Annotated in this window: 37 protein-coding genes and 3 pseudogenes (1 of these 40 cut by a window edge); 14 read left to right on the top strand and 26 right to left on the bottom strand. The window is 68.7% G+C overall.

Annotated features, from left to right (window positions below; translation table 11 throughout):
• Positions 1–335 precede the first annotated feature (335 nt).
• Both ACWGJM_RS33900 and ACWGJM_RS33895 read left to right on the top strand, forming a co-directional pair.
• Entirely contained in the window at positions 336–992 is a 657-nt protein-coding gene (locus ACWGJM_RS33900) for a hypothetical protein (RefSeq protein ID WP_453415586.1), read from the top strand.
• Between the two features lie 5 nt (positions 993–997).
• Positions 998–1,867: an SgcJ/EcaC family oxidoreductase gene (locus tag ACWGJM_RS33895; RefSeq protein WP_453415585.1), complete on the top strand. Its 870-nt coding sequence runs from the start codon at positions 998–1,000 to the stop codon at positions 1,865–1,867.
• Positions 1,868–2,005: 138 nt separating this feature from the next.
• Here the strand turns inward: ACWGJM_RS33895 and ACWGJM_RS33890 are convergent, their stop codons facing one another.
• Positions 2,006–2,284, bottom strand: a complete 279-nt coding sequence (locus ACWGJM_RS33890; RefSeq protein WP_453415584.1) for a hypothetical protein — start codon at positions 2,282–2,284, stop codon at positions 2,006–2,008.
• Between the two features lie 288 nt (positions 2,285–2,572).
• Complete coding sequence (locus ACWGJM_RS33885; protein ID WP_453415583.1) at positions 2,573–3,241, bottom strand: hypothetical protein; 669 nt, start codon at positions 3,239–3,241, stop codon at positions 2,573–2,575.
• 403 nt (positions 3,242–3,644) lie between these two features.
• On the opposite strand from ACWGJM_RS33885, the gene ACWGJM_RS33880 reads away from it, so the two are divergent.
• The 4 genes and pseudogenes from ACWGJM_RS33880 to ACWGJM_RS33865 form a co-directional block, all read left to right on the top strand.
• Positions 3,645–3,923, top strand: a complete 279-nt coding sequence (locus ACWGJM_RS33880; RefSeq protein WP_453415582.1) for a hypothetical protein — start codon at positions 3,645–3,647, stop codon at positions 3,921–3,923.
• 374 nt (positions 3,924–4,297) lie between these two features.
• Complete coding sequence (locus ACWGJM_RS33875; RefSeq protein WP_453415581.1) at positions 4,298–4,972, top strand: hypothetical protein; 675 nt, start codon at positions 4,298–4,300, stop codon at positions 4,970–4,972.
• A 160-nt stretch (positions 4,973–5,132) separates the two neighbouring features.
• Positions 5,133–5,756 carry a hypothetical protein gene (locus tag ACWGJM_RS33870; protein ID WP_453415580.1) on the top strand — a complete coding sequence of 208 codons (624 nt, stop codon included), beginning with the start codon at positions 5,133–5,135 and terminating at the stop codon, positions 5,754–5,756.
• Positions 5,757–5,898: 142 nt separating this feature from the next.
• Positions 5,899–6,192, top strand: a pseudogene (locus tag ACWGJM_RS33865) (IS481 family transposase); the annotation flags it as partial.
• A 40-nt stretch (positions 6,193–6,232) separates the two neighbouring features.
• Here the strand turns inward: ACWGJM_RS33865 and ACWGJM_RS33860 are convergent.
• Together ACWGJM_RS33860 and ACWGJM_RS33855 are read right to left on the bottom strand one after the other, a co-directional pair.
• The gene (locus tag ACWGJM_RS33860; RefSeq protein ID WP_453415591.1) at positions 6,233–6,628 is read right to left on the bottom strand and encodes a hypothetical protein; all 396 of its coding nucleotides are present in this window, start codon (positions 6,626–6,628) and stop codon (positions 6,233–6,235) included.
• 177 nt (positions 6,629–6,805) lie between these two features.
• Positions 6,806–7,165, bottom strand: a pseudogene (locus ACWGJM_RS33855) (ATP-binding protein); the annotation flags it as partial.
• A gap of 175 nt (positions 7,166–7,340) precedes the next feature.
• On the opposite strand from ACWGJM_RS33855, the gene ACWGJM_RS33850 reads away from it, so the two are divergent.
• From ACWGJM_RS33850 to ACWGJM_RS33840, 3 genes are all read left to right on the top strand, one after another.
• On the top strand, positions 7,341–8,615 hold the full coding sequence (locus ACWGJM_RS33850; protein ID WP_453415579.1) for a helix-turn-helix domain-containing protein: 1,275 nt from the start codon (positions 7,341–7,343) through the stop codon (positions 8,613–8,615).
• On the top strand, positions 8,612–9,169 hold the full coding sequence (locus tag ACWGJM_RS33845) for a flavoprotein (protein ID WP_453415578.1): 558 nt from the start codon (positions 8,612–8,614) through the stop codon (positions 9,167–9,169). The genes ACWGJM_RS33850 and ACWGJM_RS33845 overlap by 4 nt, the downstream gene beginning before the upstream one ends.
• A gap of 1,073 nt (positions 9,170–10,242) precedes the next feature.
• Positions 10,243–10,749, top strand: coding sequence for a hypothetical protein (locus ACWGJM_RS33840; protein WP_453415577.1), 507 nt, complete (start codon positions 10,243–10,245; stop codon positions 10,747–10,749).
• Positions 10,750–11,136: 387 nt separating this feature from the next.
• Here ACWGJM_RS33840 and ACWGJM_RS33835 read toward each other — a convergent pair whose 3' ends face one another.
• The 5 genes from ACWGJM_RS33835 to ACWGJM_RS33815 form a co-directional block, all read right to left on the bottom strand.
• Positions 11,137–11,523 (bottom strand): hypothetical protein, encoded by a 387-nt coding sequence (locus ACWGJM_RS33835; protein ID WP_453415590.1) that lies wholly within the window; start codon positions 11,521–11,523, stop codon positions 11,137–11,139.
• 85 nt (positions 11,524–11,608) lie between these two features.
• On the bottom strand, positions 11,609–13,642 hold the full coding sequence (locus ACWGJM_RS33830; protein WP_453415576.1) for a PIG-L family deacetylase: 2,034 nt from the start codon (positions 13,640–13,642) through the stop codon (positions 11,609–11,611).
• Complete coding sequence (locus tag ACWGJM_RS33825; protein WP_453415575.1) at positions 13,630–16,500, bottom strand: stealth conserved region 3 domain-containing protein; 2,871 nt, start codon at positions 16,498–16,500, stop codon at positions 13,630–13,632. The genes ACWGJM_RS33830 and ACWGJM_RS33825 overlap by 13 nt, the downstream gene beginning before the upstream one ends.
• Positions 16,501–16,510: 10 nt before the next feature.
• Positions 16,511–17,476, bottom strand: a complete 966-nt coding sequence (locus ACWGJM_RS33820; RefSeq protein ID WP_453415574.1) for a hypothetical protein — start codon at positions 17,474–17,476, stop codon at positions 16,511–16,513.
• Positions 17,473–19,164, bottom strand: a complete 1,692-nt coding sequence (locus ACWGJM_RS33815; protein WP_453415589.1) for a stealth family protein — start codon at positions 19,162–19,164, stop codon at positions 17,473–17,475. Before ACWGJM_RS33815 ends, ACWGJM_RS33820 begins: the two co-directional genes overlap by 4 nt.
• A 540-nt stretch (positions 19,165–19,704) precedes the next feature.
• Between ACWGJM_RS33815 and ACWGJM_RS33810 the strand changes: the two genes are divergently transcribed.
• Positions 19,705–20,814, top strand: coding sequence for an LCP family protein (locus tag ACWGJM_RS33810; protein WP_453415573.1), 1,110 nt, complete (start codon positions 19,705–19,707; stop codon positions 20,812–20,814).
• 37 nt (positions 20,815–20,851) lie between these two features.
• Here the strand turns inward: ACWGJM_RS33810 and ACWGJM_RS33805 are convergent, their stop codons facing one another.
• Complete coding sequence (locus ACWGJM_RS33805) at positions 20,852–21,868, bottom strand: hypothetical protein (RefSeq protein WP_453415572.1); 1,017 nt, start codon at positions 21,866–21,868, stop codon at positions 20,852–20,854.
• Between the two features lie 76 nt (positions 21,869–21,944).
• Between ACWGJM_RS33805 and ACWGJM_RS33800 the strand changes: the two genes are divergently transcribed.
• Positions 21,945–22,316: an NTP pyrophosphohydrolase gene (locus tag ACWGJM_RS33800; RefSeq protein ID WP_453415571.1), complete on the top strand. Its 372-nt coding sequence runs from the start codon at positions 21,945–21,947 to the stop codon at positions 22,314–22,316.
• A 78-nt stretch (positions 22,317–22,394) separates the two neighbouring features.
• A pseudogene (locus tag ACWGJM_RS33795) lies at positions 22,395–22,533 on the top strand (GTP 3',8-cyclase MoaA); the annotation flags it as partial.
• Positions 22,534–22,736: 203 nt separating this feature from the next.
• On the opposite strand, the gene ACWGJM_RS33790 reads toward ACWGJM_RS33795, so the two are convergent.
• The 11 genes from ACWGJM_RS33790 to ngcE all read right to left on the bottom strand — a co-directional run bounded on the left by ACWGJM_RS33790 (position 22,737) and on the right by ngcE (position 38,023).
• Positions 22,737–24,185: an ArnT family glycosyltransferase gene (locus ACWGJM_RS33790; protein WP_453415570.1), complete on the bottom strand. Its 1,449-nt coding sequence runs from the start codon at positions 24,183–24,185 to the stop codon at positions 22,737–22,739.
• Between the two features lie 82 nt (positions 24,186–24,267).
• Positions 24,268–25,788 (bottom strand): amino acid permease, encoded by a 1,521-nt coding sequence (locus tag ACWGJM_RS33785; RefSeq protein WP_453415569.1) that lies wholly within the window; start codon positions 25,786–25,788, stop codon positions 24,268–24,270.
• Between the two features lie 142 nt (positions 25,789–25,930).
• Entirely contained in the window at positions 25,931–27,859 is a 1,929-nt protein-coding gene (gene dxs / locus ACWGJM_RS33780; RefSeq protein WP_453415568.1) for a 1-deoxy-D-xylulose-5-phosphate synthase, read from the bottom strand.
• A 294-nt stretch (positions 27,860–28,153) separates the two neighbouring features.
• Positions 28,154–29,479, bottom strand: coding sequence for a sugar ABC transporter permease (locus tag ACWGJM_RS33775; RefSeq protein ID WP_453415567.1), 1,326 nt, complete (start codon positions 29,477–29,479; stop codon positions 28,154–28,156).
• Positions 29,476–30,267, bottom strand: a complete 792-nt coding sequence (locus ACWGJM_RS33770) for an ATP-binding cassette domain-containing protein (RefSeq protein WP_453415588.1) — start codon at positions 30,265–30,267, stop codon at positions 29,476–29,478. Before ACWGJM_RS33770 ends, ACWGJM_RS33775 begins: the two co-directional genes overlap by 4 nt.
• Positions 30,268–30,519: 252 nt before the next feature.
• On the bottom strand, positions 30,520–31,623 hold the full coding sequence (locus tag ACWGJM_RS33765) for a sugar ABC transporter substrate-binding protein (RefSeq protein ID WP_453415566.1): 1,104 nt from the start codon (positions 31,621–31,623) through the stop codon (positions 30,520–30,522).
• Positions 31,624–31,745: 122 nt separating this feature from the next.
• A complete protein-coding gene (locus ACWGJM_RS33760) occupies positions 31,746–32,945 on the bottom strand; it encodes an ROK family transcriptional regulator (RefSeq protein WP_453415565.1) in 1,200 nt (399 codons plus the stop codon).
• 403 nt (positions 32,946–33,348) lie between these two features.
• The gene (locus tag ACWGJM_RS33755) at positions 33,349–34,539 is read right to left on the bottom strand and encodes a hypothetical protein (protein WP_453415564.1); all 1,191 of its coding nucleotides are present in this window, start codon (positions 34,537–34,539) and stop codon (positions 33,349–33,351) included.
• A 120-nt stretch (positions 34,540–34,659) separates the two neighbouring features.
• On the bottom strand, positions 34,660–35,610 hold the full coding sequence (locus ACWGJM_RS33750; RefSeq protein ID WP_453415563.1) for a carbohydrate ABC transporter permease: 951 nt from the start codon (positions 35,608–35,610) through the stop codon (positions 34,660–34,662).
• A gap of 4 nt (positions 35,611–35,614) precedes the next feature.
• Positions 35,615–36,541 (bottom strand): carbohydrate ABC transporter permease, encoded by a 927-nt coding sequence (locus tag ACWGJM_RS33745; RefSeq protein ID WP_453415562.1) that lies wholly within the window; start codon positions 36,539–36,541, stop codon positions 35,615–35,617.
• Positions 36,542–36,571: 30 nt separating this feature from the next.
• Entirely contained in the window at positions 36,572–38,023 is a 1,452-nt protein-coding gene (gene ngcE, locus ACWGJM_RS33740) for an N-acetylglucosamine/diacetylchitobiose ABC transporter substrate-binding protein (protein WP_453415561.1), read from the bottom strand.
• 360 nt (positions 38,024–38,383) lie between these two features.
• On the opposite strand from ngcE, the gene ACWGJM_RS33735 reads away from it, so the two are divergent.
• A complete protein-coding gene (locus ACWGJM_RS33735; RefSeq protein WP_453415560.1) occupies positions 38,384–42,187 on the top strand; it encodes a GH92 family glycosyl hydrolase in 3,804 nt (1,267 codons plus the stop codon).
• An 81-nt stretch (positions 42,188–42,268) separates the two neighbouring features.
• On the opposite strand, the gene ACWGJM_RS33730 is transcribed toward ACWGJM_RS33735, so the two are convergent.
• A complete protein-coding gene (locus tag ACWGJM_RS33730) occupies positions 42,269–45,538 on the bottom strand; it encodes a GH92 family glycosyl hydrolase (protein WP_453415559.1) in 3,270 nt (1,089 codons plus the stop codon).
• Positions 45,539–45,972: 434 nt separating this feature from the next.
• Here ACWGJM_RS33730 and ACWGJM_RS33725 point away from each other — a divergent pair, with 434 nt between their 5' ends.
• On the top strand, positions 45,973–48,240 hold the full coding sequence (locus ACWGJM_RS33725; protein ID WP_453415558.1) for an NEW3 domain-containing protein: 2,268 nt from the start codon (positions 45,973–45,975) through the stop codon (positions 48,238–48,240).
• A 256-nt stretch (positions 48,241–48,496) separates the two neighbouring features.
• Here ACWGJM_RS33725 and ACWGJM_RS33720 read toward each other — a convergent pair whose 3' ends face one another.
• From ACWGJM_RS33720 to ACWGJM_RS33705, 4 genes are all read right to left on the bottom strand, one after another.
• A complete protein-coding gene (locus ACWGJM_RS33720) occupies positions 48,497–49,591 on the bottom strand; it encodes a lytic polysaccharide monooxygenase auxiliary activity family 9 protein (RefSeq protein ID WP_453415587.1) in 1,095 nt (364 codons plus the stop codon).
• A gap of 213 nt (positions 49,592–49,804) precedes the next feature.
• Positions 49,805–50,281, bottom strand: a complete 477-nt coding sequence (locus tag ACWGJM_RS33715) for a GNAT family N-acetyltransferase (protein ID WP_453415557.1) — start codon at positions 50,279–50,281, stop codon at positions 49,805–49,807.
• A gap of 96 nt (positions 50,282–50,377) precedes the next feature.
• Positions 50,378–51,703 (bottom strand): serine hydrolase domain-containing protein, encoded by a 1,326-nt coding sequence (locus ACWGJM_RS33710; protein WP_453415556.1) that lies wholly within the window; start codon positions 51,701–51,703, stop codon positions 50,378–50,380.
• A 98-nt stretch (positions 51,704–51,801) separates the two neighbouring features.
• A protein-coding gene (locus tag ACWGJM_RS33705) for a DUF2182 domain-containing protein (protein WP_453415555.1) crosses the window boundary here: on the bottom strand, positions 51,802–51,982 show its final stretch. The gene runs 596 nt beyond the window's last position; the window shows 181 of its 777 coding nt (coding positions 597–777); its start codon lies off the right edge, out of view; it ends in the stop codon at positions 51,802–51,804.

The raw sequence follows: 51,982 nt of genomic DNA, 5'->3' as shown, positions 1-51,982 counted from the left end.
ATGCCCGGCACACCGACTGGTGTGCCGGGCATCGGCGTCTCAGGGTCGCCGCGGCGTCGTGCCAGAGAGCACCGACATCGGCCCTGCATCGGAGTGGGTGTCAGTGCGTTTCGCGCCCACATCGGCCAGGTCGGAGGCCCGACTCGGGGGTCTTCACGAGTACACGGGTGCCTGGTGGCGTGCGGTGCTCGCAACTCCGTTCGCAAGTCCCTAACAAGCCGTAGGGATATCCCCACGATTCGCGGCAGCCGGTCGATGACCGTGAACTTTCAAGTAGCGTCACCGGGCATCCGTTCCACCGGCCTCCCCACCCCCCTCATCGGAGACCACACCTCATGTCCGCTGCGACGAACGCATTCGGGTCCGGTCTGCCGGACGCCCGATGCAGCAACCCCCCTCTCACCGTCCTGATGGACGGCCAAGCACTCGCGGACTTCCTCGGCGCGGCCGTCGGTGAGTACCAACTGATCACCGCGGAGGCGCCGTTGTCCTGTTTCGCGCTCTTACTCGGCATCGCGGAGGCGACGACGTACCACGTGCAGCGCATCGCCTTCGGCCGTAACGCCCGTACCAGTGACCCAGCGGCCCGACAGGAGTTCCGCGAGACGATCGTGCCGAAATTCGGGTCGGCCTACGAGAACGAACACCGCGGCTGGTGGATGGACTCCCGCGACCTCCTCCGGGCATCCCGCGATGCCGACGCTCTGGGCATGGACCTGCTCGGCTCGATCCACATGCACCCGGACTGGCACCGCCTGGGCCCTCCGTCGGAGCGAGGACAGACGCTCAGTGAGCGTCCGACTCCCATGGACCGCCATCTCTTCAGCCGGACCGGATGGCCCCTCAACATCATCTGCTATCTGGAGCGCCGGGGCGGCGTCTTCTACCACGCACTGGCGGCCTGGGGCCCGCCTCCCCCGCATTCACCCGAGGGCGCCGAGTGCCCCGAGGCCGCACTAAGAATCCGTACGAGTTCACTGATGAAGGCGTGAGATCGATGCATCAGCCGGAAGCAACGAACACCCCCGCCCAGGAAGGCACCGCCGACGATGCCCGGGCGATCCGCGCCCTGTGGGCCGAGATGGCCCGCGGCTGGGCGGCAGGCGACGCCGCGCTCTTCGCCGCGAGCTTCGCGGAGGATTGCGACTTCACGACCGTACGAGGTGACAAGCCACTCGGTCGGACCGGCATCGAGGCCGGGCACGAAGCCCTCTTCCACGGGCCGTACGCCGGAACAGTCCTCGACGCTCGCGTCGTGGCTGTCCGATTCCTCCGCCCCGACCTGGCCACGGTCGAGGCGGAGTCGACGATCACCACCGCGGACGGCGGCCCCCTGGCCACCACGCACGCGTTGGCCGTCGTGGAACGGACAGCGGAACGTCACTGGTTGATCAGGGCCTTTCACAACATGATCCCCGCCCCCCGCCCCGCACAGCAGCCACTCGACTCGAAGGATTCCCCCGTGGACGAACCCACCGCCCGCCCGAAGCTCCGCCACCTGGCCATCGTGGCCCGTGATCCGGAGAAGCTGGCCGAGTTCTACTCCTCCGTCTTCGCGATGGAACTCTTCCACCGCGATCCGGACGGCAGCTGTTTCCTCTCCGACGGCTACCTGTCCCTGGCCCTGATCAAGCACCAGCTCGACGGTGACACCCCGGTCGGCATGAACCACTTCGGTTTCCACATCGAAGAGACGGCGGCCATCTCCGAGGCGCTGGAGGCCGCCGGCACTCCGAAACCGGCCGAACGCTTCACCAACCGCCCCTTCGCCGAATACCGGGCCATGGACCCGGAAGGCAACTGGTTCGACCTCTCGGAACACGGCTTCGGCGGCCCGCGCCCGCCGTCCGACTCCACCGGGTCCTGAAGCCCGGCCATACGAACCAGACGTTCCGGCTTCGACGGCATCCACCATGTCCGTCCAGCGACCATGGAAGGCGCTGAACGAGACGGAAACCGAGACGGGCGTTGCCGTCCAGCCGCAGCCGGTACAGGCGTCGTCGGGCTACAGGCCGCGAAGTGCCTCGTAGAGGTCGCCGTAAGCACTCCAGCAGGTGACGCTGCCGTCGTCGTTCAGGCTGCCCATGTACCAGTCGTCGTCGTTGACGGCTTTCACCAGACAGAGTCCGTGGAATCCCAGGACGATCTCGGGGTGCAGCCGCTCGCCTTGCGCCGGCCAGCCCATCACGACGCGATCGGTGCCGAGAGGTGTGGCCTCCCGGTCGCCGGAGACCTCGCGGATCTCCTCCAACGTCCAACCTGCCGGTAGCTGTCCGCCTGCCATCCAATGATGATGACAGCCACCACACGCACCGAGTGCGCCACGGCTTCTCAGAGCACCGCTTCAGGAGTTCAATCAACGGGGCTTCGTGGCACTGGGAATTGCGCAGTATGAGGGCTGGCGTAGCCGCTCGTGGATGCGGTCGTCCGCCGCTGTTGATGTCAGGCGTGGATGTCAGAAGCGCCGACCACAACCGATCTGGACTGCTAAGGGCGGCCGCCCTCCACGAACCTACCGCGCATGTTGCGGGTGATCACCGAAGGTTACAGAAGGCCACTGCGAATGAGCCCGTCAGCGAACGGCGTCTACCTTGCTTCGCCAAGCAGCATATTCACGGAACCAATCGTCTGGGCGATGTTGGCTGGCCTCGAGATATTCCTCAGCCGCTTTCCAGCCGCCCAACCTGCGGAGGCCCGGCTCACCCAGTACAAGCAAGGCCGTGCGGGGGAACTTCCTGGCTTTGGCGGCCAAGCGCCCCTTGATGAAGTTCAGCAGTGCAGCACTAGCGGATAGCGCGGCCACGGCCTCGGTTTCGGTGGGACGATACCCGCGGTGGACTACACGACCTCGTAGGCGGGCTAGCTTGCGGGCCCAATCCTGTACAGGGCCTTGTTTTTCGGGATCCCATATACCGCCGAGTCTGGGAGCATACTCGCGTCGGACCCGTATTGTCAGGCCCCCCCGGGAATCATCGAATACGGCGATGGCAGCATCAATGGATGGGGCCTGCAGTTGTTCTTCCCAGAGGAGAAGAGCAAGGATGCTATCCAGGACGATTTCAGAGGACAACTCAGCATGAATGACTGCATTACCATAGTCGCCATCGCGCCGCATGAAGGTGCTCGCCTCCAGCGAGCGGTCCATAGCGAGTTCGAGCGGCGAGCCGTTTGCCGTGTTGGTCGGAGAAATTTCGTCGCATTGCGCGCTGTTGGATAATTCGACGGGTGCGTTTCTGGGCACGCCGCCGCGGGGCGCGGGTGGTAAGCGAGCGGATTTGGCTTGTGCGCATGATCAAGACCCGAGGCTCTCGCCGCTTTACCTGCTGAACACTGAGAGGCGCAGTGGGCGGGCACCCAATAGAAGGCACCCACAAGAAACAGGGTGCCTGAGGGTGGACCGGCCAGCATCTTGAGCGGCAGCTGGCCGTAGATCCTGACCGGGGAGGCGTAACCTGCTGAACCCACGACCTCTTCGTCCCGAAGCAACTTGGGTGAGCGCTCGACCTTGAGCCGGTGTACCTCTCACCTGCCGCGATGGTCCACAGGTGTGCGTGGTTGTCTGCCGGTGTATGCAGTCGTTGTCACGCAGCTAGACACTCACCGACCCAGGACGTGATGTCGTAGGGGTCGGCTAGCTTGCACGGGTGACTGACTTGGATCCGCTCGTGCCGGCACTTACCGGCCTGCTCGTCGACGTCATTTGGTGGCTGGAGAGCTGTGGGGACGAGGAGGTAGATCCCAACTCCGCTGTGAAGATGATGGAGAGCGTGGGCGGGGTGCTGCTGCAACTGCCCTCAGGCCAACGCGAACGGCTCTTGGAGGCACTCGCAGGCTTGGCCGAAGCAGAGGAAGATCCTGCGCGGCGGGAGTTCCTGGAGTCGTTCCCCTTCGCTATCGGCTTGGTCGGGGACGAAGAGAACTGAGTACGCCACCGGACGGTGGTGCCAGTTCAGCCACGACTGATCATCGCGGCCGTGACCTGCGGCCGCCTAATCGATCAACGTCCCCCTGACCTGCTGCTGAGCTGCCCTCGGGGGAACGCCTATGGTCTGGGAGCTGTGACCTGCGACGTCGCCGCTGGCTACTGCGGCTCACCTGTCACTGTCGGTCGTCGTCGATCGGCCTCCTGTAGCCCAGGGGCGGCCTCAGAGGAGGCGCTTCTCCCCGGATTCGTCGCGCCATCGGAACTTTGCTGGCATCGGCCTGAGCGGCTCGCTGTCTGTCCAAGTGTTAATTGTGCTAGCCAAATGGAGCAACACAGCAGACCGACGTCTCTGACCTCAAAGAGAGTAGGAGTGTGAACAGCACGGATGAGACGGCAACGGAGTCTCGAAGAACGCGATTCGACAGTGTGCACAAGTGGGCTGCCACAGTAGCCGCTGTTGTTGCGCTTGCTTTCTCGACCTACAACTTTGCTGAAATCCAAAAGAAGCCCAGAATCGATGTGACACTTCCTCACCTATTGCGCGCTGGACCGGTAGACAACGGAACCGTTTTCCAGATTCAGCCGACGGTGTCCACCAGGTTCAAGACCCAGGATGTCGAGGTGATTCGTGATGCACGGCTGCAACTGACTCCCGTCGGCTCGATTTCGTCTCTCAATAAGCCAATTTTCTATTGGCACGAGACCGGAACATACGTATACGATTTCACTTCAGACCAGGTCAACTATACCTGGAGCAGCGATCCTGCCCCATTCATCATCAGTCAGGACAAACCTCAGCAGCCGACGCTCGTGTTCTGGGCTGATAATTGGACCTTTCAACCCGGCCAGTATGAGGGATCGCTTCAGTTGAGCCGGTCAGCGAATCACAGTCCCTTGATCGAGAAATTCTGCGTGACTGTTTCAAAGAAGGCCGCCGATGAATTGCACAGTGCCGAGCAACGACAGATCTTCTTTTTCCGCGATGACCTGCCCAAGTTCCACTCCTCTGGCAAATCTCCAGGCTGTTACCGCAGGGAAACGGATTAACAGCTCTTGCCGGTCAGTAGTTCTCCGGGCTCACTAGGGGGTGCCTAGCCTTCAGTCCCTCGATACGAACCACGGGAGGGATGGTCGCTGAGGTCATCCGTCCTGGCTACGAGGTCGCTCACGACCTGCGATCTGCGGTCGGCCCGGTTGCTGTACTCCTGTGCTGTACCGCATCAGCGGCATCATGGTCGTCATGGACGCTGGGATAGCTGCCGTGCTGGGCGCGGGGGTCGGAACTTTAGGCATGATTGTGACGGGTTGGACCGCAAGGTCAGCCACCAAGATGCAGATGCGTATTGAGTCATTACGTGAACGCAGGGAGCCACGAAGGGCCTCTTACGAGGCGTTCTCTTCTGCTGTCGCGACGTTTCACGATCACCTACAGCCCTGGGTCAACTTCGGACGCCTCCTCGACCGGTCGAGGACTTCTGGGGCTGAGGACACAAACCCCGTCTCCTACCTGAAGCACAGTGAGTTCAAAGATGGTTACGTAGCCCATGTCATCGAGCTGGCTGACGAGGTCAGTCGCTTCGGCCGACATGTTGTCTTGGACGGACCGGCTGAACTCGAACCCTTCGTGACCAAGGTGACGGAACTGTCAAGTGGTCTCGTTGCCCCCTTCAGGATCATGCAAAGCTTCGCTCGCATCTCCGACGGGACAGGTGACTCGATCGTCGGCTATGACACTTCAGAGTTCCCTAAGAAGCTGAAGCAGCTAGATCAAGGTATTCGAGAGTTCCTCCTACATGCGAGTACAGCGCTGGACCGTGACGTCGCCAGTTGACCGAGCGGTTGGCGGAACGACTTTGGGCTGGAGCTGCCATGGGGCGAGTGATCATGGCCCCGTAAGCTTCCGGCGCGTCGGGCAGTCTGTGGACCTGCCCGTTAAAGCACGACGTTGGGGCCATGATCTTCGAGGCTCGCCCCATGGTGGCTGCCTAAAGTCGTGGAGCCGACCGCCCCAGCCACAGAGGGTGTCTCCCACTTCATGCCCGCAGCTCGCCAGTGCGCCGCCGGGCGCGGCCAGCCGGGGCGCAGACAGGAGGCAGGTCGTGTCCCTCGGCCGCCCGTACGCAGGGCAGACCGTGACCGTGCACGTGTCGGACTCCACGATCACCGTCAACCTGGACGGCCAGGTCCGGGTCATTCGGCGGACGACCGACGTCCCGGTCCGTAACGTGAAAGCGAACAAGCCCCACGGGGCTCCCTACGTTGTCTAGGCCCACCGTCAAGCATCACCTGGGACCCGAACGTCAGGCATCAGCTGGGATCCGACACGGTCGCGTGGGGCTTGAAGGCGTATGAGCAGGCCGGGAGTTCAGCGCCGTGACGGTGTGCGAGCGACAGGAAGATCACGGGGCGGATGGTCCACGTGATCCGGGTGCGGTCCTGGGTGACCGTGACCGAGCAGGGCTCGGAGCGCAGCAGGGCATGGCGTGTTGCCACGCGGCCCTGGTACAGCCAAGCCCATGCTTGGTCCGAGGCGTCGGGGTCCAGGGCGGGTGAGATCGTGCGGAGTGCGACCGCGACCCACCTGTCTGCCTGGGGTGCCGAGTAGGCGTCGAAGGATGCTTGGAGTGCCGGCTGTTCCTGTTCGGTGAGGTCTTGGGTCCAGCACTCGCACCAGTAGCCCCGTCGAGGTTTGTTGGCCCCGATCGGGGCGGTGTTCGCATGCGCCGCCCTGCCGGTTGTCGGGAACGTGGTTCGCTCGGCAGGTACATCTGCCGGGCGGGCTGGTGGGGAGACAGCGGTCATTACAGGTGACACTTTTCCACTTGGTGAGGGCCGACGGGGCCTCGGTGGTGTGGGCAGGGCGATTTCAGCCCAGCACCGTTTGCCCTTGCCCGTCGGTTCGGCGCCGTACCGGTTGGCCAGAGCGGCGACGAGGAGCAGGCCGCGGCCGTTCTCGCTGTACTCCTTCGGGTGGCTGGGCCGGGGCAACGACGAGCCGGAGTCGTGAACCTCGATGCGCAGTAGGGCGGGGGTGAGTCGTACCGTCAGGGACACTTGGCCGACGCCGGCGTATCGGACCGCGTTGGTGAGCAACTCGCTGATCACCAGCGCGGCGGTGTGCACTACCTCGTCGTCCAGCTCGACTGCCCATCTCTGTATCGCGGACACGGCTTGGTGCCGGGCGGTAGTGACCGCGGTTGGTGTGCCGGGTACGGATAGGGCGAGCTGGTGCGTTGCCATGAGTGGCCTTTCTGGTGTGGGGGTGGCTTCGTCACGCAACCAGGTGCTCGTGGTTGTTGGTTGGTCTCGTCGTCCGCGCTGCATCGGTTATGCAGAAGCTGCATCACCTCGAAGAGTGGCTGATCTACGCTCGGTTGCTCAGGCAGGATCGGCGGCGGCGGAAGGGGCCGTGGCGATGGCCGAAGCAGGCAGCGAAGCGGGACGGATCGGTGAGGTGATTCGCCGGGCCAGGGTGTTACAACGGCGCTCGCAGAAAGACGTCGCCGCCGCGCTCGGCTACCACCAGTCCAAGCTGAGTCGGTTGGAGAGAGGTCGTGGTACGGAGGACATCCGTGTCTTGCGTGCGGTCCGACAGGAGCTCGATATCCGGCCAGCGGAGTTGGGGCTCATGGCTGTGCCCGATGACTCCTCCGTCGATGGGTGGGCTGACGACATGCACCGCCGTACTTTCCTCGCCGCGAGTCTCGCCGCGCTCACGCCCCCGGTCGGCTCGACGTCCGCGCACCATGACCTCGTCCAGGCACTGCTTCCCGGTCCGAGTACGGTGGCTACCGGCGCGCCCTTGGACACGGCAGTGCTCGGTGAACGGGTCGGAGCGACCCGCAGGCTCTTCTACATCTGCGACTACGCCGCACTGGAACGGACGCTCCCCGGTCTGATCGCCGACCTTCGGTTCGCAGCGGCCGAAGACCAAACAGCCACAGAGGTGCTCGCTGGGCTACTGGCCACGGCGTACCAGACCTCGACCAGCCTGCTGCTCAAGAAACACGACCAGGGCAACGCCTGGCTCGCGGTCGGCCGCGCGATGGCCGAGGCCGAACGCTCCGGCGATCCGGTGATCCTCGCGTCGAGTGTGCGCGTGCAGGCTCACGTCCTGGTCCGCGAGAAGCACACCGCCCAGGCCGTCACCCTCGTTCGCCATACAGCCGGTCAGCTCACCGGCTCATGTGACCGCCGTTCCCCGAAATACCTTGCGGCCGTGGGGCTGTTGCTCCTGCGCGGGGTGACCGCGGCCAGCGCCGGAGGGGATCGTGCCGCTGCCGGTGAGTTCCTCACCGAGGCGAAAGAACTGGCCCGTTACGTCTGTCTCGACCGGCCCGACGCGTGGGCCAACTTCAGCCCGACCAACGTCGCTCTCCATGAGATCAGCGCTCTGGTGGCCTTGGGCGACGTGGGGCACGCCATCCGAGCGGCGCGCCCGCTGATGCGCATGCCCATCCCCGTCCCCGAGCGTCGGGCCGCCCTCTGGGTGGAGGCTGCCCGCGCCTACGGCCAGCAGGATCGGCTCTCCGACGCCTACCAGGCCCTGCGTATCGCCGAGACCTGCGCCGCTCAGGACGTCCGCCGCCCGGCCGTGCGCGAGTTGGTCGCCGATCTGGTTGCCCGCGACCACCGCCGTACCCTGCCGGAACTGCATCACTTCAGCCGCCGACTGGGAGTTCCCGCGTGACCGAGCCGACCGTCCCGGAGCAGAAGCCGTTCCTGTACGTCGTCGTGTGCGCCTGCGGCGTCGCCTCCGACGTCAGCAAGCTGATCACCGCCGCGCAGGGACGGCAATGGGACGTCGGCGTCATCGCTACCCCGCAGGGCTTGGGCTTCCTCGACACCGAGGCGATCGAGGCCCGGACCGGCTACCCGGTCCGCTCCGCATGGCGCACACGCGGCGAGGCCCGCCCGTTGCCGCCCGCAGACGCCATCGCCGTCGCTCCGGCCACCTTCAACACGGTCAACAAATGGGCCGCCGGCATCTCCGACACCCTCGCACTGGGCATCCTGTGTGAGGCGTACGGCATGGACATCCCCACAGCCGTCCTGCCCTACCTGAACGCCGCCCAGGCAGCCCATCCCGCCTACCGGCAGAGCCTCGAACGGCTCCGCGATGACATGAACGTCCTGATCGGCTCCTACGAGCCTCACAGGCCGAAGGCCGGCGGGGGAGCGGACCGTTTCCGCTGGGAGGAGGCCTTGGACCTTCTGGAGCCACAGCTCCGTCGGCGGACGTGAGGCGGGTCCTGCGATCTGGCGCACTTCTGGCACGCGAGACCAGTGATCACCGCACACAGCAAAAAGGCCCGGGTCTCTGACCTGGGCCTTCATCATGGAGCGGGTGACGAGAATCGAACTCGCGCTCTCAGCTTGGGAAGCTGCGATCATTTGCGGCGGATTGGGCTGCCGGCCTGGGTAAACGGCACAACCATCTGATCCGCAGCTTGATTTGGATCGCTCGATGAGCGTCATACCGGTCGCCTACGGCTTCACGAGGACGCTGGCAGACAGCGCCGGTTGCTGATATTGCTGTACTTCGCTGCTGTATCGCACCAGCTTCGCTGCGCTCACCCAGTGCGCCATGGCTACGGTGTCGGTCGGCGTCGACTGACCTCGTACGGCCCGCCGACGGCCCAGCTTGGGCGGCCTCGTCGGCGCTCACATGGCCTGTGAGGGCTCGTGATGGCAGGCGCCTAAAGCTGGTCTCGCCACCAGGGGACGTGGAGAGAATCGGCGCGGACGACCCTGGCTCTCTTAAGGATCTTGCCGTCGAGATCCCGTACAAGCTCCCGCAACTCTCGTGCCGACTTCTTGGGCAAGGCGTGCATGATCTCTTCGAGGTGATCGCGTGAGTAGCCTGGATCGCAGCCGCACTCGGGGATGCCGCACCTGGCGGAAGTGAAGGGATCAGCTATCCGCTTCAGCGGACCGTGAGCCAGGGCGGCCCAGTGCCAGAAGGCCTTGGCAGTGGCACCCGGCCAGAAACGCGCGTGTTCGAGCCTGCGGATATCGGCTTCGCACCCCGCCGGCAGACGGTTGATCGTCGGGTAGGGGTGACGGAAGAAGTGCCTCGTGGTCCGTACGGGAAGAGTGCTCCGTACAGCGGATGGGCGCCTACGCGGCATTGCCCTTTCGGTTGTGAGTCATGACGGCAAGGTACCGCCGACAGCGCAGATGATCTAGAGCCCCCACAAGCAAGCCCAAGCGGGAGATGGATTCGGGGCGTGACACGGATAGACCTGCCCTGCTGCGAACGCTTGCGTCCGCGGACGTAAGCTGCGGCGTGAGGGGGATCGGTGAAGCGTGGCGTAATGATGCGAGGTCTGCGGTTCGGCCTGGTCGTCGGAGGGGTCTGCGCGCTGGGCTGGGGCGCCGTGTGGACGGCGAGCGTGATGGTCGCGTCGGTGATGGGGCACTGGCACGTCGTGCCTTCGGCTCTCGTCTCCGAAGCGCTCCTCGTGGGCGGCAGCCTGTTCGCGGGCGCGGCGCTGGGTCTACTGCTCGGTGCGACATTGGCGCTCGCGCCCGGCCGGCTGACCTCTCATGGGCTGCTGCGCCGGCTTCTGGCGGGAGTTGTTGCCGGAACGCTCTTCCTGGGCGAGGCCGTGGTCAGCGTGGAGGGCGGCATTCTGCCAGTGCTGTTGATGATCGTGGGTGTCCCGGCGGTTGGCGCGGTAGCGGCTGCGTGCAGTGGTGACATCGCAGGAAGGAGCCGCCGTCATGCCTGGCTGTGGCGGCGCACGCCGCTGTGGGCTGACGTTCGAGCACTCCCCTGGCGCGGGAGGCTCCGTGCCGTGGTCGAGCTGCTGTGGAACTGATACCTACTGGCTGCTGTCGACTCTCTCGAACAATCCCGGCGCCAAGCCGTCGAGGAGTGGGAGCGATGCAAGCTCGCTGTGCTGCCATGGGGACGTTGTTCTCAGCCGTACGACTCTCCGAGCGCCTCGCCCTCGCCGTGTCCGCCCGGGGGGACGGCATGTCATGAGAACGGCGCGCTCCCACTTCTCTTCTGTGAACGGCCACCGCGCCCCACGAGCGCTCGGCCCACACCACAGGGAGCTTGGACAGTGGAGCTCGCTGCTGCACACCCGCACGGTGATCGCCCCGACTGCCCGGAAGCCTGGCAGCTGTACTCGTACTCGGCCTGGCGGAGGACGTGGATCGAGACACGTCGACGCGCTCGCGCTCGAGGAGGGGAAGAGCGATCAGGGAAGCGGGGTGGCCTCGACATGGATGACTCGGAGTTCCGTTCCGTCGCTGTCGCGGCGGGAGCGGCCCAGCATGCCGACGGCCAGGTGCGAGGGGTCCTCGGGGTCGTCGCGTGGGACGAAGGTGACGACGTCGGGGTGGTGGCTTGTCACCAGCCAGCCCTCGCCGGTGTTGAGTTCGAGCACACGGAAGTCGCCGGCCGAGGTGGCGACGTGTACGGGGCCGAACTCGCGGAGGATGCCAACGGCCTGTCCGGCGAGTTCACCGGCCGGGTTTTCCAGTACCACGCAGGTGCCGTGTTCGAACAGCACCCATGACTTGCCGGAGCCGGTGAGCAGACGCCGCCAGGCGTTGATGAGTGTCTCGGTGTCCACGGTGGTCATCATGGCGCACTCGCGCCTCCCGCCACGCCCGGGGGCAGAAGGGCGACGGGCTTGCCCTTCCGCCCCGGCCCACGACCCACGTCCCTCAGCCCACCACCTGCCACGGGCCGAAGCCGACCGACCCGCGGCCGGCCTGCCGGGCTATGGCCAGGCGGCCGTCCGGGCCGAGTACCGCGATCGTGGCGCGGCCGAGTGCGTCGAAGGCCGCGGCGGGGGCGTGGGCCGGGGGCCCGCCGAGGTCGTCGGTGGGGAGTTCCTGCCAGGGGTGGTCGCCGGGGAGGAAGCGGTAGGCGATGCCGCCCGGGTCGCTGAGGGTGGCCACCAGTGTGCCGGTCTCCGGGTCGGGGCCCGGAGCGCAGGCGATGGCGCCGAAGCCGCCGCGGCCGCCGATGGACACGGCCGGACTGTTCCACTGGCCGCCCGGGGCGTCTTCCTCGGCCATGAGCAGACGCCCTGTCTCGGGCTGCCGGTAGACCGTCATGACCCGGCCGTTCGGCTGCACAGCGGCCGCGGGGGGCGAGGCAGGGACCGTGAGCCGGAAGCGGGGGCCGCGCCGCAGTGGCCGGTCGTAAGAGCCCTGGGCCCAGTGGAAGACGCCTTCCCGGCTGGCGGCGAAGACCTCCACCCGGCCGTTCGGCGCGGTCACCGCCGCGAGGCCCTCCTGGAGTTCGTGGCCGCGCAGGTCCGTCCAACTGCCCCAGATACCGTCCGTCTCCTGGACGCGGGTGTGCAGGCCCTGTCCCCCGTTGCGCACGAAGAGGTGCATGCGTCCCATCGCGTCACGGGCGACGGCCGGCGTGCCCAGGTGCCGGTCGCGCCCGGGGTTCCCCGCCGAGGGGTTGCCCAGGATGATCCATTCGGTGAAACGCCCGTCCCGCTCGGCCTGTTCGAGCAGCACGATCTCCCGCCGCTGGGAGTGGTCGGGCCCCAGGTGCGACATGCGCCGGGCGAAGAGCTGCCAGCGGCCGTCCGGGGTCAGGCTCGCCGCGAGTCCCGGGGAGAGCGGCCCGCCGCCCAGGAAGAACGGTCCGCGCCACTGGCCGTTTCCGGGCTGGGTCTCCAGCCACACCGCGGCCTGCTGGTTGACCACGGCGAACGCCGTGAGGCGGCCGCGCGCGTCGCGGCCGAGCCAGGCCCCGTGCGGATGGCGCGGGGTGGTGCTCTGCACCCAGCCCGTGGTGCGCGCGCTCCAGCCGACCGCGTAGTCGCCGCTGCCGGCGGGGTCACCGCAGTCGTACCCGTCGGCAGCGCCGTAGAGGTTGAGGAAGTACTCCTTGAGCGAGATGGCCCGTGGGCCGAGGGTGTGCGGCCACCGCTCGTTGGAGTAGCCGCGGAAGGCCTCCACCACGAAGCTGCGGCCCTCGCCGGGGCCCTGGTAGCGGTCCAGCGCCAGCCATGAGAAGAGAGCGGTCGCGGTGTGGTCGCAGTGGTCGGCCAGATCGCCGAAGTCGTGGTGCTGCGGGAACCGTTCGTCGTGGACCAGGCGGTCCGGATCCGGGTCCATGGTGCGTACGAGGGTCGGCCCGACGAGGTCCAGGATCTGGACCAGCGTGTCCACCAGTCCGGTACGCGTGTACCAGTACCGCTCGTTCACCAGGCCGCCGCTCACCGCGAGCGTGGGGATCCGTTCGACCTCCTCCTGCCAGAGCACGTGCAGGCTGCGCGGCGGGCCGTCGGGCGTGCCGTGCTGGCAGATGTTGAGGAAGACCAGCTTCACCCAGGGCGCGTCGGCCAGGGTGTAGACCTCGGCGACGGCACCGCCCGTGGTGGGCAGGGTGGACGGGGTCCAGGGCGCGGTGCGGTCACCGAGGGCCATCGCGCCGTACGCGGCCTTGATGCCGTTCTGCCGTGCCTTCGCGTAGGCCTCCCGGTCCTCGGCGGGGGGCGCGATCTGCCAGGGGCGGGGGTTGCGTCCGTCGGCGTCTCCGCTGGTCAAGTAGACCGTCGTGGTGGGCGTGCCCGCCTTGATCGCCTGGAAGGTCGCGGGGTTCATGAAGTACAGGTCGTCGTCCGGGTGGGCGACGATCTGCACGACGGAGGCGGGGCTGGACACGGTGGATCGTCTTTCGTCGCTCTGGTCGGGTTCTTCGGTCCGGTCGGGGTGGGTCACAGCGGCCATCCGGGCAGATAGCCGGCGTGAGCGCGCCGGTTGCGCACGGATCCCGTCTCGAACTGGCTCGCCACCGGGAAGTAGCTCGGCAGGAAGGCCGCGAGGATCGCGTCCTGCTCCTCCTCCGACACGTCACCGTCGTGGTAGTCGTTGAGGCAGAACACGTCGTGGGGGCGCGCGGTCAGAATCCGGTTCAGCCGCGGACCGTGCTCGGCGAGGCCGACGTTGACGAAGCCGCAGGAGATGCTGCCCGGCACGCTGCGCTGGGTGAAGAAGCCGTAGTAGTGGTGCAGTGACGAGGCGACCGACACGTCGGTGCGACTGCGCAACTGGGCGCGCGCCGTGGCCGCCATCTCCTTGCCGTAGTCGCGCTCGATGTCGGCGAGCACGCTGCGGCGCAGCGGATACGGAGCATGCAGGAACGCATGTGTCAGCGTGTGCCCGAAGGACCGCTCGATCAGGGCCCGGTTGTTCTTCGCGGCGGTGATGTTGAACTCGTCCTCTTCCGAGATCGGGGACATCGGCACGGCCGTGGGTGACAGGAAGTGTTTGGCCTGCCCGTTGCCCAGGAAGAACGTGCCGGGCTGCACGGTCCGCCCGAGGATCATGTCGTCGTTGAAGTAGAGGAAGTGCTCGGCCAGCCCGTCGATGTAGTGCAACTGGCTCTCGATGGCGTGCGAGTTGTACGTGGGCAGCGCTCCGCGGTCGCCGAAGATCTCGGTGTGGTCGACGATGCGCACCCGGGGGTGGGAGACGTCCAGCCAGTGCGGGGTCTGCCGGTCGGTGACGATGTAGATGTTCCGGATCCACGGGGCGTACATGTCGATGGACCGCAGGGAGTAACGCAGTTCGTCGCGGTCGCGGAAGCGGGCGGCGCTGGTGGCCGAGTCCTGGGTGTCCATGCCCTTGGCGGCCAGGACGGCGTTCTTCCGCTCCAGCCAGTCGATGTCGGCGCCGTTCACCCAGGTGTAGACGGCGTCCACGGGGAAGTCGAGGTCGCCGACGATCGTCTGGTTGAAGGCCACGAGGGTGGGGTAGCGACGGCCTCCCAGGGTCATCGTGCTGCGCCGCATGGCGCTGTGCGGGACGCGGTCGCCGATCAGGGTCCGCGTGGGGGACTTGAGGTGGTCCTCGTCGTCCGGCTCGTCCTCCCAGAAGGTGATCGTGCAGCCGTAGACCGCGCCGAGGCGCAGCGTGCGGGACGGGGAGACGAGGCTCTGGTACACGCGGATGCCCGAGCAGGGGGTGCCGGAGTAGTCGCCCAGCAGGGCCACGAGGCCGGTCGCGATCGTCTTCTGGCCCTCGCTGAGCACGGAGGCGTAGACGGGCTCGTCCGCGTAACGGTCGGCGAGCGTCTTGAAGACGGCCTCGCGGTGGTCCGCGTGCACGGCGACCGTGTGCCGCACCATGCGGTCGCGTACGACCATGTACGGGATGCCCGCGCCTTCCAGGGCGTTCGCGGCCAGTGCGAGGTTCGCCTGGACCACGTCCCACGGGGACTCCCACTCCAGCTGCCGGCACACCTGGCCGCCGTCGTGCACCAGGCCCCGCCGCTCCAGCAGGCGCTGCTCCAGCGCGCGCTGGCCGCTCGTGCGGACCGATCCGGGGGGTGCGGGCGCGGCTTTCGGCAGGGCGCCGTCCGGACCACTGAGGTAGACGTGAACCGCCTGGCGTTCCGCCTTCGCCAGGTCGCGCCGTCCGCTCTCCCGCTCCGCCACGAGTTCGTGGAAGAGCCGCTCCCAGTGGGAGGTCACCACGGCGGACGAGAACCGGCTCGCGGAGGCGAGGGCCGCCGCTCCCATCCGGTGGCGCAGCTCGGAGTCCTCGATCAGCGATACGAGCGCGGAGGCCAGCGCGTCGGTGTCGCCGGAGGGGACCAGGAGGCCGGTGTGGCCGTCGATCACCACTTCCCGCGGGCCGTTGGGCGCGTCGTAGGAGACGACCGGGACGCCGGCCGCCTGCGCCTCCGCGAGCACCAGCCCGAACGCCTCGGTGCGCGAGGTGAGCAGGGCGATGCTGGCCTTGGCCCATTCCTCCGTCAGATAGCGCGAGTTGCTGTTGAGCTGCACGCAGTCGTGCAGGCCGAGCATGTCCATCTGCCGGCGCAGGGCGCCGCTGAGCGGCCCGTCCCCGAAGATGCGCAGCTGCCAGTCGGGGTGGAGCGCCGCCACCTTCGCCCAGGCGGTGAGGGCGTGGTCGATCTGCTTCTCCGCGACGAGCCGGCCGGCGATGACGACGGTCCGGGTCTCCAGGGTCGACCGGGGCCGGAAGCCGCTGGGCAGGGCGTTGGGCACCACTTCCAGGCGGGGAGCGGTCGCGCCGAGGGTCTCGGCGAACCACTCCCGGGTCCGCTCGCTCAGCACGGCCAGCGCGTCCAGCCGGGCGGCGTACCGCAGCAGCGGTTCACCGGTCGGGCCGCGCAGCTCGGAGACCCGGTGCTCCTGGTGAACGGTGATCACCCGGGCCGGGGTGAGCCGGACCGCCAGCGCCATCAGCGCGGGCGTCGTGGTGATCAGGACGTCGGTGTCGGTCTGCTGGAGGGCGTATTCGAGTTCGACGTCGCTGAGCCGGCTGAAGACGGGCTCCCAGGACCGGTCGACGATGTCGCTGGGCAGGGCGGCCAGAGCGGACCACACCGTGTCGTCCACGGTGCTGGGCCGCAGCGGCCGGGGCGTGTCCCCGGTGAGGTCGACCAGGTAGTCGACCCGCACCCGTTCGTCCGGCTGGAAGAACTGCTCGGGCTTGCTCTTGAAAACGCTGAGGACGCGGACGTCGTGCCGGGCGGCGAGTTCGGACGCCTGGTTGAACACGGCCCGTTCGGTGCCGCCGACGGCATCGGCCGTGGTCAGCAGGAATGTGATTTTCACTTCTCGGAGTTCAGTCTGCCTCGGGCATGCGCGTGCAGGTGACACGGAGGTTGCCTGCGGGGGTGTAGCGCGGTTGGACGATCATCGGGGTGCGGCCGGCCGGGGTCATCGCCATGCTGGGCATGGCGAAGACGCGCCGCGGGTTGCGGACGTCGTGGAGCCGTCTGCCGAGCCGTAGCGACGGCCCGGTCTCCTGGCACAGCACGACGTCCCAGTGCTCCGGTCTGGAGGAGCGCGGCTCCATCCGGTCCAGCGGCACCTCGGTCCGGTAGGTGTCCGGCCCCAGCGGGTGGACGGGCTGCCGGATCCGGCGCCCGGCGGCGACGAACTCGGCCCACGGGGTGTCCACCCGGGTACCCAGCACCCGGCAGTCGACGGTGACTCCGGCGTGCGACATGTGCACCTTGACCACCTCGACGGCCGGCCTCGGGGCCGAGCTGACGATCCGGGCGGTGCCGGTGACCGTACGCCCGACGCGGTGGCGTGCGCCGGTGACCGGGGAGGCCTCCATGGGCTTGGTGGGGCCCTCGTACGGCACCGGCGGCTCGAGGAGCAGCAGTGCCACGGACCGTTTGCGGCGCCCGGTGTACATCCGCAGCCGGAGCTTCCACCGTCCGGGCCCGGCGGGTACGCCCCCGACCTCCTCCCCCATCAGGATCGCGGCGTCCATGAGGAGTTCGCCGGCCGGCCCCCGGTACACGCGCGCCTCGGCGAGATGCCGCCTGCGGCGCCGGCGGAGCACGACGGCCGCACGGTCGGGCAGCGGGACGGAACGGGGCAGTACCGCGTGCAGGTTCACGGTCTGGCCGTCGAGGACGGCCGCGTATCGCAGGTGCGCGGTGCGGTTCTTCCGCAGGGGCACGAACAGGCGCAGCATCAGCCACAGGCGCACTGCGCGGAGCAGGGCGCGCCGACCGCGCGGCACGGTTCCGGACCCGCCGGACGAAGTGGCGGGGTTCGCGAGGGAAGTGGTCATGCCCTCGCTCCGTCCAGCTCCGCGGCCGGGGCCACCCGCGGTGCGGGTATGCCGGTGGCGCGCTCGTAGGGGCTCGGTACGGGGAAGTAGGCGTTCAGGAAGTCCGCGACCATACGGTCCTGGGTTTCCGGGTCGGCGGCCGTCACGGTGTCGTTCATGCAGAAGGTGTCGTAGTTGCGCCTGGCGAGCAGGGAGTTGAGACGGCGCTGGGCCAGGTCGTCCGCGAGGTCGATGTACTGGTACCGGATGTCCCCGGCCGTCGCGCGTGCCGAGTGGTACGCGTAGTAGTGGTACAGCGAGGAGACGACGGGTACGTCGTTCGGCGACCGGAAGCGGGAGTGCTGGGTGACCCGGTGCGCGTGGGCGTAGACCTGCTCGATCTCCGTCAGGACGCTGCGGCGCAGGGCGTGCGGGGTGTGCTTCATCTTCTGGGAGATGACGGTGCCGAACTGCTGGGCGATGAGTCCCCGGCTGTTCTTGCCGGCGGCGTTGACCGGCAGGTCCGTGGAGTCGGCGCGGCCCGACGGGATCAGCGCGTTCGACCGGAAGGACTTGGACAGCCCGTTGGGGTGGAAGAACTTCCCGGGCTGCACGGGCCTGCCGAAGAAGACGTCGTCGTTCAGGTAGAGGAAGTGCTCGGAGAGCTCCGGGATGTGGTGCAACTGACTCTCGATCGCGTGGGAGTTGAACGTCGGCAGCGCGGCCGGGTCCGAGAAGATCTCGCTGTGGTCGACCACCCTGATCCCGGGGAAGGCGGTGTCGAGCCAGGAGGGCACCTGCCCCGCCGTGACGAGGAAGATGGTCCGGACCCAGGGCGCGTACTGGTGGATCGACCGCAGCGAGTACCGCAGTTCGTCGCGGCTGACGTAGCGCGAGTCGTTCGCCGCCTGCTCGTGCAGTGTGTCGTCGCCGGTGTCCCGTTCGAGCACCCGCCGGGTCGCCTCCTTGCGGGCGCGCCAGAGGGGGTCGGAGTCGTCGACCCAGGTGTAGACGACGTCGATCGGGAAGAGATGGTCGTCGGGCAGGGCGGCGGCGAACTCCGGCAGGGTGCGGGCCTGTCCGGTGGTGTACATGGCCGGCACTGCGCTGAATCGTTTCTGCTCGACCTGGCAGTGGCCCGCGTCCACCGGGACCTCGGCCACCACGCGGTTCGGGCGGGGTGCCACGAGCCAGCCCTCCTGCTCGGCCCAGAACTCGATGTCACAGCCGGACTCACGGCCGAAGGCCAGGTTCCCGGTGGGGTCGCAGACGTGCCACGCCATGCGCAGCACGGGCTGCGCGCGCAGGGCACGCCAGCTCGCCGCCGAGGCCCCCGGCCGCACCCGGCCCGGGGAGACACTGCCGACATAGCCGGGGTGGTGCCCGCAGGCGGTCCGCAGGATGTCCTCCACATCGGACCGCAGGCGCTCCGGCACCGCCACGCAAGGGTTGGCCGACGCGGTGCCGCGCACACAGAAGTAGTCGATCCCGGCCTCTTCCAGCAGGGTGACCAGGATGTGCAGGTTCCGCGCCCGGGCGGCCCAGGCGGTGATCCCCGGCACCTCGACGGCCCAGCGGTGCCTGCCGTCGGTGCGTACGACCCGCAGCGGACCGGCGGGAGTGTGCCGGACGCCGGCGCGGCGCCCGTTGCCGAGTGCCCCTGCCACCAGGGCGGAACGCACGGCGTCGGCGGCGGTCAGCGAGCGCATCACCGCCGCGCGCAGCGGGCGCGGCACCCGCCGGACGATCTGACGCCGGGCTTCGACCGGCACGAGCGACCGGTACGTCGACACGAGCGCGCTCGCCTCGGGATTGTTCCCACTCACGTGACTTCCGCACCATCCACGTCCAGGCGGCAGCAGGCTGCCGGACACGGCTGTCGAGCCGCCGCCCGAGGCGCACACGACCACAGCCACCCCCCTTGCTTCTCACCCGTCGAGGACAGGCGAGCCCCCCTCGGTCGCGCACCCCCCTCATCCCCAGGCCCGGGTTCGCGACCACCGGAACACTCCGGACGAATCCGGTAGGTTCCGTGCGACAATAGTTTAATCTTCAAAGCCGCACATATCTTCACTGTACATTCACTGACTGTCAACCAAGCGTCCACATGGCGAAAAGTGGATGTGCTGGGTCTATAGTTCGGGCACGCCACGGCGTCAGAGCCGCGCAGGCCCGGTCCCTCCCCCACTCGTGCCCTGCCCACGTGCGAAACACGGCATCGAACAGGTGAGTTGAGGAAGGAACCGGTCATGACGCATGCCCCGACGGAGCCGGGCACCAGCAGCGGATCGAGACACGAGCCGTCGGATGCCCCGGCCGGCCCACCGCCGCGTCGCCGCCGGCGGCGCGTCGTGCGCTGGATCGTGGGCTGTGCCATGGTGCTGATCACAGCCGCGGGCGCGACGGGCTACTGGCTCTACCGCGACCTCGACTCCAACATCAAGGGTGTCGACCTCGACCGGGCCATCGGTGACGACCGGCCGCCGAAGCTGCCGACGTCCGGTCAGAACCTGCTGGTCCTCGGCTCGGACTCACGGGCCGGCGCCAACGCGGCGCTCGGCACGGGCCACGTGTCCGGGGCGCGTTCGGACACCGCGCTGGTCGTCCACATACCCGAGGGCCGCAAGCGGGCCGTCGCGGTCAGCATTCCCCGTGACACCCTGGCGACCCGCCCCGAGTGCACCGGACGGGACGGGACGAAGCTGGCCGGGGCGAAGCGCGTGATGTTCAACTCCGTCTACTCGCTGGCCGGTCCGGCCTGTGTCGTCAAGACGGTGGAGCAGATGTCCGGAGTGCGGATGGACCACTTGGTGGAGATCGACTTCGCGGGCTTCAAGGAACTCGTCGACGCGATAGGCGGCGTGACCGTCACCGTCGGCCAGGACATCCACGACACCTCCAGCGGCCTGGACATCACCGCCGGCACCCACCGGCTGAACGGCACCCAGGCCCTTCAGTTCGTCCGCACCCGGCACGGCATCGGAGACGGCAGCGACCTCGGACGCATCGGGCTCCAGCAGAAGTTCCTGACGGCCCTGCTCACCGAGATCAAGCACCAGGACCTGCTGGGCAGCCCCGCCAAGGCCTACACGATCGCCGACGAACTCACCGCGTCGCTGACCACCGACTCCCGGCTCGCCTCCCTCACCAAGCTCGCCGAGTTCGGCCGCAGCGTGAACGGTATCGACCCGGCCGGCATGGAGACGATCATGCTCCCGGTGCGCTACGACACCCAGGACCCCAACCGGGTCGTGGCCGCCCAGCCCCAGGCCAACCAGCTGTGGCGGGCGCTGCGGAAGGACGGGACCATCCCCGCGTCGGCGCGGAAGTCCCCGGCCCGGGGCGGCCGTACCCCCTGAGTGCCCGGGTCCGAGCCCCGGGCCTGCGACCGGCGGCTCAGATCTGCCGCCACGCCTCCAGTGCCAGCCCCGGCTCGTCCTTGCGGCGGGTGAGGAGGAGTTGGCCGGTGGAGGGGGACAACGTTGCCGCGACCACCCGGTCGGCGGCGTCGACCGCGAGGGACACCAGCGCGTCGACGGGAAGCCGCGGGCCCGACTCCGACCACCAGGCGCCCGCCGACTCCTCCTGCGTGGGATACGCGGCGAACGCCACCCGACCGCTCGCCGAACGCTGGGCCAGCAGGGTGCAGTCGTGCCCGTCGAGGTCGCAGCGGACCGCGGTGACCGGCCCGGACCCGGCCGAGGGCAGCAGGGCGACGGGCTTGCCGCCGGGGCGCCAGGCGCACAGGTCGCCCGCGTCGTCGGTGTAGAAGACAGTGGTGCTCTCGGGGGAGGTGGCCAGCGCGTGGAGGGTGCCGGGCCGGACCGCGGCCTCCACCGCCTCCTCCAGCACCGGCTGCGCCCCGGGATCCTCCTGGTGCCAGCGCAGGATGCCGCCCGGGACGGCCGCGTACGCCTCCACCCGCCCGGACTCCCCCGTCACCGCCACCGGTCCGCCCTGGACGTCCCGGCCCTTGAGGTCGCGCCAGGGCCCCCAGCCGCCCTTCTCCTTCTGGGCGAGCATGCTCACCCCGCCGCCCTTGTTGCGTACGAAGACATGGGCGCGGCCCTGCGCGTCGACCGCGACGGCGGGGGTGCCGGTGCGCTCGCCCTTCTTGTCGGGGTGGCCGATGGGGCTCCAGTCCAGGGCGGCCAGGAGCGGGCGGAAGTGCGTGGAGTGCACGAGGCCCGACTCGCCGTTGGCGGTGGGCCGCCAGGAGACCAGGTGGGCGTAGCCGTCGGCGCCCTGACCTACGGCGAGGACGGGGTGCAGCTTCTGGTCGCCGCCCACCTTGCGCGGTGCGCCCCAGGGGCCGCCGGGTGCGCGCTCCGCCCGGCACAGGACGGCGTCACCGGACGGGAGGTAGACGCTGAGGCGGCCGTCTCTGCCGCGTAGGAGCCAGTCGCCGTTCACCGGTTCACTTTAAGCCGGGGCGGTCGGCCGTCGTGGACCGGCCCTCTCCGGGCGGTGGCCGTGGGACCCTGGTCGCATGGATGCGGAAGCCCCCGTGCTGGTGATCGTCGACGCCGCGAATGTCGTCGGGTCGGTGCCCGACGGCTGGTGGCGGGACCGGAAGGGGGCCGCCGAACGGCTGCGTGACCGGCTGGCCGAGCAGGGGCTGCCCGGCCGTCCGAGCCCGGTGGAGATCCTGCTGGTGGTCGAGGGGGCGGCCCGTGGCGTGGAGTCCGTGCCCGGCGTACGGGTGGACTCGGCGCCCGGCAGCGGCGACGACCGGATCGTCGAGCTGGTCGCCCAGGAGCCCCACCGCCCCAGGCTGGTCGTCACGGCCGACCGGGAACTGAGGGCCCGGGTCACCGCGTTGGGAGCTGAGGTGACGGGCCCGCGGACGGTGCTCGGCTAAAGCCCGTTGCGCGTGCCGGGCGTCGCTGGGCTGGGGGCACCTCCCGGCCGAAGGCTGGGGGAGGGACTTTCGCAACAGGCCCTATTCGCCACCGAGGAGACGGACCTCCGCGCGGCCCTGCGCTCCGGGGCCACCCGACGAGGAGATCGCCCGCATCTGGCGCCTGGCCATGTGGTCCTGTGGAGAGAGTCCGGGCAGCGGAGCTGACCGGCCCGCGGACGGTGCTCGGCCGTCCGGTCTGACAATTCCCGTCGTCCGCCCGAAGGACGGACCCCGCGCCCGCCGCGATCGGGGTGCCCCTGCGCAAGCGTGTTCGAGCGTGGGGGGAGGCCCTGGTGCCGGGTGTCGCCGGGCTGGAGGCACCGGCGCCTCCCGGCCGAAGCCTGGGGCCTTCTCAACAGGCCCGGGCCGGGCCCCGCGCTATTCCCCCGTCACCCTGGCGTACAGCACCGCCCCGTCCACCTTCTGCACCGGCTCGTAGCGTGCCGCCAGCAGTCGTTCGAGGGTCGGTACGCGGTCGGGGGCGTACGGCTCGCCGCGGGAGTCGTCGACCACCAGGGCCGGGGCGTGGGCGGTCAGCTCCGCGCGGAAGACCGGCCAGGCGCCCGCGACGGCGTACTTCTCGCCGACCTGCGGGCCGTCCCGGCCACCGCTGTAGTTGGTGAGGAGGCCTGCGGTGAGGAAGCGGCTGGCGGGGGTGCGGTCGGCGAGCCAGTACGTCTCCGGGTGTATGCCCCACAGCAGGACACGGTCGGCCGGCCCGGTGCGCTGGGCGACGGCGGCGGCGAGGCGCTGAGCGTGGGCGAGCTCGGGGCGGGGCGCGAGCAGGCCCCAGGTGAGGAACAGGACGCAGCAGCCGGCCGAGGTGAGGACGGCGGCGGTCAGCCGTTCACGGGGCAGGAGCCGCAGCGCGGCCGTCGCCGACAGGACGAGCGGCGGGATGAGTTGCAGGTAGTAGTGGCCGAAGAAGTGGAAGCCGAGTACCACCGCCACCGCCGAGGAGGCCGCCCACAGCCACAGGTCCGCCGGTCCCGTGCGGGCCATGCGCCTCGCCCGCACCACCGGCGGGACCAGGCCCGCGCAGGCCACGCCCAGGATCGCCGCGTTGGTCAGGCCTCGGACGAGGACGTGGAGTTCGGAGCCGGTGAAGGAGGCGTACGCCCCCGAGCCGGTGACCGTCCAGAACAGGAAGCCCGCCGGGTCGGTGACCAGGGCGGCACCCAGCACCGGCAGGGTCAGTCCGGCGGCCAGCCGCGGCAGCGCGGTGCGCGGGACGCCGTACCGGTGCAGCAGCCAGGCCACCGGCACCAGCACCGCCCCACCCGTCTGCTTGGCGAGGAAGGCACAGGCGACGGCCAGCCCGGCGGCGCCCCAGCGGTGGCGGTCCGCGCACCACATGGCGGCGGCCGTACAGGGCAGCATGAACACCTCGAAGCCGGCGGCCTGCGCGTCCTCGGGGTTGAGCCCGACGGAGACCAGCAGGTACAGCACTCCGGCCGTACGGCCCGCCCGGTCGCCCCAGCGCCGCCGGGCCAGCGAGGCCAGCAGTGCCGCGGTGAGCAGCTGCGCGAGGACCGCGAGCACCCGGACCGGGGTCAGCGTCGCGGAGCCGTGGACCGAGAAGGCGGCCTCGTACAGCCACGGCACGAGCGGCGGCTTGCGGTCCACGACCGTCTCGTACAGCCGGCCGCCGTGCGCCAGTATCCGGGCCTGTACGGCGAGATAGCCCTCGTCCGGATTCCACAGCGGCCGGGCGAAGGAGGGGATCCTGGTGACGCAGGCCAGTGCGGCCAGCAGGGGCAGCAGCCGCGTCCAGTACCCCGGGCGGGCGACTGCGGACCGTGGTGGGGCGAACGGCGCGGCGACCATGCACAGCACGCTATCCGGCCCTGCGGCCTCCGACAGAGCAGGACATACGGGACGGGTCAGGACGAGAGTGACAAAGCGTCGGTCAGGGGGTGCTCCCGTTCGGGTGCGTGACCTCGTCGCCGGTGGTCTCCCCGCTTCGGCCGAGGCGGCTGTGCGAGCGGCTGTAGAGGAAGTACACGACGAAACCGATCGCCATCCAGATGGCGAACCGGAGCCAGGTCTCGGCCGGCAGGTTCACCATCAGCCACAGTGACGCGCACACCGACAGGATCGGGATGAAGGGCACCAACGGGGTCCGGAAGGACCTCGGCAGGTCGGGGCGGGTCCGACGCAGGATGACCACGCTGATCGCGACGACGACGAAGGCGAAGAGCGTGCCGATGTTCACCAGCTCGGCGAGCTGGCTGAGGCTGGTGAACCCCGCGACGACCGCGATCACCACGCCGAGCAGGATGGTCGGCCGGTACGGGGTGCGGAACCTCGGATGGGTGTGGGAGAAGAACCGGGGCAGCAGTCCGTCACGGCTCATCGCGAAGAAGATCCGGGACTGGCCGAGCAGCAGGATCATGCAGACGGTGGTCAGCCCGATGGCGGCGCCGAAGCTGATGAGTCCCGCGTACCACGGGTGCCCGGTGGACTTGAAGGCGTCGGCGAGCGGCGCGTCCACGGAGAGCGCGCTGTACTTCTGCATGCCGGTCACGACGATCGACACGGCCACGTACAGCGCGGTGCAGATGATCAGGGAGCCGAGAATGCCGCGCGGGACGTCGCGCTGCGGGTTGCGTGTCTCCTCGGCGGCGGTGGCCACGACGTCGAAGCCGATGAACGCGAAGAACACGACCGAGGCCGCGGTGAAGATGCCCATGACGCCGAAGTTGGAGGGCGCCCAGCCGAACATCAGCTGGATGAGCGGTGCTTTGAGGTTGCCGCCCGCCGCCACGGGCTGCGACTTCGGGATGAACGGGTGGTAGTTGGAGCTGTTGACGAAGAAGGCACCCGCGATGATGACGACGAGGACGACGGCCACCTTGATGGCGACGACGACCGAGGTGACCCGCGCGGAGAGCTTCATGCCGAGGACGAGGATGGCGGTGAGCACCAGCACGAGGGCGGCGGCGAGAATGTCGAATCCGAAACCGGGGTTGGTGTCCCTGCCGCTGAGCGCCGCGGGCAGATGCCAGCCGGCGTTGTCCAGCAGCGAATGGATGTAGCCGGACCATCCGACGGCGACCACCGCCGTACCGAGCGCCAGCTCCAGCACCAGGTCCCAGCCGATGATCCAGGCGGGGAGCTCGCCGAGCGAGGCGTAGGAGAAGGTGTAGGCGGAGCCCGCGACCGGCACCGTGGAGGCGAACTCGGCGTAGCAGAGGGCGGCGAGCGCGCAGACGATACCGGCCGCGACGAAGGCCAGGGAGACGGCGGGGCCCGCGGTGTTCTTGGCCGCGGCACCGGTCAGGACGAAGATGCCGGTGCCGATGATGACGCCGACGCCGAAGACCGTGAGGTCGAGCGCGGACAGCGACTTTCTGAGCGCGTGTTCGGGTTCCTCCGTGTCGAGGATCGACTGTTCGACCTTCTTCGTACGGAAGAGGGTGCTGCTCACGGGCCTACCTCCCACACGCTCGTCGTCCTCGACATGATCGAGAGGGCTGGGGATGCGTATGCCCCGGCACAGGCAGGTTCACGCAAAAGAGCCGGTTCCGCCACCGGGAAGAGTGGGGGGAACCGGCCCTCAGCCGTGATGCCTAGTCGCGCGCGGGCTCCACCGAGTCGATCTCGGCGGCGGGGCGGTCGAACCTGCCGTCCAGCTTCGAGACCAGGCCGGTGACCTGTCGGGCGATGTCGGGGGCGGTCAGCCCGATCTCGGTCATCACCTCGGCACGGGAGGCGTGGTCGAGGAAGCGCGGCGGGATGCCGAAGTCACGCAGCGGCACGTCGACGCCGGCGTCCCGCAGGGCCTGGGCGATCGCCGAGCCGACGCCGCCCGCGCGGCTGTTGTCCTCGACGGTGACGACCACGCGGTGCCGCTCGGCGAGCGGGGCCATGGCCTCGTCGACGGGCTTGACCCAGCGCGGGTCGACGACGGTGGTGGAGATGCCCTGGCGGTCGAGCAGGCCGGCGATCTCCAGGCACATGGGGGCCAGGGCGCCGACGGAGACGAGCAGCACGTCGGGCCGGTCGGTGCCGGGCTCGCGCAGCACGTCCATGCCGCCGACGCGGCCGACGGCCGGAACGGCGGGGCCGACGGCGCCCTTGGAGAAGCGGACCACGGTCGGCGCGTCCGTCACCTCGACGGCCTCGCGCAGCTGGGCGCGCACCTGGTCGGCGTCGCGCGGCGCGGCCAGCCGGAGCCCCGGCACGACCTGGAGGATCGACATGTCCCACATGCCGTTGTGCGAGGCGCCGTCGGTACCGGTGATACCGGCCCGGTCCAGTACGAACGTCACACCGCACTTGTGCAGGGCGACATCCATCAGCACCTGGTCGAAGGCACGGTTGAGGAAGGTGGCGTACACCGCGAAGACCGGGTGCAGACCGCCGGTGGCGAGGCCGGCCGCGGACACCGCGGCGTGCTGCTCGGCGATGCCGACGTCGTACACCCGCTCGGGGAAGGCCTTGGCGAACTTGTCGAGGCCGACGGGCTGGAGCATCGCGGCCGTGATGGCGACGATGTCCCCCCGCTCCCCGCCCAGCTTGACCATCTCGTCGCCGAAGACCGAGGTCCAGTCGGCGCCGGAGCTGGCGATCGGCAGACCGGTGTCCGGGTGGATCTTGCCGACGGCATGGAAGCGGTCGGCCTCGTCCTGGAGGGCGGGCTGGTAGCCGCGGCCCTTCTCGGTGAGGCAGTGCACGATCACCGGGCCGCCGAAGCGTTTGGCCCGCGCCAGCGCCGACTCCAGCGCCTCGATGTCGTGGCCGTCGATCGGGCCGACGTACTTCAGCCCGAGGTCCTCGAACATGCCCTGCGGGGCGATGAAGTCCTTGAGCCCCTTCTTGGCGCCGTGCAGCGTCTCGTACAGCGGCTTTCCGACGACCGGGGTGCGGTCGAGGATCTCCTTGGTCCGCGCGAGGAAGCGCTCGTACCCGTCGGTCGTCCGCAGCGTGGCCAGGTGGTTGGCGAGACCGCCGATGGTCGGTGCGTACGACCGCTCGTTGTCGTTGACGACGATGACGAGCGGGCGGTCCTTGGCCTCGGCGATGTTGTTGAGCGCCTCCCAGGCCATGCCGCCGGTCAGCGCGCCGTCACCGATGACCGCGACGACGTGGCTGTCGCGTTCGAGGATCTGGTTGGCCTTCGCGAGGCCGTCGGCCCAGCCGAGGACCGTCGAGGCGTGGCTGTTCTCGATGACGTCGTGCTCGGACTCGGCCTGCGAGGGGTAGCCCGACAGGCCGCCCTTCATCTTCAGCCTGGAGAAGTCCTGTCGGCCGGTCAGCAGCTTGTGCACATAGGACTGGTGTCCGGTGTCCCACAGCACCTTGTCCTTCGGGGATTCGAAGACACGGTGCAGGGCGATGGTGAGCTCCACCACGCCCAGGTTGGGGCCGAGGTGGCCGCCGGTCTTGGAGACGGCGTCGACGAGGAAGGTCCGGATCTCCTCTGCCAGCTGGTCCAGCTCCTCCAGGTTGAGCCGGTCCAGATCGCGCGGTCCCCTGATGCGGGTCAGCAGCGGCACCCGTGCCTCCTTGCAGTAAAAGCTGATCGAGCTGTTGCCGGGCTCGTCGAGTCTAATGTTCCGATGTTGCGCACGGCGTCCGGGCGGTGCGTGATGCGTCACGCGATCGGCAGTACCCAGCTGACACGCCCCCACGACACACCAGTGCCCGGCGCCTTGAAGGCACCGGGCAAGGCTCTGTCGGCATGCCGGGCAACCGGAGCGCCCCAAAGGGGCGCGGGGTACTGCGCGACCAGCCACGACGGACCGGTACTCGCAGAACCACCGCGCCCCTGCGGCGACTAGGCGAACCGTTTACGCACGCCCGGCGGCCTTCTGGCTACGACGCGACACCGAGTCGATGACCACCGCGCCCAGCAGCACCGCACCGGTGATCATGTACTGGATCGACGTGTTCATGTTCAGCAGGTCCAGACCCGTCTGGATCGACTGGATCACCAGCATGCCCAGCAGCGCGGACCACACCGACCCACGGCCACCGAAGAGGCTCGTACCGCCGATGACCGCCGCGGCGATCGCCAGCATCAGGGTGTTACCGCCACCGGCGTTCAGCGTCGCGCTCGCGGTCTGCCCCGCGAAGAACATGCCGCCGATCGCCGCGAAGCCACCGGAGATGGCGAACACGGTGATACGGACCATCGGCACGCTGATACCGGCACGGCGGGCCGCCTCGATGCCGCCACCGACCGCGAAGACCTTGCGGCCGTACGTCGTACGGCGCAGTACGAAGTCCACGACGACCAGCGCCGCGAGGAAGATCACCAGGGCGTTGGAGACACCTTCGGCGTTGTTCAGCACGGCCGCGGCGACGAAGGACGCGACGGCGAGCAGACCGACACGGATGAGGATCTCGCTGGTGGGCCGGAAGGGCACACCGGCCGCGCGACGGCGGCGCTGCTCGTTGAACGAGCCCACGGCCGTCAGCACGACACCGAGGCCGGCCAGCAGGTAGGCGCCGATGATGGCCTGGTCCATGAAGAAGGAGCTCTGGCCGAAGAGGTGCACCGGGCCGGAGTCGGCCGGGATGTTGATCGTGCCGCTGTCGCCCAGCAGCCACAGCATCAGACCGTTCCAGCCGAGGAAGCCGGCCAGTGTCACGACGAATGCGGGTACGCCGATCTTGGCGAAGAACCAGCCGTGCAGCGCGCCGATGCCGATGCCGGTGACGATCGTGAGGACGAGCGCCAGCCACTCGTTCATGCCGTGGTTGACGACGAAGACGGCGAACACTGTGGACGCCAGACCGCTGACCGAGCCGACGGAGAGGTCGATCTCGCCGAGCAGCAGCACGAACACGAGGCCGATGGCGAGCATGCCGGTGGCCGAGAGGAAGTAGCTGATGCTGGACAGGTTGTCGGCGCTGAGGAAGCGGTCGTTCTTCGCCTGGAAGATGGTCCAGATGATGATCAGACCGATGACGACCGGCAGCGAGCCCAGCTCGCCACCCTTGATCTTCCGCTTGAACTCGGTGATGTAGCCCTTGAAGCCCTCTTCACGGACCAGCAGGCGCGGGTCGACGACGGGGACGGCCGCGGACGCGGGGTCCTCGACGGAGGAGACGGTGTCCTTGGACACGACGGGCTCCGGGTCCTGCTTCACGGTGTTCGACGTCTCGCTCACTTTGCCGCCTCCGGGGTGCGACGCCCCGCACGACGGGTCACGGCGTTGTCCGTGGCACCGGTGATCGCGGCGATGATCTCTTCGTGGCTGGTGTCCTTCACGGAGAAGGAGCCGTTGTTCTTGCCCAGGCGCAGCACGGCGACGGTGTCCGCGACGGCCTTGACGTCCGCCATGTTGTGGCTGATGAGGATGACGCCGAGGTTGCGCTCGCGCAGCCGCTCGACCAGGTCGAGGACCTGCGCGGTCTGCTCGACACCGAGGGCGGCGGTGGGCTCGTCGAGGATGACCACCTTCGGGTCACCGATCAGGGCGCGGGCGATGGCCACGACCTGGCGCTGACCGCCGGAGAGGCTGGCGATCGGGATGCGGACGCTCGGGATGCGGATCGAGAGCGTGCTCAGCAGCTCACGGGCCTGCTTCTCCATCGACACCTCGTCGATGACGCCCCGGTGCAGCAGCTCGCGCCCCAGGAAGAGGTTGCCGACCACGTCGAGGTTGTCGCACAGCGCGAGGTCCTGATAGACCGTCGCGACGCCGAGCCCCTGGGCGTCGTGCGGCTTGTTGATGCTGACCGCGTTGCCCTCCCACTCGATGACGCCCTCATCGATGGGGTGGACACCCGCGATCGTCTTGACCAGGGTGGACTTACCTGCGCCGTTGTCGCCCACCAGGGCGACCACTTCTCCGGCGTGGACCTCCAGTTCGACGTCGGTGAGGGCCTGGACCGCACCGAATCGCTTGGAGACTCCGCGCAACGCCAGCACGGGCGTAGCGGACACGTGAACCATCTCCTTCGCCGCCTGACCGGCGGGGATGCCGCGCTTGGGGGACAGGCGCGGAGGGACGTGCGAATGCACGTGGTCAACAAGATGAACATGCGCGAATCCGCCGCCGTTGGCAACGGGTCCGTCCGACGCCCGCCCGGCAGCGGGGTATGAAGGCCGGGGCGGGCGTCGGAGGAGTTCGCGGTTCCGCCGGGCGGTCACCGGCCGCTCGACGGCGGCCGGTACCGGCGGAGGGTCGCTCCTGCGAGCGGGTGACTACTGGAGGCCGGCGGCCTTGCAGGCCTTGGCGAACTCAGCGGTGCAGATGTCCTGGACGGTGTAGACCTTGTCCTTGAGCACCGTGTCCTTGATGTTGGCCTTGGTGACCGACACCGGGGTCAGCAGCTGCGAGGGCACCTTGTCACCGGAGCCGCTGGTCTGCGTCGTGGTGGCGAGGGAGGAGATGCTCTTGCCCTGGAGGATGTCGACGGCCAGCGTGGCGGCGGCGTCGGCCTCCGGCTTGAAGGCCTTGTAGACCGTGGAGGACTGGGTGCCGGCGACGATGCGCTGGATACCCGCGAGCTCCGCGTCCTGACCGGTCAGCGGGATGCCGCTGATGCCGGCGCCCTTGAGGGTGGTGGCGATACCGCCGGCCATGCCGTCGTTGGCGGAGTAGACGCCCGCGATCTTCTTGGCGCCCAGCTGCGTGATGGCCGCCTTCATCTTCTGCGCGGCGACGGAGTCCTTCCACAGGCCGGACTGCTCGTAGGCGATGTCGACCTTGCCGTCGAGGGCGTCGTGGGCACCCTTCTTGAACTGGCCCGCGTTCGGGTCGGCGTCGTCACCGTTGATCATGACGACCTTCGACTTCTTGGTGGCCTTGGAGCCGAGCGAGTCGATCAGCGCCTGGCCCTGGAGCTGGCCGACCTTGACGTTGTCGAAGGAGACGTACGCGGAGACCGGGCCCTGGGCGAGGCGGTCGTACGCGACGACCTTGATGCCCTTGTTCACGGCGGTCTGGATGGAGGACTTGATGGCGGCAGAGTCCTGGGCGCTGATCACGATGACCTTGACACCCTTGGTGATCATGCTGCTCACCTGCTGGGCCTGCTTGGCCGCGTCGCCGGCGGCGTTCGCGTACTCGACCTTGCAGTCGGCGCAGAGCTCCTTGACCTTCGCCTCGAAGAGCGGGTGGTCGAACTTCTCGTAGCGCGCGGTGACGCTGTCGGGGAGCAGCAGACCGATGGTCTTGCTGCCGCCACCGGAGGAGCTGCTGCCGGAGTCGTCCTTCTTGTCGCCGGCCTTGCCACAGGCGGCCATCGACAGGGCCATCGAAACCGCCGCGGTTCCGATCACGACTCTACGCATCGTTGCGTTCATTTGGGGGTGCCTCCCTGACAGGGCCGCAACGCTGCGGCCGAGGTGGCTGGAAGTCAACTCGGCCACACGTGCGACGTCAAGAAGTAAATACTTAACGAGATGGCAACGGCGTCATTCGTTCTCTAAGTGAAGGCGGGTGCCGCGACCGCCAAGGTGCTGTCCAAAAGGGTTGAATCACCCATTTCACTGAGGGCGAGGGCGAGGGCTCCGAGCACCTCCGCGCGGCCCCCGAGGGCCCCCGGGAGCACCGACAGCTGGCGGGCGGCACTGGGGATGGCGTAGCGGCCGACGGACTCTCTGATCGGCCCCAGGACGAGCTCTCCGGCCTCGGCCAGGTCGCCGCCGAGGACCACCCGGCTCGGGTTCAGCAGATTGCAGAGGTTGGCCACGCCGCTGCCGATGTGGCGGCCGACGTCGGCGATCACCCGACGGCAGCCCGGGTCCCCGTCCCGGGCCAGCCGGACGACGCCTTCCATGGTCAGGTCGGTGCCGTGGCTGGACTGGAGGAGCGGGAGCACGTAGCGGGCGGCCGCGAAGGTCTCCAGGCAGCCGCGGTTCCCGCAGCGGCAGACCGGTCCGGCTTCGTCGAGCGTGATGTGTCCGATCTCGCCCGCCGTGCCGCCGGGGCCGCGGTAGATCATCCCGTTGATCACCAGGCCGGCGCCGACACCGCTGGCGACCTTGATGTAAGCAAGATCACGTACGCCGCGCCCGCTGCCCCAGACCAGTTCGCCCAGGGCGCCGAGGTTGGCGTCGTTGTCCACGTGCACGGGCACGCCGAGCCTGGCTCTGAGTTCCTCGGCCGGGCGGGCGCCGGTCCAGCCCGGCAGGATGGCGGTCGAGCCCAGCGTCCCGGACTCGACGTCGATCGGACCGGGTACGCCGACGCCGACGCCGGCGATCTTGGAACGGTCGACGCCGGTCGCCTCGATCAGGCGGTTGACCAGTTCCTCCGCCCGGTCGAAGCCCTGGGTCGCGGAGGCGTCGACGTCCAGGGGCTCGGACTCCTCGGCGAGCACCTGGTGCGCGAGGTTCCCGATCGCGACGCGCAGGTGGGTGTGCCCGAAGTCGACACCGATGACGATGCCCGCGTCACCGCTGAGGGAGACGCTGCGGGCCCGCCGGCCGCCGGCCGAGGTGGGGGTCACCTCGACGGTCCCGCCGTCCTTCAGTTCCCGCACGATGTTGGAGACCGTCGCGGCGGACAGCCCGGTCGTCCGCGCGATCTCGGCCTGCGTGAGCGACCCGGCCAGCCGCACCGCCCGTACGACCCGTTCCAGGTTGGCTCGGTGCAGCGATGACTGCGACCCCGGAGTCTCCATCGACCCATCCACTCCCGCCATCGGCCGGGCGGCCCCTGCGCCGCCCGTGGCCCAGGTCACATCTACGGAACCGGGCCACTTACAAGTTATGAACTCCAAGCTCTGCTGAACGGCTTACCGCAGTCAAGTCCTTGACGGAAATCGCTGTCGGATCTTATGTTCCGCCCGCGACACCCGCAGGACCCCCGCAGTCCACCTCGGAGCAGGGCGGGAGCCGGTCCGAAGAGGGTTCGGGGGGCCGGCGGGGCGGCTGTGGGGACCTGACGAGGCGGCGCGGACGGGCTGCGGGGATCATTCAGCCGCGGAACCCATGGGAGCCGAAGGGCGGCCGGCCGCACCGGCCGCCATCGCCGCCATCCGCCGCGCTCGCCGGTACCGGGTCTCCGGGCCCGCGGGCGGCTCGTCACCACTCGAGTTCGTCGGGGATGCCGGGCAGCTGCGGCGGGCGTTCCCCCGGAGCGATCTCCGGGCGTGAGTGCCCGCCGCTCCTGGGGGAAATCCCTCTGAGCAGGTAGAGAAGGTTCCTGACGGCGTTCGGGAAATCGTGGAGTTCGCCGTAGTCCAACGCGGTCTCGACTTCGGTCAGAAGTCTGCTGAGATCTTCGTCCGACGCCCGCTCCGCTGTCGCGATGAGCTTTTCGAGCCGCTCGGACGTCCCCCATTCATGGAGCATTCCCTGAAGGGCGTCGTTGTCCTCCGTCGCCAGAAAGTCGAGCGCTCGTGGCAGATAGTCCCTCCAGCCCTCTTCGATCTCCCAGCCGGGAAGTGCCTCCCCCTGCCATCTGACCAGCGCCTTGATGAGGAAGAGCAGCCACGCGAGAGTCTTTCTCCGCGCGGCCGTCATCCTCTGGGTGACGCGTCGCGCACCCAGCAGGGTGTAGTCGACCGTGGCGGAAGCGCCCGCTCCCACCACCGCGAACCCGACGGTCTCGTACCAGTCGTTGTGCATCCCGATGGCGCTGAAGGCAGCACCCGTGGCACCGGCCGCGAAGCTCCTCAGGAAGGCGTTCCGGTTGTGCATCCTCGCCTGGATCTGCTGCTCGGTCAGCCCGACCTCTATCTCGTGCAGCATTCTGTCGCGAGCATGGTTCTGGGAGTCGGTGGGAGGCCCTGTCGGGTCGTTCAGAACATGCGCCGTGGCCAGCTGGAAGTTTCTGGCGAAGATTTCGGCCTGGCCTTCTCCACCGGGGAAGGACACGTAATCGAGGGCCAGTCTTCCCTTCTCGCTCCTCGCGGCTTCATGCGCCCATCTGCGTAAGCGCTCCTGAAACGAGTCGCGCTCCGGGCCGCGGAACTCCGGGTATCTGACCCCGTGCGTCACCCAGCGCCTGAACCAGTGCCCCAGCTTCGCGAAGAACCCCTCGCTCTCCATGGGTATGGAGGTCTTCATCAGCACTCTGGTCATACTCGTGGCGGCTTCCCTGATCCGCTGGGGCGCCACGTCCTGGACTCCCATGAGCAGCGCCAGGACGACGGATCGCCGGACCAGGTACTTGAACCACTGGCGCTGCGTCCAGGTCCGCAGCCCCCACTTGGCGCCTTTGTAAGTCGTCGACAGTGCACGCCCGACACTCAGATCTGTCACGGTCAGCACTTTAATGACTATGCGATGCCCACGGACAGCGCTTTTTCACCACCTCGCAGATGAAATCCATTCGCGATCGAGTGATAGTGCGAATATCGGATAAACGTAGGAGCGATTTATTCGAGCAATCTATTTCAATGCCCCCGCAGTGAGCCCCTGCACCACCTGCCGCTGGAAGACGATGTACGCCGCGAGCACCGGCAGCATCGCCATCACCAGGCCCGCGAACAGGCCCGACCAGTCGCCCTTGTAGCCCTGGCTGGCGGCGAGCTGGACCAGGCCCTGGGTGAGGACACGTTTGTCGGGGTCGGTGTTGAGGACCGTGGGGAGCATGTACTGATTCCACTGCCCCAGGAAGTTGAAGATGCCGACGCTGATCAGGCCGGGCTTGGCCATCGGCAGCATGATCTGGAAGAACGTGCGGGAGTGGGACGCGCCGTCGACGAAGGCCGCCTCCGCCACCGAGGTCGGCAGCGTGCGGAAGAAAGCGGTCAGGAAGAAGACCGTGAAGGGCAGCGAATACGCGATATAGACCAGGATCAGGCCGTGGATGGTGTTCAGCAGGCCCATGTTGTTCACGACGTAGAACAGCGGGACCAGCGCCAGCATGATCGGGAAGCTCATGCCGCCGATGAACAGGTAGTAGATGAAGCGGTTGCCCGGGAAGTCGAAGCGGGCCAGGACGTACGCCGCCATGGAGCCGAGCACCAGCGTGCCGATGAGCGAACCGCCGACCACCAGGATGGTGTTGAGGAAGTAGTCGCTCATATTGGCGTCGGTCCAGGCCCGCGCCCAGTTGTCGAAGTGCAGCTTGTCCGGGAGCGACCAGGGCGAGCCGAAGATGGAGCTGTCGTCCTTGAAGGACGTCATCACCGCCCACAGCAGCGGCATGACCACCATGATCGCCCAGATGACCAGGATGCCGTGCGAGAAGACGTTGAGGACACGGCCCTCCTTTTTTCGCTCGGGCCTCGCTCCGGCCGGCACGTCGACCTTCACCACGGGGACACCGGACGGAGCCGAGGCGGAGGCGGGGGTGTCGGGGGTCCCCGGAGTGTCGGGAGATTCCGTCGTCTTCATGTGATCAGAACTCCAGCCGCTCGCGACGGCCCAGCCGCATCACGACCGCGGCGAAGGCCAGCGTGACGACGAGCAGGGCGACGCCGATGGTGGTGGCGTAGGCGGCCTGACCGTCCCGGAACGCCTTCTGGTACACGTACAGGACCATCACGGTGGTCGAGTAGTCGGGGCCGCCCGGCCCGGTCGTCATGATCTGCACGACCGCGAAGGACTCGGCGCCCAGGGCGAGGATGCCCATGTAGACCCAGCCGGACTGCACGGTGTCCCACAGCAGCGGCAGGGTGATGCGGAAGAACGTGTTGGCGCGGCCGGCCCCGTCCAGCAGAGCCGCCTCGTAGAGGTCCGCCGGGATGGAGGCCATGCCCGCCGAGAACAGGACCACGAAGAAGCCGACCGTGGACCACACGAGCACCGCCATCACGCACCACAGGGCCAGGTTCGGATCGCCCAGCCACAGCGGCTGGACGTGGTCGAGGCCGATCCCGCGCAGCAGCGAGTTGACCGCGCCGCTGTCGGGGTTGTACGCGAAGGCGAACAGGAGCGAGACGATCGCGATCGACAGCACCTGGGGGAAGAAGTAGACGATCTTGTAGAAGGAGGAGCCCCGGACACCGGAGACCACCGGGCCGCCCCTCCTTCTACGTCCACCCACATTGATCATGAAGGCGAAGAACAGCGCCAGGCTGATCGTCACCAGCGGCAGCACGACCGCGAACATCAAGCTGTGCCGCAAGGACTTCCAGAAGATTTCGTCGTCGAGCATCCTCCGGTAATTGTCCAGGCCGACCATCTTGAACTCGGGGCTCAGGCCGGTCCAGTCCGTGAACGAGTAGTAGATGGACTGGATGAACGGCCAGACCACGAAGAGCGCGTACAGTCCCAGGGGGAGCGCCAGGAACCCCACGATGAACCGGTACTTGCCGTGCTGCATCGCCACTCCGGTGCCGATATGGAATACGGGCTACTGGTGCTTGTAGTGCTTGATCGACGTGTCCTTCGCGGCCGCGTCGGCGAAGCCCTGGATCTTCTTGATGGTCTCCGCCGGGGTGGCCCGTCCGGCCATCATCTCGCCGAGACCGGCCACACCGATCTGTTCCTTCTCCAACTGCACGTACCAGTCCTGGAGCCGCGGATTCACCACATTGTCGCCCGCCTTCTCCAGCGCGGCCACGCCCGACTTCAGGCCGGGGGTGAGGGCGATGCCGGAGGTGCCGCCGTTGTAGGCGGTGAGGGACTTCACCTTGGCCGTGAAGTTCTTCGAGGACGCCTCGCTGAGCATGATGCGCAGCTGCTCCATGCCGCCGTCGGGGTTCGCGGCCTTGGCCGGGACGACGAAGGGTTCGCCGCCGGAGGCCCAGATGGTGCCGAAGGGCATCTTGTCGGAGGAGTCGATGCCGGTGGGCGCGGAGACGGCGAGGTTGAAGTCCTTGGGGATGACGTTCGCCGACTCGTTCTCCACCCAGGAGCCGTTCGGGATGAACAGCGCCTTGCCCTTGGCCCACGCGGTCTGTGACTGGATGTGGTCCAGACCCGGGGTCCCCTGAAGGATGTAACCCTTCTTGTAGAGCTCGTAGTACGCCTCGAAACAGGCCTTGACGGCCGGGTGCTTCCAGGCGTTCGGCTCGAGGTTGTCGATGGCGTCGAGCACCTCACGGCCGCCGACCTTGCCGATCATGGGGTAGAGCGAGAAGGGGACGTAGTACGGGTACTTGCCGGCGTACGTCCAGCCCGCCATGCCCTTCTTCTTGGCCTTGGCGCATACGGCGAGCATCTCGTCCCAGGTCTCGGGGTACTTCTCGTCCAGCGAGTCCAGGGCCTTCTGGGAGTACCAGACGCCGTACACCGTGTAGGCGTAGTACATGATCCAGACCGGCTCGCCGTCGAACTGGCCCATCTCCACGATGCCGGGGCGCAGCGTGTCGCGGACCTTCTTGCTCGGGTCGTCGTACGACGGGGCGTCCAGCAGTGGGGTGAGGTCGGCGAGCTGGTTCTTGCCGACCAGGACGCCCATGTCCATCTGCTCGGCGCCGGAGTTGTCGATGAGGTCGGGCGGGTTGCCCTGGTTGAAGCGGGGCTGGAGCGTGGACTGGATCTTCTGGGTGGCGGAGAACTTCACCTTCGCCTTGGGGAAGTCCTTCTCGTAGATCTTCACGGCGTCCTGGGCGTATTCCTTGCCGAAACCGCCGTCGAACAGGACGAATTCCATCTGCGCGCCGTCGTTGACGCCGAGCGGGTTCTTCGAGGTCTTCTTGCCCGTCTTGGCCTTGTCCTGGCCGCCGCCGCCACTGCTGGCGCACGCGGACAGGAAACCCGCCGCGGGCACGCTCAGCAGACCGAGGGCCGCGGATCGCTTGATCAGATCCCGGCGGCCGACGCCGTCGGTACCGTGGTTCGCTGCGGAAGTGGATCCCATGCTCAAGTCCTCGCCTTCTCCAGGACTCAGGCGGTGAACCGGATCCTCCCGGCACCGCGGTCGGGTAGCGCTGGGTCGTGCAGGAAACGCCGAGTGGTGCAGGAAACGCCGACAGGTATAGTCCACTTCTCGGGCGCGAAGCAAGATCGAATGCAAGCTTGGTCATCGGTCTTTTCCGAGTTGAGACCTCGCGGAAATATGAGCCCCCTGTGCGTTCCATGCCGGAAAAATCCGCGCCATTAGGCCTGAATGCCACGCCCAACACCCTTGACATCACGGGCCACTTGACTCCCTACTGGTTCTTGCGTTCCGCAGTTGACAACGTTGTCCGATGATCGGGCGCAGGGAGGGTTTCCGTAGATGCAGCGGAGAACTCGGCACAGATGGGGTCCGGCGGTCGTCCTTGCGGCCGCCTTCGTCATGGCGGTCGGATCGCAGGGGGCCGCGGTCGCCCTGCCCGCCAAGGCACCGGCCACCGACCGGGAGTTCGCATCCTCGTTCGAACAGGGTGATCCGGCGCCGGACTGGCTGAACACCGTCGACACCGGGCCGGACGGCGCCAAGCGCGCCTCGGGTGTCGACGGCGGGTACAGCACCGGCATTCCGGGCAATGTGACCGACCACGTCACCGAGGTGCGGGCCAGCGGCGAGAACACGGGCGCGGGCGAGGTGAAGGAGAACCTGGTCGACGGCGAGCCCGGCACCAAATGGCTGACCTTCGAGCCCACCGGCTGGGCCGAGTTCGACCTGGACAAACCCATAAAGCTGGTGACATACGCACTCACCTCGGCCAATGACTTGGCCGAACGCGACCCGCAGGACTGGACCCTGAAGGGTTCCACCGACGGCAAGGACTGGAAGACCGTCGACACCCGGTCGGGGGAGTCCTTCTCCGAACGGTTCCAGACCAAGTCCTACGACCTCGCCGAACCGGCCGAGTACCAGCACTTCCGCCTCGAGATCACGAAGAACAGCGGCGCCCCGGACATCGTGCAGCTCGCCGACGTGCAGTTCTCCACGGGCGGCGGGGGCGGCCCGGTCCCGCAGGACATGCTCTCGCTGGTCGACCGCGGCCCGAGCGGCTCGCCGACCGCGAAGGCCCGGGCCGGGTTCACCGGAAAGCGGGCACTGCGCTACGCCGGACGGCATACGGCGGCCGGCCGGGCGTACTCGTACAACAAGATCTTCGACGTGAACGTGAAGACAAGTCGCGACACCCAGTTGTCGTACCGCCTCTTCCCCTCCATGGCCGACGGCGACCGCGACTACGACGCCACCAATGTCTCCGTGGACCTGGCCTTCACCGACGGCACCTATCTGAGCGACCTGGGCGCGAGCGACCAGCACGGCTTTCCCCTGTCGCCGCGGGGGCAGGGCGCGGCCAAGGTGCTCTACGTCAACCAGTGGAACGACGTGGTCTCCCGGATCGGGTCGGTGGCCGCCGGGAAGACGGTCGACCGGATCCTGCTGGCGTACGACTCCCCCGGCGGCCCGGCGAAGTTCCGCGGCTGGCTCGACGACGTGGCGATAAAGCCCGTCGCCCCGGAGAAGCCCAGGGCGCACCTGTCCGACTACGCGCTGACGACCCGCGGCACCAACTCCACCGGCAGCTTCTCGCGCGGCAACGACTTCCCCGCGACGGCGCTGCCGCACGGCTTCAACTTCTGGACGCCGGTGACCAACGCGTCCTCGATGAGCTGGCTGTACGAGTACGCGCGGGCCAACAACGACGACAACCTGCCGACGATCCAGGCGTTCAGCGCGAGCCACGAGCCCAGCCCCTGGATGGGTGACCGGCAGACCTTCCAGCTGATGCCGTCCGCCGCGGCGGGCACCCCTGACACCGGCCGCGAGGCGAGGGCACTGGCCTTCCGGCACGAGAACGAGACCGCGCGGCCGTACTACTACGGGGTGCGGTTCGAGAACGGGCTGACGGCCGAGATGACGCCGACCGACCACGCGGCGGCGCTGCGCTTCACCTATCCGGGCGCGGACGCGAGCGTGCTCTTCGACAACGTCACCGAGCAGGCGGGCCTCACCCTCGACAAGGAGCACGGTGTCGTCACCGGCTACTCCGACGTGAAGTCGGGTCTGTCGACCGGGGCGACCCGGCTGTTCGTGTACGGCGAGTTCGACAAGCCGGTGACGGGCGGCGACGCGAGCGGGGTCAAGGGCTGGCTCCGCTTCGACGCGGGCAAGGACCACACGGTGAACCTCCGTCTGGCCACCTCCCTGATCAGCGTCGACCAGGCGAAGGACAACCTGCGTCAGGAGATCCCGGACGGCACCTCCTTCGACACGGTCAAGGCGCGCGCCCAGCGGACCTGGGACAAGCTGCTCGGCCGGGTCGAGGTCGAGGGCGCGACCCCCGACCAGCTGACCACCCTCTACTCGGGCCTGTACCGGCTGTACCTGTACCCCAACTCGGGCTTCGAGAAGGTCGGCGGCAAGGACCAGTACGCCTCCCCCTTCTCCCCCATGCCGGGCCCGGACACCCCGACGCACACCGGCGCGAAGATCGTGGACGGCAAGGTGTACGTCAACAACGGCTTCTGGGACACCTACCGCACGACGTGGCCGGCGTACTCCCTGCTGACTCCTTCTCAGGCGGGCGAGATGGTGGACGGTTTCGTCCAGCAGTACAAGGACGGCGGCTGGACCTCGCGCTGGTCCTCCCCCGGCTACGCCGACCTGATGACCGGCACCTCCTCGGACGTGGCCTTCGCCGACGCGTACGTCAAGGGCGTCGACTTCGACGCGGGGGCGGCGTACGACGCGGCCCTGAAGAACGCGACCGTCGTGCCGCCGATGTCGGGCGTGGGCCGCAAGGGCATGAGCACCTCGCCCTTCCTCGGCTACACCAGCACCGACACGCACGAGGGCCTGTCGTGGGCGATGGAGGGATACGTCAACGACTACGGCATCGCCAGGATGGGCCAGGCCCTGTACCGGAAGACGGGCGAGAAGCACTACAAGGAGGAGTCGGAGTACTTCCTCAACCGCGCCCAGGACTACGTCGACCTCTTCGACGGCAAGGCGGGCTTCTTCCAGGGCCGCGACGAGAAGGGCGCCTGGCGGGTCGACTCGTCGAAGTACGACCCGCGCGTGTGGGGCTACGACTACACCGAGACCAACGGCTGGGGCTACGCCTTCAGCGCCCCGCAGGACAGCCGGGGCCTGGCCAACCTGTACGGCGGCCGTGACGCTCTCGCCGACAAGCTCGACAAGTACTTCGCCACCCCGGAGACGGCCTCGCCCGACTTCGTCGGCTCCTACGGGGGTGTCATCCACGAGATGACCGAGGCGCGGGACGTCCGGATGGGCATGTACGGCCACTCCAACCAGGTCGCGCACCACGTCATCTACATGTACGACGCGGCCGGCCAGCCCTGGAAGACGCAGGCCGCCGTCCGTGAGGCACTGTCCCGTCTCTACACGGGCAGCGAGATCGGGCAGGGCTACCACGGCGACGAGGACAACGGCGAGCAGTCCGCCTGGTACCTGTTCTCCGCGCTCGGCATCTACCCGCTGGTCATGGGCAGCGGCGAGTACGCCATCGGCTCCCCGCTGTTCAAGAAGGCGACCGTCCATCTGGAGAACGGCCGGGACCTGGTGGTACGGGCGCCGCGCAACAGCGCGAAGAACGTCTACGTGCAGGGCCTGACCGTCAACGGCCGCCCCTGGACCTCCACCTCGCTCCCCCACTCCCTGCTCGCCAAGGGCGCGGTCCTGGACTTCCACATGGGTTCCAAGCCCTCCACCTGGGGCTCGGGCCGGAACGCGGGCCCGGTCTCCATCACCCGGGACGACGAGGTACCGACGCCCCGTGCGGACGTCCTCAAGGGTGACGGCCCGCTGTTCGACAACACCTCGGCGACGGACGCGACGGTCACCTCGGTGGACCTGCCGGTCAGCGGCCCGGCCAGGCCCGTCCAGTACACGCTGACGTCGTCGGCCGACCACACGAAGGCCCCGACCGCCTGGACCCTTCAGGGCTCCGACGACGGCGTGACCTGGCGGACCGTGGACCGCCGCTCGGGCGAGTCCTTCCGCTGGGACCGCCAGACGCGGGCGTTCACCATCCCGAAGCCGGGCAGCTACGCGAGATACCGGCTGGTGCTGGACGGGGAGTCGACGTTGGCGGAGGTGGAGTTGCTGGCCTGACCTCTCCCGGCGGCAGCAGAAGGGGCGGGTCCCTCGCGGGGCCCGCCCCTTCCGTCTCACGGCTGTCTCACGGCCGGCTGCTCAGCCGGTGGCGAGGGTGAACACGTGCAGGTCCGCGTCGTCCGGGAGGCGGACGCTCCTGATGCTCCTGCCGGACGGGGCCTCGAACGGCTTGGTGGCGAAGACGTACGTGGCCACCGGGTCCTTGTCCGCTCCCGCGACGTTGCGGTACGCGGTCTTCGCGACGGTCTCGTTGCCGTACTGGACGGTTCCGGAGCCGCCGCCGATGGTCCAGTCGGTGAAGGAGAGGTCGATGGTGTCGGTGCTGCCGTCGGTGTAGGTGACGGTCGCCTTGGTCTGCTGGTTGCCGTTGACCGCGCTGCCGATGAAGGACAGCTCGGCGGCCGGGGTGGGCAGTTCGATCGTCTGGCCGGCCGAGGAGACGTTGTCAGGGCGGCCGGGCGGTGAGTCGGGCCAGGTGAAGGTGAGGCCGTCGACCGTGCTCTGGTGGCCGGGGGTCAGGCCGGCCGCGGCCAGGGCCTGGCGGGAGTAGCTCCAGCCGCCGCCGTCGTAGTCGGCCTCGTCGTGGTCACCGGTGTCGTCCGAGACGCCGGTGCTGTCGTAGGCGGCGAGCAGGGTGCCGGGGGCGGCCACGGTGAGGGCGACCGGCTGCTCGTACGAGGTGTCGCCCGAGGTCACCGTGATCTTCACGTCGTAGAAGCCCTGCCGGATGCCGTCGGCCGCGGTGAGCGTGATCTCCTGGGCGCCGTCGGTCACCGTGCCCTCGGCGGGTGTGGCCTGGATGCCGTCCGGGGTCTCGACGCGGAAGCGGACCTCGGGGCCGGCGCCGCCGTTCAGGGACAGGGCGCGGATGTCGGCCTGCGTGCTGCCGCCCGGCGCGACGGTGGCCGCGGTCGGGCCGACGCCGATCTGGTACGGCTGCTCGCCCGCCCGGAAGGACGGCGGGGCGTCGGTCGTGCCCCAGGCACGGTTCGGGGTGCCGGAGAGGGTGTAGTCGAGCCGGCCGCCGTCCCGGACGAAGGACGCGGGCAGCCAAGGCCGGTCGCTGCCACGGCCGTCGACCTTCAGGGACTGGACGTACGGCGCGTCGGCCGCCGCTCCCCGCGCCCGGATGGAGATGTCGTTGCCGTGCGGCCGGTCGATCTCGATCCGCTCGAACAGCGGTGAGGCGAGGACGAGTTCGGCCCGGGAGGGGACCTGGGGGTACATGCCGAGCGCGGAGAAGACGTACCAGGACGACATGGCGCCCAGGTCGTCGTTGCCGGGGATGCCGCCCGGCTGGGTCGACCACAGCTGCCGCATCGCCGCGCGGACGGTCTCCTGTGCCTTGTAGGGGGCGCCCGCGTAGTCGTACAGGTAGGGGACGTTGATCGACGGCTCGTTGTCCAGTTCGGACTTGGTGCCGCCGCTGCCGGTGAAGGCCCAGCCGCCGTCGGCGTCGTGGAAGAAGTCGTCCAGTCGGGTCAGTGCCTTGTCCGTGCCGCCCATCGCCGCGAACAGGCCTGCCGGGTCGTGCTGGACCATCCAGGTGTACTGGGCCGCCGTGCCCTCCACGAAGCCGTTGCCGGTGTCCGGGGTGAAGCCGGTGACCCAGCTGCCGTCGGCCTTGCGGTTGGCGATGTAGCCGCCGCCGGGGTCGGCCGCGATGTTGAAGTTGTTCTGCCACCACTGGGCGCGGCGCGCGAAGGTGTTCGCCGTGTCCTTCTCCCCGGCCACCGCGGCCAGTTGGGAGAGCGAGAAGTCGGCGGTGGACATCTCCAGCGTCTCGGCGGCGCCGCCCCAGGCGTTGGAGACGCTGGGCATGTAGTGCAGCTTGAGGTACTTGTCGAGCGAGGGGCGCTGGCCCACCGACAGCACCGGCTTGCCCGCCGCCGACAGGTCCTGTGCGGTGGGGACGGTGGCCGCCTTCACCAGGGAGTCGAGGGCGCCGCGCAGATCGAAGTGGGTGCCGCCGAAGGCCCGGATGCCGGCCAGCGCGGTGGGCGAGGGGTCGCCGTTCATCACGTGCGTGCCGCTCGCGCCGTGCAGCCAGCGGTCCCAGACACCGCCGTTCTGCCGGGCCAGTTCGTACAGCGACTGGGCGATGTCGGAGCCGGTGCCCGGGTCGAGGAGGGTGAGCAGCTGCACCTGGTCGCGGTAGACGTCCCAGCCGGAGAAGGTCCCGTACTGGGCCCGGTGGCCGTGGCCGACCTCGTGCACCTCGCCGTCGCCGCCCCGGTAGCGGCGGTCAGCGTCGCTGATGACGTTGGGGTGCAGCAGGGCGTGGTAGAGGGCGGTGTAGAAGGTGGTGCGGTCGGGGTCCGTGCCGCCGCCGGTCCGGATCGCGCCGAGCCGGTCGCGCCAGGCGCGGCGGGCCGCGTCCCGCACCGCCTCGAAGGAGCGCCGTGGCGGGTTCTCGGCCGCGAGGTTGGCCTCGGCGCCCGCCCGGCTGACGTAGGAGATGCCGACCTTCATGTTCACCGGCCCGGTGCCGGGCGCGAACTCGACGTATCCGCCCGCTCCCTTGCCCGCGACGGGCCGCCCGCCGTGCGAGAAGCCGCCCGTGCCGCCGGAGGCGGTCGTCGCGCCGGGGTTCAGGACATCGTCCTGCCAGGTGCCGGTGGTCTTGAAGGCGCGGTCGAAGCGGGCGGTGAAGTAGAGGGTGTAGTAGGCGTGTTGGCCTTCGGGGTCGAGGTAGCCGCAGAAGTCGCCGGATGTCACCGAGCCGGAGATCGTACGGGCCTCAGGGTCGATGGTCACCGTGGAATCGGCCGAGCCGACCTCGGAGTTGGCGGTGCGCACCAGCAGCGAGGCCGGTTTGCCGGCCGGGAAGGCGAAGCGGGCCGAGCCGGTGCGCTCGGTCGCGGTGAGGTCGGCGGTGACGCCGGAGGCGAGCCCCACCTCGTAGTGACCGGGTTCCGCCTTCTCGTCGGTGTGGCTGAAGTCGGAGGCGTAGACGGCGTCCTTGGTGTCGCTCGCCGGGGAGGAGGTGACCTCGCCGGCGTACGGGAAGAACGGGATGTCGCCGCTGCCGCCCGCGCAGCCCGTACCGGACATATGGGTGAGGCTGAAGCCGCGGATGCGGGTGGCGTCGTACTGGTAGCCGCCGGGCGCGGCCGTTCTGGTGGCGTCGCCGCGGGTGTTCTCCGGACTGAAGGAGAGCATGCCGAACGGCACCACGGCGCCCGGGAAGACGTTGCCGCCGTTCTTGGTGCCGATCAGCGGATCGACGTATGCCGTGGGGTCCTTGACGAGATCCGGCGGGGTGGCGGTCGCCGCGAGGGCGAGAGCGGGGGAACCGCCGGCCGCGAGCACGGCGGCCAGCAGCAGGGACATGGGACGGAAACGCATGACGCGGCCCTTCCTCCTGACGGACGGGTCGCGCACCACGGGTCGCACAAGCCGCATGGACAGTAACGTGGGCCAGCCGTACCACGGAAGACCGCGTGCCGCTCCGGGAAGCCACGCGCGGGGTCACTCGCCGGGCGATTCCCCTGTCGTTGCAGCCGATCAAGAGACTTGACCCACTTTTGGCCAAGAGCTCTATGTGGTGACTAGCGTTCGGTCGTGTTCACTTGACGCGACTCACGGGGTTGGTTGTTGGCGTTTTATGAGCCAGGTGGGTGGTCGTGTGGGCATCCGAGTGCCGGGACGACGTGCGAGCGTCCGCTTCTTCGTGCGGACGGTCCGGTGGCGCGGAGGCCGGGGTCATCAGCCCCGGCCGAATCTCGACCTTCCGATACAGACCGTCGCGCTGTCAGGGCGCTGCGATGAAGGAAGAACTCATGAGAAGACAGATCCGCGGTGTGCTGGCCGCGTTCACCGGAGCACTGCTGCTCTCCACGGGAGTCGCCGCAACGGGCGGGCAGTCGGCGCAGGCCGATGACAACGGTGTCGGGCTCAAGCCCGCACTGGGGTGGAGCAGCTGGAGCTTCATCCGCCGCAATCCGACCGCGCAGAACATCGAGGCCCAGGCGAAGGCGCTCAAGGACAGCGGACTGGCGAAGAACGGCTTCGTCTACGCCAACGTCGACGACTTCTGGTACGAATGCCCGGGCAGCCAGGGGCCGAACGTCGACAAGTACGGCCGCTGGGTCACCGACGCGGCGAAGTTCCCGGCCGGCGGCGGTGAGAACGGCATCCAGGTCGTCGCCGACTACGTCCACTCCCTCGGGCTGAAGTTCGGCCTGTACGTCACTCCCGGCATCTCCAAGCAGGCGGTCGCGCAGAACACCGAGATCCAGGGGACCCCCTACCACGCCCAGGACATCGCCACCACGACGGCGGAGAACAACTACAACTGCGGCGGAATGGTCGGCATCGACTACACCAAGCCCGGCGCCCAGGCATTCGTCGACTCCTGGGCCGGCCAGTTCGCCGGCTGGGGCATCGACTACCTCAAGATCGACGGCGTCGGAACCCCCGACGAACAGGACGTCAAGGCCTGGTCCGACGCCCTGCGGCACACCGGCCGCCCCATCCACCTGGAACTGTCCAACAACCTCGACATCAACAACGCCGCCACCTGGGCCAGGCTCTCCAACGGCTGGCGCACCGGCGGCGACATCGAGTGCTACTGCGGACCGGACGGCAGCAGCTACCCCCTGACCACCTGGGCCTCCGTCGCCTCGCGGTTCGACCAGGTCGCCGCCTGGGCGCCCTACGGAGGCCCCGGCGGCTACAACGACTACGACTCCCTCGAGATCGGCAACGGAGACCACAACGGCCTGACGCCCGACGAGCGCAAGACCCAGATGAGCCTGTGGTCACTGGCCGCCTCCCCGCTCATCCTCGGCACCGACCTGACCCGTCTCGACCCGGCCGACCTCGCCCTGCTGAAGAACACCGACGTCCTCGCGGTCGACCAGGACGGCATCGACGCCAAGCGGATCTCCGGGGACGCGGACTCCCAGGTGTTCGCCAAGACCGAGCCCGACGGGGACGTCGTCGTAGGGCTGTTCAACACCGATTCGGCACCCAGGGAGGTCGCCACCACCGCCGCCGCACTGGGCCTGCCCGCGGCGCGCGACTACGCCCTGCGGGATCTGTGGAGCCACCGGCTGACCGAGTCCGCGGGCCGGATCGCCGCCGACGTCCCGCCGCACGGCGTGGCCCTGTACCGGGTCCACGGCGCCGACCACGTGGTGGCGGGCGCGGCCCCGGATGTCTCGCTGGCGCTGAACTGGGCCCCCGCTTCGAGCGACAGCACCACGCGTACGGTGACCGCGGTCCTGTCCGACAACGGATCCCGGCCGATCACCGACGCCGGCCTGACGCTCACCGGGCCGTCCGGTACGAAGATCACCACTCATTCCGCGACGCGGGCCCGGACGATCCAGGGCGGCGGCGCGCTGAAGGCCACCTTCACCGTCTCCATCCCGTCCTCGGCCGAGCTCTTCGCCTCCAGCGCGTTCCAGGGGTCGGCGACCTATCGCTACGGGTCCGCCGGAACGACCCGGCTGACGGCCGGTGACACGATCACCGTCAACCACCCGGTGACGGCCCCGTACCGGACGTTCGCCTCCACCACGGCGAGCTTCAGCGAGTCCGGCAGCCGGCTCGGCATCCGTGCCCAGGGCGCCGACCTGTACAACACCACCAACGAGTACGGCTCGATCTATCTGCCCGGGGCCGAGCACGACGGCTCCACGACGACGGTGAAGATCGACTCCCAGTCGGACACGGACGTCTGGGCGAAGGCCGGGATCATGGTCCGCAACGACATCACCCAGTCCAGCACCTCGCCGGGCTACCTGGCCCTGGTCGTGACCCCCGGCAACGGTTACCTCCTCGACTGGGACAGCGACGGCAACGGAACGCTGGACTCCCAGGACTCGACCGGCACCGCCCATTTCCCCTCGTGGCTGAAGCTGGTCCGCAACGGCACCACCTACAGCGGCTACTACTCCACTGACGGCTCCACCTGGAACCTGGTCGGCACCGAGAACGTCCCGACCGCCGCGGCCACCCAGGACGTCGGCCTCACCCAGACCTCGCACGCGTCGGGCACCACCGGCGAGGCCGACTTCGACACCTTCACCACCACCCCCTAGCCCTCTGAACAGTCCTGTGAACCGGGTCCTGTGAACCGGGACTCCTGCCGAGAACAGCCGGCGAGGCGCTCACGGCCCTGTGAGCGCCTCGCCGTATCCGCGCGGTGCCTTGACATCGTTGTCCACTCCCACGGTAAAGTCATGTACAGAGCAATCCGACAACGTTGTCGCACCGCACCGTCGCCACAAGCCGCGTAACAAGCCGCGCACGTCCGGGCGGGCCCCTCCCCCTTCGGGGCCCGCCCGGAGCGGTCGTTCAGCCGACCTGACAGGGCAGGCTCGTCGTACTGTCACCGCCGGAGCCCTGGACGACGTATCCGAACGTCGTGCTCTGCCCCGGACTCAACGAGCCGTTCCAGTCGACGTTGTGGACCATCACGCCCTGTCCGCTGTAGGTCGCGTTGCCGCTCCACAGGCTGACCACCGACTGCCCGCTCGGCAGCGTCCAGTCGACCATCCAGCCGAGCATCGGCACGTCACCGCTGTTGGTGACGGTCACCTCGGACTGGTAGCCACCGGGCCAGCTGTTGGTGGTCTTCCGGGTGGCCGTGCAGGTTCCCGGCGGCGGCTCAGTGGGGTTGCCCGGGTCGTGGATGCCGGTGACCTCGCCGTTGCCGCCGTCGAAGACGACGTCGGAGCAGGAGTAGAAGGTCTCCGTGCTGTCCGAGCGCTGCCACACCATGTAGATGATGTGCCGGCCCGACTTGTCGGCCGGCAGCTTGCCGGACCAGGAGTAGTTGGCCTCGACCGTGCCCGGGGTGCCGTTGAGCGGCGGGTGGTCGACGGTGAGGAAGGGCTGGTCCTCCATCTCGTCCCAGGTGAGCGGCTTGGTCGGGTCGTAGCCGTCCTTGGTGACGTAGACGTAGAACCAACCCGGGTGCGCCGCCCACGCGTTGTACGAGAAGTCGACGGTCGCGCCGGAGGTCAGGTGGGTGACCGGCCAGTCGTCGCGGGCGGCGTTGAAGCCGGTGAAGTTGGGGTTGCCGCCGCTGCACAGCTCACCGTCGGGCACGAAGCCGCGGGTGCGGCCGGCGCCGTCCGAGCGCAGCACGGAGAACCAGTTGTAGAAGGGCGTGGTGCCGCTGACCTGCTGGGCCGCCTTGCAGGCGGGGTTGACGGGCTTGATCTCACCGGTGTCGGTGAGCGCGTCCTGCCAGCACAGGAAGGTGCGGCTGCCCGGCTTCATAGGGGTCCCGTGCGCCTGCGCGCGGCCACCGGCGGCGAGGATGAGGCCGAGGGCGGGGACGGTGGTCAGGAGGGCCAGGAGGACGAGGAAGAAGGCGTTGCGGCGAGTGGGGTGGGGTAAGCGGGGGTGCTCCGCTCCGGGCGCTGTTGTTGCCCTTGTTGTCATAGGCATGACATATCTACCTCTGGATTGACGGTCGTGCGGGGGCTGCGGGTACGTGGGGTTCCTGTGCCGGAGTTGCCGGGGTGCCGGGGTGAGGTGGGAGCGAACCCAGCGGCGGGTTCCGGTCCATCGATGGGAGCGCTCCCACCCCACTTACTCCGGAAGCTAGCTCGCGGCGCGCCAGATGTAAACGGTGTGCGGTACGGATGTTGCGGACTAGAGCGAGGGGGGTCTGCCGGGCTGAGGCGGTTTCGTGGACATTCTGATCTTGATGCCTTCCTCGCTGTGACGAGTTACTTCGTGCAGGCCCAGTCGCCGGTAGAGGGCCTGAGCCCGCTGGTTGACGGCGAGGACGTCCAGGGTGAGGTCCCGGCCTTGCCGCTGGGCCTGGCGCAGGAGGCCGCGAATGAGCTTGCTGCCGATGCCGCGCCCCTGGTGGTCGGGGTGGAGCTCGATCCGCGCCAGGTAGATCTCCGTCGGCCGGTGTTCGACGTGGAGCATGCCGGCGTCCCTCCCGCCGACGGTGATGATCTGCCGGCCGCTCGGGGTGAACGCGTGGGCGTGGAAGTCGCGTTGGGCCTGTTCTTCCCAGCCCCAGACTGCCGTGATGTAGGCGCCCATGGCGGCTTTGTGCAGCTGGAAGCAGTACTCGCCGTCTGCGGAGGTGGCCGGCCGCAGGCCGATGTCGGTCACTCGGGATCCAATTCGGGATCATGGGAGTCCTCGCCCTGGCGGCCGGGCTGCGCGTCCTGACGCGCTGACCGCAGTCCTCGGCGAGGCCCCCGCAGGTCAGTTCCCGGCTGGGACCACGGGGCCGAAGGAGGCGGCGGCTATCTGCTGGACGTAGCGGATCTCGGTGCCGTCGAGGTTGGTGGGGTTGAGTGAGTAGACGATCTTGCGGGAGAGGTCGCGGGTGGCGAACACACCGCTGGTGTAGCCGGGGCGGGAGCCGGTCTTGCCCCAGACCACGACGCCGTTGGAGGACTTGACCCTCATCAGGCCCATGGTCATGCAGGCCCGGCCGGCGTCCGCCTCGGTGCGGCACTGGCTGCTGTGGAAGCTGGGGACGTCGGGCACGTCGAAGAGCTCGGCTTGCTGGGCCGGCGGGAGGAGACGGCCGTGGAAGAGCTCGGTCACGAAGCGATCGAGATCGGCGGGGGTGGAGATCATGCCGCCCTCGGCCCACGGCCAGGGGCTCTGCTCGGTGACGTCCACCGGGTGCGTCGTGCCGTCCGAGGACTTGACCGTCAGGTAGCCGTGCGAGTGGGGGCCGGGCAGGCGCGGGTCGTCGGCGTCGGGGACGTAGGTGTCGTGCAGGCCGACGGGCCGGGTGATCCGGGACCGCACCTCATGGGCGAAGGTGTGCCCGGTGGCCTTCTCGATGAGCAGGCCGGCGACGTAGTAGTTCATCCCGTTGTACTGCTGAGCCGTGCCCGGCGCGAAAAGCATCGGCTGGCCCGCCATCAGGTCGATGACCTGCTGCGGGGTGAAGCTCTTCATACGGTTGGCGGCGAACCATTCGGGGCTGCCGTCACCGAAGTCCGGGGTCTGGATGCCGCGCGGCAGGCCGCTGGTGTGGTTGAGCAGTTGGCCGACCGTGACGGGCGGCAGATCGGCGGGCAGGACGCCCGGCAGGTACTGCTGGACGGGCGTGTCCAGGTCGATCCGGTGCTCGGCGGCGAGTTGGAGAACGACGGTGGCGGTGAAGACCTTGGAGATGCTGCCGATCCGGATGTGCCCGTTGTCCGGGACGCCCTGACCGGTCTCCAGGTTGCCCACGCCCGAGGTGCCCGACCAGTGGCCGGCTCTGCCGGTGATCCGCAGCAGCGCGCCGGTGACGTCCGCGTCGGGCAGGCCGCCGATGGCCGCCCTGAGCTTCGCCGGGTCGAGCCCGGGCAGCGGCGCGCCCGTCGCGGTGGCGGCGGGCGCCGGGGTGGCGGCGGAGGCTGCGGAGGCGGGAGCTGCCACACCCGCGGCCAGAGCGGCCAATAAGGCGCCGGAGGCGGCCAGGGCGGACCAACGGGTACGGCGCGCACGGTAGTTCACTGTGAGGTTCTCCAAGTGGTGGCGGTCGGACCGGTGGTCGACCGGCCCGATCACGAGTCTCGTGCACACCGGCAACGCCGCTCATCAGGGAAGGCCCCTGAGCGCACCCTGAACACACCCTGACAACCGGCCTCGAGGTGAGCGCGGCTGGTGTCGTCCGAAGCTCGTCACCAACCTCGCCCACTGAGGCCCCGCATCTCGGTCATGCCGCTGCCTGTGAGGTTGGGGGCCAGCAGGGGCACCCAGAAGACGGTGATCGCGAGCGCGAGCGAGACGAGGCCGACGACGCGGGCGACGAGCGGCCCCCGCGGCATGCGCTTCTCGGCGGCGACGACGGCGGCCAGGCCC

The organism is Streptomyces sp. NPDC054834 (assembly GCF_053611185.1).
This window is presented reverse-complemented; position numbering and strand designations above follow the sequence as displayed.

What these genes read in the sequence shown, in the direction of transcription:
- ACWGJM_RS33900 (WP_453415586.1), top strand. Translation starts at nt 336, where the DNA reads ATGTCCGCTGCGACGAACGCATTCGGGTCCGGTCTGCCGGACGCCCGA.
- ACWGJM_RS33895 (WP_453415585.1), top strand. Translation starts at nt 998, where the DNA reads ATGCATCAGCCGGAAGCAACGAACACCCCCGCCCAGGAAGGCACCGCC.
- ACWGJM_RS33890 (WP_453415584.1), bottom strand. Translation starts at nt 2,284, where the DNA reads ATGGCAGGCGGACAGCTACCGGCAGGTTGGACGTTGGAGGAGATCCGC.
- ACWGJM_RS33850 (WP_453415579.1), top strand. Translation starts at nt 7,341, where the DNA reads ATGGCCGAAGCAGGCAGCGAAGCGGGACGGATCGGTGAGGTGATTCGC.
- ACWGJM_RS33840 (WP_453415577.1), top strand. Translation starts at nt 10,243, where the DNA reads ATGATGCGAGGTCTGCGGTTCGGCCTGGTCGTCGGAGGGGTCTGCGCG.
- ACWGJM_RS33835 (WP_453415590.1), bottom strand. Translation starts at nt 11,523, where the DNA reads ATGACCACCGTGGACACCGAGACACTCATCAACGCCTGGCGGCGTCTG.
- ACWGJM_RS33830 (WP_453415576.1), bottom strand. Translation starts at nt 13,642, where the DNA reads ATGGCCGCTGTGACCCACCCCGACCGGACCGAAGAACCCGACCAGAGC.
- ACWGJM_RS33820 (WP_453415574.1), bottom strand. Translation starts at nt 17,476, where the DNA reads ATGACCACTTCCCTCGCGAACCCCGCCACTTCGTCCGGCGGGTCCGGA.
- ACWGJM_RS33815 (WP_453415589.1), bottom strand. Translation starts at nt 19,164, where the DNA reads ATGCGCTCGCTGACCGCCGCCGACGCCGTGCGTTCCGCCCTGGTGGCA.
- ACWGJM_RS33810 (WP_453415573.1), top strand. Translation starts at nt 19,705, where the DNA reads ATGACGCATGCCCCGACGGAGCCGGGCACCAGCAGCGGATCGAGACAC.
- ACWGJM_RS33800 (WP_453415571.1), top strand. Translation starts at nt 21,945, where the DNA reads ATGGATGCGGAAGCCCCCGTGCTGGTGATCGTCGACGCCGCGAATGTC.
- ACWGJM_RS33790 (WP_453415570.1), bottom strand. Translation starts at nt 24,185, where the DNA reads ATGGTCGCCGCGCCGTTCGCCCCACCACGGTCCGCAGTCGCCCGCCCG.
- ACWGJM_RS33770 (WP_453415588.1), bottom strand. Translation starts at nt 30,267, where the DNA reads ATGGTTCACGTGTCCGCTACGCCCGTGCTGGCGTTGCGCGGAGTCTCC.
- ACWGJM_RS33765 (WP_453415566.1), bottom strand. Translation starts at nt 31,623, where the DNA reads ATGAACGCAACGATGCGTAGAGTCGTGATCGGAACCGCGGCGGTTTCG.
- ACWGJM_RS33760 (WP_453415565.1), bottom strand. Translation starts at nt 32,945, where the DNA reads ATGGAGACTCCGGGGTCGCAGTCATCGCTGCACCGAGCCAACCTGGAA.
- ACWGJM_RS33750 (WP_453415563.1), bottom strand. Translation starts at nt 35,610, where the DNA reads ATGAAGACGACGGAATCTCCCGACACTCCGGGGACCCCCGACACCCCC.
- ACWGJM_RS33745 (WP_453415562.1), bottom strand. Translation starts at nt 36,541, where the DNA reads ATGCAGCACGGCAAGTACCGGTTCATCGTGGGGTTCCTGGCGCTCCCC.
- ngcE (WP_453415561.1), bottom strand. Translation starts at nt 38,023, where the DNA reads ATGGGATCCACTTCCGCAGCGAACCACGGTACCGACGGCGTCGGCCGC.
- ACWGJM_RS33735 (WP_453415560.1), top strand. Translation starts at nt 38,384, where the DNA reads ATGCAGCGGAGAACTCGGCACAGATGGGGTCCGGCGGTCGTCCTTGCG.
- ACWGJM_RS33730 (WP_453415559.1), bottom strand. Translation starts at nt 45,538, where the DNA reads ATGCGTTTCCGTCCCATGTCCCTGCTGCTGGCCGCCGTGCTCGCGGCC.
- ACWGJM_RS33725 (WP_453415558.1), top strand. Translation starts at nt 45,973, where the DNA reads ATGAGAAGACAGATCCGCGGTGTGCTGGCCGCGTTCACCGGAGCACTG.
- ACWGJM_RS33720 (WP_453415587.1), bottom strand. Translation starts at nt 49,591, where the DNA reads ATGACAACAAGGGCAACAACAGCGCCCGGAGCGGAGCACCCCCGCTTA.